The organism is Pseudoalteromonas sp. 2CM28B, from assembly GCF_023161935.1.
In genome coordinates, this window is the sequence record NZ_JALNTH010000002.1 from 346,029 (window position 1) to 403,699 (window position 57,671).

Annotated in this window: 58 protein-coding genes and 3 pseudogenes (2 of these 61 cut by a window edge); 39 read left to right on the top strand and 22 right to left on the bottom strand. The window is 38.7% G+C overall.

Annotated elements, in window-relative coordinates:
• Positions 1-636 carry the 3' portion of a 3-hydroxyisobutyrate dehydrogenase gene (gene mmsB / locus MTN96_RS04025; RefSeq protein ID WP_248530787.1) on the top strand. The gene continues 264 nt to the left of window position 1, outside the view, so the window shows 636 of its 900 coding nt (coding positions 265-900); its start codon lies off the left edge, out of view; it ends in the stop codon at positions 634-636.
• Between the two features lie 9 nt (positions 637-645).
• Positions 646-1,416: an SDR family oxidoreductase gene (locus MTN96_RS04030; RefSeq protein WP_248530788.1), complete on the top strand. Its 771-nt coding sequence runs from the start codon at positions 646-648 to the stop codon at positions 1,414-1,416.
• Positions 1,417-1,490: 74 nt separating this feature from the next.
• Here the strand turns inward: MTN96_RS04030 and MTN96_RS04035 are convergent.
• A pseudogene (locus MTN96_RS04035) lies at positions 1,491-2,459 on the bottom strand (integron integrase).
• Between the two features lie 283 nt (positions 2,460-2,742).
• On the opposite strand from MTN96_RS04035, the gene MTN96_RS04040 reads away from it, so the two are divergent.
• On the top strand, positions 2,743-3,336 hold the full coding sequence (locus MTN96_RS04040; RefSeq protein WP_248530789.1) for a hypothetical protein: 594 nt from the start codon (positions 2,743-2,745) through the stop codon (positions 3,334-3,336).
• Between the two features lie 208 nt (positions 3,337-3,544).
• A pseudogene (locus MTN96_RS04045) lies at positions 3,545-3,745 on the top strand (multidrug efflux SMR transporter); the annotation flags it as partial.
• A gap of 357 nt (positions 3,746-4,102) precedes the next feature.
• Here the strand turns inward: MTN96_RS04045 and MTN96_RS04050 are convergent.
• Positions 4,103-4,306, bottom strand: coding sequence for a hypothetical protein (locus tag MTN96_RS04050; protein ID WP_036982727.1), 204 nt, complete (start codon positions 4,304-4,306; stop codon positions 4,103-4,105).
• A gap of 99 nt (positions 4,307-4,405) precedes the next feature.
• On the opposite strand from MTN96_RS04050, the gene MTN96_RS04055 reads away from it, so the two are divergent.
• The 3 genes from MTN96_RS04055 to MTN96_RS04065 all read left to right on the top strand — a co-directional run bounded on the left by MTN96_RS04055 (position 4,406) and on the right by MTN96_RS04065 (position 5,946).
• Complete coding sequence (locus MTN96_RS04055; protein WP_036982724.1) at positions 4,406-4,915, top strand: GNAT family N-acetyltransferase; 510 nt, start codon at positions 4,406-4,408, stop codon at positions 4,913-4,915.
• Positions 4,912-5,394: an alpha/beta hydrolase-fold protein gene (locus tag MTN96_RS04060; RefSeq protein ID WP_248530790.1), complete on the top strand. Its 483-nt coding sequence runs from the start codon at positions 4,912-4,914 to the stop codon at positions 5,392-5,394. The genes MTN96_RS04055 and MTN96_RS04060 overlap by 4 nt, the downstream gene beginning before the upstream one ends.
• A 177-nt stretch (positions 5,395-5,571) precedes the next feature.
• Entirely contained in the window at positions 5,572-5,946 is a 375-nt protein-coding gene (locus MTN96_RS04065; RefSeq protein ID WP_248530833.1) for a hypothetical protein, read from the top strand.
• Between the two features lie 319 nt (positions 5,947-6,265).
• Here the strand turns inward: MTN96_RS04065 and MTN96_RS04070 are convergent, their stop codons facing one another.
• Entirely contained in the window at positions 6,266-6,787 is a 522-nt protein-coding gene (locus MTN96_RS04070; RefSeq protein WP_028835232.1) for a TetR/AcrR family transcriptional regulator, read from the bottom strand.
• A 111-nt stretch (positions 6,788-6,898) separates the two neighbouring features.
• Between MTN96_RS04070 and MTN96_RS04075 the strand changes: the two genes are divergently transcribed.
• Entirely contained in the window at positions 6,899-7,081 is a 183-nt protein-coding gene (locus MTN96_RS04075; RefSeq protein WP_069439449.1) for a hypothetical protein, read from the top strand.
• Positions 7,082-7,177: 96 nt separating this feature from the next.
• Here the strand turns inward: MTN96_RS04075 and MTN96_RS04080 are convergent, their stop codons facing one another.
• Positions 7,178-8,386, bottom strand: a complete 1,209-nt coding sequence (locus MTN96_RS04080; protein WP_248530791.1) for a porin — start codon at positions 8,384-8,386, stop codon at positions 7,178-7,180.
• Between the two features lie 617 nt (positions 8,387-9,003).
• Here MTN96_RS04080 and MTN96_RS04085 point away from each other — a divergent pair.
• The 7 genes from MTN96_RS04085 to MTN96_RS04115 all read left to right on the top strand — a co-directional run bounded on the left by MTN96_RS04085 (position 9,004) and on the right by MTN96_RS04115 (position 17,267).
• On the top strand, positions 9,004-10,590 hold the full coding sequence (locus tag MTN96_RS04085) for an ABC-F family ATPase (protein ID WP_214552433.1): 1,587 nt from the start codon (positions 9,004-9,006) through the stop codon (positions 10,588-10,590).
• 153 nt (positions 10,591-10,743) lie between these two features.
• Positions 10,744-11,226: a 5-(carboxyamino)imidazole ribonucleotide mutase gene (gene purE, locus MTN96_RS04090; protein WP_036982714.1), complete on the top strand. Its 483-nt coding sequence runs from the start codon at positions 10,744-10,746 to the stop codon at positions 11,224-11,226.
• 2 nt (positions 11,227-11,228) lie between these two features.
• Positions 11,229-12,374, top strand: coding sequence for a 5-(carboxyamino)imidazole ribonucleotide synthase (locus MTN96_RS04095; protein WP_248530792.1), 1,146 nt, complete (start codon positions 11,229-11,231; stop codon positions 12,372-12,374).
• A 69-nt stretch (positions 12,375-12,443) separates the two neighbouring features.
• Positions 12,444-12,557 carry a DUF2798 domain-containing protein gene (locus MTN96_RS04100; RefSeq protein WP_248530793.1) on the top strand — a complete coding sequence of 38 codons (114 nt, stop codon included), beginning with the start codon at positions 12,444-12,446 and terminating at the stop codon, positions 12,555-12,557.
• Between the two features lie 4 nt (positions 12,558-12,561).
• Positions 12,562-13,491: a YeiH family protein gene (locus tag MTN96_RS04105; RefSeq protein ID WP_248530794.1), complete on the top strand. Its 930-nt coding sequence runs from the start codon at positions 12,562-12,564 to the stop codon at positions 13,489-13,491.
• Positions 13,491-14,660: an endonuclease/exonuclease/phosphatase family protein gene (locus tag MTN96_RS04110; RefSeq protein WP_248530795.1), complete on the top strand. Its 1,170-nt coding sequence runs from the start codon at positions 13,491-13,493 to the stop codon at positions 14,658-14,660. Before MTN96_RS04105 ends, MTN96_RS04110 begins: the two co-directional genes overlap by 1 nt.
• 105 nt (positions 14,661-14,765) lie before the next feature.
• Positions 14,766-17,267, top strand: a complete 2,502-nt coding sequence (locus MTN96_RS04115; protein WP_248530796.1) for a prolyl oligopeptidase family serine peptidase — start codon at positions 14,766-14,768, stop codon at positions 17,265-17,267.
• A 38-nt stretch (positions 17,268-17,305) separates the two neighbouring features.
• Here MTN96_RS04115 and rrtA read toward each other — a convergent pair whose 3' ends face one another.
• A complete protein-coding gene (gene rrtA, locus MTN96_RS04120) occupies positions 17,306-17,899 on the bottom strand; it encodes a rhombosortase (protein WP_248530797.1) in 594 nt (197 codons plus the stop codon).
• A 97-nt stretch (positions 17,900-17,996) separates the two neighbouring features.
• Between rrtA and ggt the strand changes: the two genes are divergently transcribed.
• The 3 genes from ggt to MTN96_RS04135 all read left to right on the top strand — a co-directional run bounded on the left by ggt (position 17,997) and on the right by MTN96_RS04135 (position 22,663).
• The gene (gene ggt, locus MTN96_RS04125; protein ID WP_069439457.1) at positions 17,997-19,775 is read left to right on the top strand and encodes a gamma-glutamyltransferase; all 1,779 of its coding nucleotides are present in this window, start codon (positions 17,997-17,999) and stop codon (positions 19,773-19,775) included.
• Positions 19,776-20,145: 370 nt separating this feature from the next.
• Positions 20,146-21,840: an NAD-dependent malic enzyme gene (locus tag MTN96_RS04130; RefSeq protein WP_036982701.1), complete on the top strand. Its 1,695-nt coding sequence runs from the start codon at positions 20,146-20,148 to the stop codon at positions 21,838-21,840.
• Between the two features lie 112 nt (positions 21,841-21,952).
• Positions 21,953-22,663, top strand: a complete 711-nt coding sequence (locus MTN96_RS04135) for an SIMPL domain-containing protein (RefSeq protein WP_248530798.1) — start codon at positions 21,953-21,955, stop codon at positions 22,661-22,663.
• Between the two features lie 86 nt (positions 22,664-22,749).
• On the opposite strand, the gene MTN96_RS04140 is transcribed toward MTN96_RS04135, so the two are convergent.
• Positions 22,750-24,111, bottom strand: a complete 1,362-nt coding sequence (locus MTN96_RS04140; protein ID WP_248530799.1) for a DUF2254 domain-containing protein — start codon at positions 24,109-24,111, stop codon at positions 22,750-22,752.
• Between the two features lie 120 nt (positions 24,112-24,231).
• Between MTN96_RS04140 and MTN96_RS04145 the strand changes: the two genes are divergently transcribed.
• The 11 genes from MTN96_RS04145 (at position 24,232) to MTN96_RS04195 (ending at position 34,331) form a co-directional block, all read left to right on the top strand.
• Positions 24,232-24,600, top strand: a complete 369-nt coding sequence (locus tag MTN96_RS04145; protein ID WP_138626592.1) for an MAPEG family protein — start codon at positions 24,232-24,234, stop codon at positions 24,598-24,600.
• A 6-nt stretch (positions 24,601-24,606) separates the two neighbouring features.
• Positions 24,607-25,506, top strand: a complete 900-nt coding sequence (locus tag MTN96_RS04150) for an ABC transporter substrate-binding protein (protein ID WP_248530800.1) — start codon at positions 24,607-24,609, stop codon at positions 25,504-25,506.
• 6 nt (positions 25,507-25,512) lie between these two features.
• A complete protein-coding gene (locus MTN96_RS04155) occupies positions 25,513-26,145 on the top strand; it encodes a sulfotransferase (protein WP_248530801.1) in 633 nt (210 codons plus the stop codon).
• Between the two features lie 74 nt (positions 26,146-26,219).
• The gene (locus MTN96_RS04160) at positions 26,220-26,792 is read left to right on the top strand and encodes a tRNA-(ms[2]io[6]A)-hydroxylase (protein ID WP_013464932.1); all 573 of its coding nucleotides are present in this window, start codon (positions 26,220-26,222) and stop codon (positions 26,790-26,792) included.
• 192 nt (positions 26,793-26,984) lie between these two features.
• A complete protein-coding gene (locus MTN96_RS04165; RefSeq protein WP_248530802.1) occupies positions 26,985-27,953 on the top strand; it encodes an ATP-dependent 6-phosphofructokinase in 969 nt (322 codons plus the stop codon).
• 278 nt (positions 27,954-28,231) lie between these two features.
• Positions 28,232-28,402, top strand: a complete 171-nt coding sequence (locus tag MTN96_RS04170; protein ID WP_248530803.1) for a DUF1090 family protein — start codon at positions 28,232-28,234, stop codon at positions 28,400-28,402.
• A 352-nt stretch (positions 28,403-28,754) separates the two neighbouring features.
• On the top strand, positions 28,755-29,138 hold the full coding sequence (locus tag MTN96_RS04175) for a response regulator (RefSeq protein ID WP_013464929.1): 384 nt from the start codon (positions 28,755-28,757) through the stop codon (positions 29,136-29,138).
• Positions 29,139-29,146: 8 nt separating this feature from the next.
• Positions 29,147-30,052, top strand: a complete 906-nt coding sequence (locus MTN96_RS04180) for a MoxR family ATPase (RefSeq protein ID WP_138626588.1) — start codon at positions 29,147-29,149, stop codon at positions 30,050-30,052.
• Positions 30,053-30,056: 4 nt separating this feature from the next.
• Positions 30,057-31,046, top strand: a complete 990-nt coding sequence (locus MTN96_RS04185; protein ID WP_374274721.1) for a DUF58 domain-containing protein — start codon at positions 30,057-30,059, stop codon at positions 31,044-31,046.
• Positions 31,039-33,012: a DUF3488 and transglutaminase-like domain-containing protein gene (locus MTN96_RS04190; protein ID WP_248530804.1), complete on the top strand. Its 1,974-nt coding sequence runs from the start codon at positions 31,039-31,041 to the stop codon at positions 33,010-33,012. The genes MTN96_RS04185 and MTN96_RS04190 overlap by 8 nt, the downstream gene beginning before the upstream one ends.
• Positions 33,009-34,331, top strand: coding sequence for a Na+/H+ antiporter family protein (locus MTN96_RS04195; protein WP_069439466.1), 1,323 nt, complete (start codon positions 33,009-33,011; stop codon positions 34,329-34,331). Before MTN96_RS04190 ends, MTN96_RS04195 begins: the two co-directional genes overlap by 4 nt.
• A 184-nt stretch (positions 34,332-34,515) precedes the next feature.
• On the opposite strand, the gene MTN96_RS04200 is transcribed toward MTN96_RS04195, so the two are convergent.
• The 3 genes from MTN96_RS04200 to MTN96_RS04210 are packed head-to-tail and all read right to left on the bottom strand — an operon-like array spanning position 34,516 to position 36,624.
• Positions 34,516-34,950 carry an acyl-CoA thioesterase gene (locus tag MTN96_RS04200; protein ID WP_008114650.1) on the bottom strand — a complete coding sequence of 145 codons (435 nt, stop codon included), beginning with the start codon at positions 34,948-34,950 and terminating at the stop codon, positions 34,516-34,518.
• Between the two features lie 5 nt (positions 34,951-34,955).
• Complete coding sequence (locus MTN96_RS04205; RefSeq protein ID WP_248530805.1) at positions 34,956-35,774, bottom strand: M23 family metallopeptidase; 819 nt, start codon at positions 35,772-35,774, stop codon at positions 34,956-34,958.
• Positions 35,767-36,624 (bottom strand): 6-carboxytetrahydropterin synthase, encoded by an 858-nt coding sequence (locus MTN96_RS04210; RefSeq protein WP_138626584.1) that lies wholly within the window; start codon positions 36,622-36,624, stop codon positions 35,767-35,769. The genes MTN96_RS04205 and MTN96_RS04210 overlap by 8 nt, the downstream gene beginning before the upstream one ends.
• Before the next feature lie 195 nt (positions 36,625-36,819).
• On the opposite strand from MTN96_RS04210, the gene fabA reads away from it, so the two are divergent.
• Positions 36,820-37,335, top strand: a complete 516-nt coding sequence (gene fabA, locus MTN96_RS04215; protein ID WP_008114654.1) for a bifunctional 3-hydroxydecanoyl-ACP dehydratase/trans-2-decenoyl-ACP isomerase — start codon at positions 36,820-36,822, stop codon at positions 37,333-37,335.
• 63 nt (positions 37,336-37,398) lie between these two features.
• Here fabA and rmf read toward each other — a convergent pair whose 3' ends face one another.
• Positions 37,399-37,569, bottom strand: a complete 171-nt coding sequence (gene rmf / locus MTN96_RS04220; RefSeq protein WP_008114656.1) for a ribosome modulation factor — start codon at positions 37,567-37,569, stop codon at positions 37,399-37,401.
• A 363-nt stretch (positions 37,570-37,932) separates the two neighbouring features.
• Here rmf and MTN96_RS04225 point away from each other — a divergent pair, with 363 nt between their 5' ends.
• The 3 genes from MTN96_RS04225 (at position 37,933) to MTN96_RS04235 (ending at position 40,099) form a co-directional block, all read left to right on the top strand.
• The gene (locus MTN96_RS04225) at positions 37,933-38,568 is read left to right on the top strand and encodes a TetR/AcrR family transcriptional regulator (RefSeq protein WP_248530806.1); all 636 of its coding nucleotides are present in this window, start codon (positions 37,933-37,935) and stop codon (positions 38,566-38,568) included.
• Positions 38,569-38,617: 49 nt separating this feature from the next.
• Positions 38,618-39,610 carry an MDR family oxidoreductase gene (locus MTN96_RS04230; RefSeq protein ID WP_248530807.1) on the top strand — a complete coding sequence of 331 codons (993 nt, stop codon included), beginning with the start codon at positions 38,618-38,620 and terminating at the stop codon, positions 39,608-39,610.
• Between the two features lie 72 nt (positions 39,611-39,682).
• Positions 39,683-40,099: a VF530 family DNA-binding protein gene (locus MTN96_RS04235; RefSeq protein ID WP_069439471.1), complete on the top strand. Its 417-nt coding sequence runs from the start codon at positions 39,683-39,685 to the stop codon at positions 40,097-40,099.
• A 63-nt stretch (positions 40,100-40,162) separates the two neighbouring features.
• Here the strand turns inward: MTN96_RS04235 and MTN96_RS04240 are convergent, their stop codons facing one another.
• Entirely contained in the window at positions 40,163-40,597 is a 435-nt protein-coding gene (locus tag MTN96_RS04240; protein ID WP_248530808.1) for a DUF3859 domain-containing protein, read from the bottom strand.
• A 57-nt stretch (positions 40,598-40,654) separates the two neighbouring features.
• On the bottom strand, positions 40,655-42,472 hold the full coding sequence (locus MTN96_RS04245; RefSeq protein WP_248530809.1) for a phosphotransferase: 1,818 nt from the start codon (positions 42,470-42,472) through the stop codon (positions 40,655-40,657).
• A gap of 241 nt (positions 42,473-42,713) precedes the next feature.
• Between MTN96_RS04245 and MTN96_RS04250 the strand changes: the two genes are divergently transcribed.
• The 3 genes and pseudogenes from MTN96_RS04250 to MTN96_RS37260 form a co-directional block, all read left to right on the top strand.
• Entirely contained in the window at positions 42,714-44,231 is a 1,518-nt protein-coding gene (locus MTN96_RS04250; protein ID WP_248473851.1) for a leucyl aminopeptidase, read from the top strand.
• A 537-nt stretch (positions 44,232-44,768) separates the two neighbouring features.
• Positions 44,769-44,906 carry a hypothetical protein gene (locus MTN96_RS37255; RefSeq protein WP_248530810.1) on the top strand — a complete coding sequence of 46 codons (138 nt, stop codon included), beginning with the start codon at positions 44,769-44,771 and terminating at the stop codon, positions 44,904-44,906.
• A 56-nt stretch (positions 44,907-44,962) separates the two neighbouring features.
• Positions 44,963-45,133, top strand: a pseudogene (locus MTN96_RS37260) (methyl-accepting chemotaxis protein); the annotation flags it as partial.
• 256 nt (positions 45,134-45,389) lie between these two features.
• Here MTN96_RS37260 and MTN96_RS04265 read toward each other — a convergent pair.
• Positions 45,390-47,297 (bottom strand): beta-ketoacyl synthase, encoded by a 1,908-nt coding sequence (locus tag MTN96_RS04265; RefSeq protein WP_248530811.1) that lies wholly within the window; start codon positions 47,295-47,297, stop codon positions 45,390-45,392.
• A 128-nt stretch (positions 47,298-47,425) separates the two neighbouring features.
• Between MTN96_RS04265 and MTN96_RS04270 the strand changes: the two genes are divergently transcribed.
• Complete coding sequence (locus tag MTN96_RS04270; protein WP_138626577.1) at positions 47,426-48,436, top strand: GlxA family transcriptional regulator; 1,011 nt, start codon at positions 47,426-47,428, stop codon at positions 48,434-48,436.
• A gap of 30 nt (positions 48,437-48,466) precedes the next feature.
• On the opposite strand, the gene MTN96_RS04275 is transcribed toward MTN96_RS04270, so the two are convergent.
• Both MTN96_RS04275 and MTN96_RS37265 read right to left on the bottom strand, forming a co-directional pair.
• Entirely contained in the window at positions 48,467-48,904 is a 438-nt protein-coding gene (locus tag MTN96_RS04275; protein WP_308200563.1) for a GGDEF domain-containing protein, read from the bottom strand.
• Between the two features lie 6 nt (positions 48,905-48,910).
• Positions 48,911-49,177 carry a hypothetical protein gene (locus tag MTN96_RS37265; RefSeq protein WP_374274725.1) on the bottom strand — a complete coding sequence of 89 codons (267 nt, stop codon included), beginning with the start codon at positions 49,175-49,177 and terminating at the stop codon, positions 48,911-48,913.
• Positions 49,178-49,230: 53 nt separating this feature from the next.
• Here MTN96_RS37265 and MTN96_RS04280 point away from each other — a divergent pair, with 53 nt between their 5' ends.
• Positions 49,231-49,371, top strand: coding sequence for a hypothetical protein (locus tag MTN96_RS04280; RefSeq protein WP_214552732.1), 141 nt, complete (start codon positions 49,231-49,233; stop codon positions 49,369-49,371).
• A 12-nt stretch (positions 49,372-49,383) separates the two neighbouring features.
• Here MTN96_RS04280 and MTN96_RS04285 read toward each other — a convergent pair whose 3' ends face one another.
• From MTN96_RS04285 to MTN96_RS04295, 3 genes are read right to left on the bottom strand one after another with little or no spacing between them, the layout of a single operon-like run.
• Positions 49,384-49,896 (bottom strand): MgtC/SapB family protein, encoded by a 513-nt coding sequence (locus MTN96_RS04285; RefSeq protein WP_013464839.1) that lies wholly within the window; start codon positions 49,894-49,896, stop codon positions 49,384-49,386.
• 15 nt (positions 49,897-49,911) lie between these two features.
• Positions 49,912-51,057 (bottom strand): GNAT family N-acetyltransferase/peptidase C39 family protein, encoded by a 1,146-nt coding sequence (locus MTN96_RS04290; protein WP_248530812.1) that lies wholly within the window; start codon positions 51,055-51,057, stop codon positions 49,912-49,914.
• On the bottom strand, positions 51,057-52,451 hold the full coding sequence (locus MTN96_RS04295) for a RimK family protein (RefSeq protein ID WP_248530813.1): 1,395 nt from the start codon (positions 52,449-52,451) through the stop codon (positions 51,057-51,059). Before MTN96_RS04295 ends, MTN96_RS04290 begins: the two co-directional genes overlap by 1 nt.
• A 315-nt stretch (positions 52,452-52,766) precedes the next feature.
• On the opposite strand from MTN96_RS04295, the gene MTN96_RS04300 reads away from it, so the two are divergent.
• Positions 52,767-53,102 carry a zinc ribbon domain-containing protein YjdM gene (locus MTN96_RS04300; protein WP_036982665.1) on the top strand — a complete coding sequence of 112 codons (336 nt, stop codon included), beginning with the start codon at positions 52,767-52,769 and terminating at the stop codon, positions 53,100-53,102.
• Positions 53,103-53,895: 793 nt separating this feature from the next.
• On the opposite strand, the gene MTN96_RS04305 is transcribed toward MTN96_RS04300, so the two are convergent.
• From MTN96_RS04305 to MTN96_RS04320, 4 genes are all read right to left on the bottom strand, one after another.
• On the bottom strand, positions 53,896-54,372 hold the full coding sequence (locus tag MTN96_RS04305) for a GreA/GreB family elongation factor (RefSeq protein ID WP_036983447.1): 477 nt from the start codon (positions 54,370-54,372) through the stop codon (positions 53,896-53,898).
• Positions 54,373-54,637: 265 nt separating this feature from the next.
• Positions 54,638-55,567 carry a protein translocase subunit SecF gene (secF, locus tag MTN96_RS04310; protein ID WP_248530814.1) on the bottom strand — a complete coding sequence of 310 codons (930 nt, stop codon included), beginning with the start codon at positions 55,565-55,567 and terminating at the stop codon, positions 54,638-54,640.
• Positions 55,560-57,398: a protein translocase subunit SecD gene (gene secD, locus MTN96_RS04315; protein ID WP_248530815.1), complete on the bottom strand. Its 1,839-nt coding sequence runs from the start codon at positions 57,396-57,398 to the stop codon at positions 55,560-55,562. The genes secF and secD overlap by 8 nt, the downstream gene beginning before the upstream one ends.
• A 107-nt stretch (positions 57,399-57,505) precedes the next feature.
• Positions 57,506-57,671, bottom strand: partial view of a hypothetical protein gene (locus tag MTN96_RS04320; RefSeq protein WP_069439479.1) — the 3' end only. 296 nt of this gene lie beyond the right edge of the window; 166 of the gene's 462 nt are visible here — the last part of the coding sequence; its start codon lies off the right edge, out of view; its stop codon occupies positions 57,506-57,508.

Here is a 57,671-nt window from a genome sequence, read left to right on the forward strand (position 1 = left end):
ATACTGAGTAAAGGCACCTTAGTGATTGATTGTTCAACTATAGATGCGCAATCAGCCCGTGATGTAGGCCATGCCCTAAGTGAGCAAGGTATTGCGTTTGTTGATGCACCGGTATCGGGTGGTGTAGCAGGTGCAACAGCAGGAACGCTTACGTTTATCGTTGGTGGTGAGCAAGCTGCATTTGATAAAGCGAATTCTGTATTAGTCGATATGGGTAAAAACATATTCCATGCTGGTGATATTGGTGCAGGGCAAGTTGCCAAAATATGTAACAATATGCTGTTGAGTATTTTAATGGCAGGCACCAGTGAAGCCATTCAAATGGGCATTAATAACGGCCTCGACGCAAAAGTACTCAGCGACATAATGAGCGCAAGCTCGGGTCGAAACTGGACGTTAGAACTTTATAACCCCTGTCCAGGTGTTATGGATACCGCTCCTGCAAGTAATAATTATAAACCTGGCTTTATGGTTGATTTAATGGCTAAAGACTTAGGCCTTGCTATGGAAGCAGCGCAGCAGAGTAATTCACTAACGCCAATGGGCTCAATGGCTAAAAATTTATACACTATGATGCAGCACCAAGGTGCGGGTAGTGATGATTTTAGTGCCATTTTTAAATTGTTTTCGAAGTAGGAAAGTATCGTGGAAATAAAAAATAATACCGTAGTGATTACCGGTGGCGCACAAGGCTTAGGTTTTGCAATGGCGCAAAGGTTTGCCTTAATGGGCGCTAATATTGCCTTAATTGATATGGCACAAGCACAGTTAAATGAAGCAACCGAGCAGCTATCTGCATTACAAGGCGTAACGGGTACTATAAAAGGCTACAGCGCTAATGTAACCGTTGAGAGCGAAGTTGAAGAAGTTTTTAATACCATTAACAGTGACTTTGGTCACATTGGGGTATTAATTAATAACGCCGGCATTTTACGCGATGGCATGTTTATAAAAGCCAAAGATGGCAAAGTGGTTAAAAAAATGTCGCTTGATCAATTTCAATCAGTGATTGACGTTAACCTAACAGGTGTATTTTTAGCCGGGCGCGAAGCGGCTAGCCACATGATTGAATCAGGCAAAGGCGGCGTAATTGTAAATATGTCGAGCGTAGCGCGTGCGGGTAATATTGGCCAAACTAACTACGCTGCCTCAAAAGCGGGTGTTGTGGCACTAACCACTACATGGGCTAAAGAACTTGGCCGTTTTGGTATCCGCGTTGGTGCCATTGCCCCAGGTGTTATTAGCACCGCCATGACCGATGCAATGAAGCCAGAAGCCAAACAGCGCATGCTAGCAGTAACCCCTGTAGGGCGCTTAGGTGAAACCGCTGAAATAGCCCATACTGCTCAGTATATTATCGAAAACGACTTTTTTACTGGCCGCGTGGTAGAAATAGACGGTGGTATTCGTTTGTAATTTGTCAGCTCTCATTTATTTATTGGAAGCACAGCTCAAGCGAGTTGTGCTTTTTTGTTTTCAATAGGGGAGGTTTATAACCTTGAAAAAGGGCTAACAACCCCGTTAGCACCTTGTTGTAAAACATGCGTATAAATCTGTGTAGTACGTATGTCACTGTGGCCTAACTGTGTTTGTACTGTGCGGATATCAGCGCCGCTTTGCAGCATATGCGTAGCGAAAGAGTGACGTAAAGTATGTGGGGTAACGTGTTTATTAATTTCAGCTTTTGTTGAAGACAGCTTAACTGCCTTTCTTACCCCTGAACGATCTAAGTGATGGCGTCTTATTTCTCCTGTTTCAGGGGCTGTACTTAATTTATGTGATAGGAACAGAAACTGCCATTGTAATGACTTATTAGCACTTGGGTATTTTTTACTAATTCGATGAGGCACCATACACTGGCGTACGCATCATTTTTTAAATCTAACTGTAAATATTCATCAACTTGAATTATTTGATTTCTTAGCATTGGTATTAATTCTTCAACAAGTGTCACAATACGATTTTTATTACCCTTACCGTTCCATATACGTATTTTTTTATAGTCGAAGTCAATATCTTGAACTCTTATTTTTACTGCTTCTATCAGCCGTAAACCACTTCCATATAGCAAGCTTGCTATCTAATAATGTCGCTTATTTATATTTCTAAAAAGTAGCGATACCTCAGTTTGTGTAAGTACGACAGGAAGTTTCTGTTGGCGGTTACTTTTGATGAAATTTAAATCTAATGAAAGCTCATTCTTGATAATATGTTTATATTAAAAAAGCAAGTGCATTTAAAGCGGTTGATTGTGTACTCGCTGCCACTTTTTTAGTAATTGTTAAGTGATTTAAAAATACTTCCACTTCATTATTGCCCATACTGGTAGGGTATCGCTTATTATGAAAATGGATATAGGCAGCAATCCAAAAGACATAAGTTTCAATAGATTTTTTAGCATAATGATGGCTATACATATAGTTGATAATACTATTAAGGAAAGGGGACTTAGTTTTCATTTTAAATCCTACTTATCTGTATTTATATACAGCATTGGTATTTTTCCTCCTAAGTCAAGAAATGAGGAGGTTTCCCTCTTTTCTTCATTTTAATAAAAGAACAGCCTGTCTTAAAGTTTAAAGCTGGCAATGTGTTACAGGATTTGTTACTAATATTAAAAATAATTAAGAAGACATACATTACTCATAAAAAGAGGAAAGTGTCCTCTGATAAAGTTGTATGTGCTTTGGTACAGTTATACCATCAGGAATTTTAATAACCAAGGAAACCAAGGAGTAGTAAATGGTTAAATTAGTAGTGGCTGCATTAATTTTAGTATTAGCTGGTTGTGCAAGCCAACGTCCAGATCTTTCTCAGGAGGAATGGAAATTAAGGGAATATAAAAATCACAATAAAGAGGAAGTTATATCTGCTGCAAGAGAAGTCATTCGACTTTCAGATCCTAGTGACGTTAACTTCGAAAATACACCAGATGGGTTTAATGCAACTAGAACATCTATTGGTTATTACGTTGTCGCAAATGAAATTGACGGGTACGCATTTAATTTTGTCGCACAAGAAAAAAATGGAATTACAAGGTCTCGGTTAGAAATAGAAGAAACTGAAATAAATCAAAGTCTTCTTACTTTAGGGCTACCTGTTGGCAAAAATGGGAAACCTGATCATCCTTACGTGTATGACCTTTTTTACTCTCGCATAGCGTACTTACTTGGAGATAAAGATGAGTGGCATAGATGCGATGATGCAGTAAGCAGGGTTTCTGCCAGATTTGGCTTACCCAATGATGCTAGAAAGTTAGGAATGGCGTCAATATGTGGGAAATTTTCAGATGATAATATCCCTAACTCAGCATCTAAAAAAGTAGATCTTTTCTAAGTAAGCGTTCAGCAGCACATAATAAGGCGTTTAAGGCGGATTAGTAACAGTTGGCTCGGCTCCGCCCCACAATTATAGCCAACTGCTACTCACCGCTTAACGAAGCTTTAGATGCTTCATGTGCTCACAGTTTTTTTGAAAGAACAAGACTGCTTATTTCTTGAATATTAGTATATTCTTGCGCGAGATATAAAAACCGGAGAAAGCTATGAAGAACTGGATATTTTTATCCGCGGCTATCATTTATGAGGTAATTGCAACATCTAGTTTGAAGTCTAGTGAGGGTTTTACTAAATTAGCTCCTTCGTTACTTGTTGTTGGTTATGGTGCAGCGTTTTATCTGCTTTCACTCACTCTCAAATCAATTCCTGTTGGAATGGCATATGCAATTTGGTCAGGGCTTGGAATGTCTCGCTATTTTAATTACGCTGATCTATTCACCTTTACTTTATTCGAAAGAGAATGATATTCAGTTTAAATGGAAGTTAATTGAAATTATTGCATCAGATATAGATACAATAAAAATTGATAATTCAGGTATTCTCCAAATAATGAAAAAACATCGGAATAGGTACTACCCTTACACGAGGGAAGGCAAAATATTACATGTAATTTCGGGAGAAGTAGTTAGAAAATGGGAAGTGTTACATGTTGATGAGCATAACCTTCGTCTAGATTCCCCACTCGGTATTTATGTTTTAAAACGTTAATAATGAAAATCTTTAAGGCTACAAATAACTGCAGCCTTTTTTCTATTACAAGTACCTTACTTATCTTGTTGTTCACGCGCTAATTGATTAGGTAATAACTGCTCTACAATTTCACGTGCTGGTAAGGTATAACGAACGCCATCAAACATAACCGATGTAAACTCGTTAATATTAGTAATGCCGGTAAGGGTCCAACCTTCACCACGTTTTGGGCAGTAAACAGTAGTAGTGGGTTGTATTACTTTAAAATTGTCACTCATAGTTTATCTCAATTAATGCTTGTGAATACGGTATGGTAAGTTAATAATGACGCTCTATAAAGTGCTATTTAAAGCGCGTTTACTTTATTTGGCGTAGGCATGTTTAAAACTATAAAATTACCCCGCGTTACCTTACGTTTAATTACCCACAAACACGGCGCAGCGCTATTAACAATTTTAAATAATCCACTCGTTTATGAGTTTAACGATTATAAAACCCCGCTAAATAAACAGCATATTAAGCAGTTAATTCAAGATGATATATCGAGTTATTACCAAGGTGAAGGTGTTCGGCTTGCAATTGAACATAATATGAGTGGCAAACTACTGGGTACATGTGGCTTATATAAAATATGTAAACAAACCAAAAGTGCTTATATTGGTTTTGAACTGGATCCACTCTATTGGCAGCAAGGCTTAATGCAAGAAGTACTTAAAGGCTTTGTCAGTGAAGTGCATAGCTCTTTAAACATTGAGCACTTATATGCAGAAATTCATGGCAAAAATGTTCGCTGTTATAACTTACTCACTAAACTTGGCTTTGTATTTAACCAGCAACTTAATAACGGCGTATGGCATAAGCAATTAACTAAAATGGATGGCACATGAGAATTAAAAAAGCGATTATTTTAAATGTATTGTTAGTTGTTAGTGTATTTGGGTTTGTAATAATTGGGTTTAGTTATTATCAAAATAATGTTTCAGACTTTGTTGATGTAACCCTAGATTCGAAAGTGCTTAATGAGTCTTGTAAGGTATTTATAAGGTTACCCGATGATTTTGACAAAAATAAAGCGTATCCACTTATTATAAAAACAGATGGTTATTTTAATTTAGCTAATTGGGATAAGGCACTAAAAGCATTAAATACTGAAAGCATATTAAATGAGGCTATTTTAGTTGCTATACCTAATCAGTTTTTTATCGATACGCGAAATCGTGATTTAGTACCACCTTATGCAAGGAAAGACGTTAATACAAATCCTCGGTCTAAACATGAAACTTCGCCAGAAATTTTTGGTAAAGCTGATTTGTTTTTTGCTTTTATAGAGCAAGAGCTACTTATACCAATCCGCAATAATACTTAATCATTTTGCGGGGCTAAACGTGTCGCTACCTGTGTTAAAAACTCTCATTTAGAACAACTAAATAGCGAATTTTTTGCCTAGCTATCAACTCGTTTTTTCAGCCTCAAAATAAACCACTTAATTAAGCGAATTGGTATTACTTATTTAAAGGCTAAATACAGGTTAACTGAAAACCGTATATTAACGGGATTCTCGGCAGGGGGCAGTTTTACTTTATATATGCTGCACACCAAACCAATGCTATTTAATGGTTACTTTGCATTTAGTCCTGCGCCTTGGTACGACGATATGACCGTATTAAATCATTTTAATGCCTTTTTACAAGTTCAAACACAGAGCTACTATAGACCCACCTTATTATATTTTACTTTTGGCGGGGCTGAGCATAAAGTAATGCTTAAGACTTATAATAACTTAGAGCAAAGTTTAGTAAGCCATACTAATAACTGGTTAGTGCGGAGGAGTAAAGTAAACCCTGATGCAAAGCATAATGATAATCCAGCATTGAGTATTAAGGGGGCTTTAACGGGCTATGATGAATTTATTAATTAAGAGTAGCACTAGTAAAACGGCTTAACTGTATATGTGTACAGTTAAGCCGTTTTGCTATAAATTACCTTATTTTATGGTTTAAATGGCTGGCTGGTGGATGTAAGGTAATACACGAAAGAACACATCATACTAAATGGTGTTTAAATGTAATCTTAGCAATGAGGTAATATAAATTATCAATTTACTCATAAGTGGAGTGATGGGTTTATAACGCTTATTGAGTTTGGCTATCTGAGTCGTTAAATAAAGAATTTAAATAACAAAAAAGGTGGACGGTGCTTTATTTATATCAGCACCGGTCTATACCTTTAGGACTTAATTACAAAAGCGCTATTTTATTACTTAACTGTCTAAGCATATTTTCAGCATTAGGTAAGGGGTCGTTTAACCCATCTATTAAGGTCATAAAATAACAGTCCATCATTACGCTTGCTTTTGTTTCATCAAACTTCGGTTGTTCACTAAAAAGCAGTTGTTTAAATTCATCCATCTGCGCTTTAAAAAAAGACGTTCTCCAAATGATGTCGCTAATTAATAGCTTACTAAATTCACTATTTTCACAATAAAAAGAATAAAGCGGATGAGCGTAGTGACGTAACTTTAAGCGAGGGGAGTGCTGCGTATCTAACTGCTTTGCTTGGTTAATAATAACGGCTATTTGTTGTTGCATACCGGCCATCAATAAATCAATTTTATTTTCAAAATGACTAAACACTGTACCTACAGCAACATTGGCTGCAACCGCTATTTCTCTTGTTGATGTGTGATCGTAACCTTGCAGCAAAAATAATTCCCATGCTGAAGCTAAAATTTTATCGCGTGTTTTTTCTTTTTTACTCATTATATTTCAATGCTTTACTTGTTTGTTTAATAAAAGAGCTAAGTCATTATTTGATTAATTGAGCGCGCTCAATTAATATTGTGAGCACGCTCATTTTTATAAGGATGTTACATGAAGTTTATCAAACGTGTTATTGGTTATATACTTTTTATTCCACTAATTTATTTTTATTCTTATTTGCTAGGGCCAATATTAAAAGCAGTTTTAGTCCCAGGAGGGGTTGCTTTTTTATGGCTTATTCTAGGGCCAACAGAGGGGACGCGTGCGTTAAAAAAAGCATTTAAGAAAAAATAGCTCAAGCTTCAACTAAACAAATCGAAAAAAAGCCCTGCTATTTTGCAGGGCTTTAAGTTTACCTTTGTGATTTTAAGCTTGAAAGCTCAACTGAGATTAAAGAACGTATCTAAAACCAAAAGCAATACCGTCATCTTCAGATTGCTCCATTAGCGCTTGCTGCTGTTTATTATTACTTTCAAAATCACCAAAGTCTTTACGTGCTTCTACATAAAGTTTGGTGTTTTGGTCAATTAAGTAATGCACACCAATAACAGCAAATTGACGCTTAAATACATCGTTAGGATCGGCATTAAAGTTTGGTTGAATTACGTAGTTATCACCTGCATCAAATAAGTTATAGGCAATAAATGGTCTAAAATCGTTATCAAAGCGATACGACACAAATGTTTCAATACCAATCGCATCTTTAATTAAACGACCTATGTTATCTGTATCGTGGTTTTCGTTTTTGTTGATATTAGCGGCTACATACAAGCCTGGCGCATCAATATTGCCCCAAATAACACCTGCACCATAAATTGAATCGTCAACAGAGCGGGTTGTTCCGTCGCCATACGTTAATTCAAACTCGCCGCGGTTAATACCCGCGGTCAGTTTTAGCTTATCAGTCACGTTATAGGTTACTGCACCGCCAAACGTATAGTTAAATTCAACTTGTTGTGCAGCAGCATCTCCAGACTCAAAATTTGCTTGGCATTGTGATTCTGTAATATTGCTTACATCACAAGTATAAAAAGCGCTGTTTTTTAACTGAGTTTGAACACTAAAGTCAAAGTCGTTATAGCTATTACGGTATTGCAGTGTTTTATCACCACGACCAGTACCATTTACTGCACCATCGTCTTTGTTGTAAGTGTAAACACCGGCAGCGTTACCATCCCATACATAGCTGTAGTTTGTTGCATACACAACATCAAACCACGCACCCCATTGTTTACCAATCGTAATTTGGCCGTATTTATCGTGTTTAAGTCCTGCATAACCTAAACGATTATATAAAAACTCATCTTGAATAGATTCAAAACGGTTGTTGTATACAATATCGCTACTGCCAACAGGGTTGACACCCCATTCAACTAAAGCCATTGCTTCCCAGCCGTTTTTTAGTTGGCGTTTAAAATCAAAATTAATTCGTGAGGCACCATTGACGATTTCGTTTTGACCTTGAGTATTTATCACTCGCGCATCAATATATCCGCCTACTGCGACTGTATTTTTTTCATCCTTAAACACTTCTACTGCTGAAACAGTTGGAGCAGCTAAAATACCCGCAATTGCTAGCGATACTAATTTTCTTTTCATTGTGTGTGCCTTGCCTAAATTAAAGACGTTTTTATAATTACTAAATTCGAAGTCATGCAGACTAGCAAAGCAATAAAAGGCTCAAAAGTGAAAAATTATCAATGATAATTAGCACAAAACACGCGGCTTGTTCATTTTAAGTTAATGCTGTTTTTATTTTGTAGCCGTATAAACTGCCATTTAATTTTGGAATAAGATATTAGGCTTAAATGCAGGAGAGGGAGTGTTGAATTTTTTTCATAGTTGCGTCTGTCGGCATGGGTAGAGCTCAAACTCTAAAACTATAATAAAAGTTAGTATAGCCGTATTAATTGTTAATAAAAGTAAAATGCGACTAAGTCGCCTGTTAACGCGATTAAATAATTTATAAAGGGTTTGATGCTAGTTGTTTTTTTATTAAACATTTTTTACTGCATTAATGGTACAATAATGAGTTTTACTCACCTTTTTAGCACATTTTCTCGCCCAGTACTTTGGCTATTTAATTGCTTTTATAGTTAATAAACAGCCACCGTTTACTTTGAGTTTGGTGCTATAAACTTTCATAGAAAAAAACGGTGATTTGGTTTAAACTGCGCGCAATTTAAATACTTCAGTCTCCCTTGGAGGGTAGCGCTATTATTAGTACAGCTAACATCACCATGCAATTTGGTGCTAAACCGTTATTTGAAAATATCTCAGCTAAATTTGGCGAATCAAACCGTTATGGTCTAATTGGTGCTAATGGTTGTGGTAAGTCGACCTTTATGAAAATCCTTAGTGGTGAATTAGAACCATCTTCGGGTAACGTAAGTACTGATCCAAATGAGCGCGTTGCTAAACTAAACCAAGATCAATTCGCCTACGAAGAATATTCTGTTATTGATACCGTGATTATGGGTCATAAAGAATTGTGGGATATTAAACAAGAACGTGACCGTATATATAGCCTACCTGAAATGAGTGAAGAAGACGGCATGAAAGTTGCCGATCTTGAAACTGAATTTGCTGAAATGGACGGTTACTCGGCTGAATCTAAAGCGGGTGAGTTACTATTAGGTGTGGGTATTGCTACAGAGCAGCACTACGGACCTATGTCAGAAATTGCACCAGGTTTTAAACTTCGTGTGCTTCTAGCTCAAGTTTTGTTTTCAGACCCTGATATCATGCTGCTCGATGAGCCTACCAATAACTTGGACATTTATACAATTAAGTGGCTTGAAGATGTATTGAATCAACGTGATTGTACCATGATCATCATCTCGCATGACCGTCACTTTTTAAATTCGGTATGTACGCACATGGCCGATATTGACTACGGTGAGCTACGTATTTACCCGGGTAACTACGATGAATACATGTTTGCAGCTACTCAAGCACGCGAACGTTTATTAAGTGAAAACGCGAAAAAGAAAAGCCAAATAGCAGAGCTTCAACAATTTGTATCGCGTTTTTCTGCCAACGCGTCAAAGGCAAAGCAAGCCACTTCACGTGCAAAACGAATTGATAAAATTCAATTAGACGAAGTAAAAGCGTCGTCACGTCAGTCGCCATTTATTCGTTTTGAACAAGAAAAGCAGTTATTCCGTAACGCGCTTGAAATGACCAGCTTATCGCAAGGTTTTGAAGAAACATTATTCTCAGGATTAGAAGGCCTAGTTGAAGTAGGTGAACGCATTGCTATTATTGGTGAAAATGGTGTGGGTAAAACAACATTATTAAACACTTTAGCAGGACGTTTAGCGCCTAAAAGCGGTGAGTTTAAATGGTCTGAAAATGCAAACATTGGCTACTATGCACAAGATCATGCCGATGAGTTTGAAAAAGACATGAATTTGTTTGAGTGGATGGAGCAATGGCAACAAGAGGGCGACGATGAGCAAGTAGTGCGTAGCTTCTTGGGTCGTATGTTGTTTTCACAAAACGATATAAAAAAATCAGTAAAAGTTATATCTGGTGGTGAGCAAGGCCGTATGTTATTTGGTAAAATTATGATGCATAAGCCAAATATTTTACTTATGGATGAGCCAACCAACCACATGGATATGGAGTCAATTGAAGCACTTAACTTAGCGCTTGAAGCGTATGAAGGTACCTTGATGTTTGTGTCACACGACCGTCAGTTTGTATCATCAGTTGCCACTCGTATTTGGGAAATTAAAGACGGTAAAGTTATCGACTTTAGAGGTAACTACTCAGAATATTTAGCGAGTAAAGAAGCTTAATTGCTGATTGTTTCGCTGTTTAAAAAAAGCCATGTTTAACATGGCTTTTTTATTGTCTGCTGGTCGCATTAGTGCAGCATTTAAGTATATAATAGCCGCCATAAAACCGGACATAAGTCCGCTATTTTTAAAATACATTACTGAGGAGTATTTATGACTGTTGGCATTATTATGGGTTCTAAATCAGATTGGCCAACCATGGAACACGCCGCCCTTATGCTAGAAAAATTTGGCATTGAGTATGAAACTAAAGTGGTTTCTGCCCACCGCACTCCTCAATTACTTGCCGATTACGCAAGTTCAGCCGCAGAACGCGGTATTAAAGTTATTATTGCAGGCGCAGGTGGCGCGGCGCACTTACCGGGAATGGCGGCGGCGTTTACATCTCTGCCAGTTTTAGGCGTACCTGTTAAATCTAAAGCGCTAAACGGTGTAGATTCTCTGTTATCTATTTGCCAAATGCCAAAAGGTGTTGCGGTAGGTACTCTTGCTATTGGTGAGCCCGGTGCTGCAAACGCAGGTTTATTAGCGGCACAAATTTTAGGATGTCAAAATCCAGAAATATTCGCAAAAATCGAAGCGTTCCGTAAAGAACAAACTAAGACTGTTTTAGCTAACCCAAATCCTGCAGAGTAATCATGAATATTTTAATTTTAGGGGCAGGGCAGCTAGCACGAATGATGAGCTTAGCTGGTGCACCGCTTAATTTAAATGTGGTTGCTTATGATGTAGGCAGCAAAAAGATTGTGCATCCGCTTACAAACGAAGTGTACCCAACAACGCTCGAACAAGCGATAGAAAACGCTGATGCTATTACGGCCGAGTTTGAACATATTCCAGATGATGTACTTACACAGTGTTGTAATAGCAATAAGTTTTATCCGGGCAAACAAGCCATTAAAACCGGTGGCGACCGTGCGCTTGAAAAAGCGCTCCTAGATAAAACCGCTGTTGCATGCGCGCCATATCAATTAATTACAGAAAAAGCGCATCTTGAACTCGCGGTTCAAACACTTGGTAAGCCATTAGTCATTAAAACATGCCAAGCGGGTTACGATGGTAAAGGCCAATGGCGTTTAAAATCAGACGATCAAATTGAACAGATTTGGGCTGAAATGGCTGATTTTATTGCATCAGGCACTGAGCACGCTCCGCACACCATAATTGCAGAAAAAATGATCCCTTTTGATCGTGAAGTCTCTATTATTGGCGCGCGCGATAAAGAGGGTAACGTTGCTATTTATCCATTAACTGAAAATGAGCACACCGAGGGGGTACTAACGCTTTCGGTTGCAGGTAAAAACAATAATAGCCAACTAGAGCAACAAGCAATAACGGCATTTACCCGAATTGCAAATGAGCTTAATTATGTAGGTGTATTGGCCATAGAGTTTTTTGATGTACAAGGTACATTATTGGTTAATGAAATTGCGCCGCGAGTTCATAACTCAGGCCATTGGACGCAACAAGGTGCTCATTGCTCGCAATTTGAAAACCATATGCGCGCTGTTGCCGGCCTACCTTTAGGTAGTACGCAAATTAAGCAGCCTACTGCTATGATAAATGTATTAGGCCAACCACAAATCCCTATTGATGTGTTAAAAACAGCAGATGTAACCAGCCATTGGTACGGTAAAAGTGTAAAACCTGGTCGCAAAATGGGCCACATTAATGTATCTGCTGATAATTTACAGCAATTAGGTGAACGCCTTGGTGAACTCGCAATGTGTTTGCCAGAGCAAGATTACCCCGGTGTATTAGCTACCAGTAAATTGCTATTATAAGTTAAAAAACAAAGCGATAAATTGAACTTAACTTCAATTTATCGCTTTACCTTCTAAAGGTTCTTTTCAATGATCCACCCAAAGTTTTGTATTATTGTGTGTGCCTTTTGTATTGCCTTTCCAACGGTTATATTTGTTGCCCCCGTTGTCCATAAACTGACTAATAAACTCATTCGCGCTTAACGTTATGATTATCGCTAAATTACATAAACCTGTATTTATAATATTACTGGCCTTGTGTATCACTCCATTTATTGGCGCTGGTAGTGCCTTGGTTATGGGGGCGTTATTTTCGATTACCTTGGGTAACCCGTTTGCTGAGTTATCACAAAAGGCCAGTAAATGGATGCTAAAGTTGGCAGTTGTGGGATTGGGGTTTGCTGTTGATTTTAATCAGGTAATTGAGGTTGGTCGCAGCTCTTTAGTGTTAACAATTGTCAGTATAACTGCCATAATTGGGCTTGGCGAAATTTTAACTCAAGTGTTTAAACTTAATCGTAACACAGGCGTGTTAATTTCCTTTGGAACCGCTATTTGTGGTGGTAGCGCTATTGCGGCCATGGCACCGGTTATAAAAGCCAAAGATCATGAAGTGGCTGTGGCGCTGGTTATCGTATTTTTACTCAATGGTGTAGGGTTATTATTATTCCCTGCAATTGGGCATTATTTTGAACTAACCCAAGAGCAGTTTGGATTATGGGCTGCACTTGCAATTCATGATACCAGTAGCGTGGTAGGTGCATCGGCTACTTATGGTGCAGTGGCACTGAGCATAGCAACAACAGTGAAGCTTACTCGTGCTATGTGGATTATTCCATATACTACGCTTGCAGGTGTGTTTATGCGCTCAGATGAAAAGGCGAGTATTCCATTATTTATTGTAGGCTTCTTATTAGCAGCATTAATTAATACCTATGTGCCGTCGCTTTCATTTTATTGGGAGTTGATAAACATTGCAGCGAAGCAAATACTAGTGATGACATTGTTTTTAATAGGCAGTGGTTTGTCATTATCGGTACTAAAGCAAGCGGGAATTAAACCGTTTTTAATGGCTGTGATTCTTTGGATCGTGGTTAGCTGTGTTATTTTATTATTAATCATAGATGGATTCATATAATGAGACATGATCTCGGTATTAAAATTATTGGTGGCTTTTTATTGTTACTGGTTTCAGAAAGCTATGTTCACGCAGAGTCATTACGGGTCGCAACGTTTAATGTCAGTATGGATGCAACCAATTACACCGCTAAAAATGAAAAAGTAAAAAGCGATGCTTTGGTTAACGCGCTGCGTTCTGACCACCAGCAAATTAAAAATATTGCTGAAATAATTCAACGCGTTCGTCCAGATGTCGTGCTTTTAAATGAATTCGACTACGTCCCTAAATCACAAGGGATCGAATACTTTAAAACCCATTACTTAAATGTAGGGCAAAATGATCAAGCGGCTATCGATTACCCTTATGTTTACATTGCACCAGTTAACACAGGCTTAGCAACTGAGTTTGATTTAGACAACGATGGCAAAAAAAATGGTGTGATGGGCGATGCACAGGGTTTTGGATTTTTTGAAGGCCACTACGCAATGGCGTTTTTGTCTCGTTACCCGATTGATTTTGACAACATCAGAACTCTGCAAACGTTTAAGCACAAAGATTTACCGAATGTACAAATGCCGGTAGACCCAAAAAACAATACAAATTGGTATAACGAAGAAGAATGGAATGCTTTACGTTTAAGCTCTAAATCGTTTTGGGATATACCGGTAAAAGTAAATGATAAAGTCGTTCACATGTTAGCCTCGCATCCTACGCCGCCTGTGTTTGATGGAGATGAAGACAGAAACGGCATTCGTAATCATGATGAAATTAGATTAATTGCTGATTACGTTAATAACGAAAGTTACCTGTATGACGATAACGGTAAAAAGGGCGGGCTTGCAGCAAAATCACGCTTTGTGATTTTAGGTGACCTAAATGCCGCCCCTGAGGGCGATAAAAAGCGCACAAATACAACAGATCAGTTACTTAAAAGCCCGATGATTAATGCCGGTTTTATTCCAACCAGTGAGGGCGCTAAAGAGCAATACCCACAAGCTTATGCTAAAAATTACACTGCTAATTGGCAAGCACGCGTTGATTATGTTCTGCCTTCAAATTATGGACTAACCATTAAAGATGGTGGCGTATTTTGGCCGAAAAAACAAAGCGAATTGTACCGTTTAATCAAAGATAGAAACGCATCAAGTGACCACCGTATGGTATGGCTTGATTTAACGGTTGAATAAACGGGTTACTCACCCCGATATCAGCGTTGTTTATCTTAAATAATTGCAATTATAAAGGTGCTTCTGCTTAAATACGGTTAATTATAATAACCGTCAAGAAGCACTATGATTTTTAAATTTTCATCTTCTAAAACACTTGTTGCAATGGCTGTTGCGTCAAGTGTTATGTTAGCGGGCTGTACAGCAACCGCCACAACTTCTAATGACTCAGCTATTCAAACAAATACCAAGGTTGCAAGTGTTGTTAACACACCTGCAGACATGGGTGTCTCAAAAATTACGCTTGAACAAGCGATGGCTCACCCTGATTGGATTGGACGTCAACCGCAAGGTGCATTTTGGAGTGCTGACTCAAGTACTGTTATTTACGCGCGAAAACAACAAGGTAGTGAGCTAAGAGATTTATTCACTCAAGCTGTAAACGCTCAAACAGCAGAGCAAGTGGCTTTAAATCAGCTTCACAGCGTAGGCTCAAGCAAAGCTGTTTTTTCTAACGATAAATCACTTCAAGCTTATGTGTTTGAAGGCAACATATTTATTAAAAACGTACAGTCAGGCGTAATTAAGCAAATTACGCAAAGCTCAGCCACCGAGTCAAAACCACAATTTTTAAACGATGGTAACTTAGCGTATCGCCAAGGTAATATCTTTTTTAAAGTAGATTTAACCACAGGTTTAACCCGTGAAATTGCTAATTTAAAACTGGCTGACAAACCACAAGGCGTAAAAGAGCCAACAACTTATATTGCCAAAGAACAACATAAGCTGATTGATTACATTGCACTGCAGCATAAAAACAAACAAGACAAGTATGCGCGAAATGAGCAAGTCAAAACTCAAAATAGCTCAATTGCCAACACGCATTACTATTTAGGCGATGGCAACACGGTTGATGAAGCCCAGCTTTCTCCAAATGGCGACGCGTTAATTGTGGTTGTTCAAGAAAAAAGTTCATGGCGTGGTGAAGGCGACATTATGCCTAACTACATCACTGATGATGCGACTATAGAGCCTAAGAAAGTTCGCCGTCGTGTGGCTGACGCTAAAGAGCAAACTTCTGAAATTATTTATATTAACCTTGCAGATCAAAGCCAAACTACTTTAGGGTTTAATACCCTGCCTGGTTTTGATGAAGATGTACTCGCTGAGATTAAAAAAGAAAACTATGCCCGCGATGGCAAAACGTATAAGTCTAAGAAACAACCGCGTGGCATTAATGTAATTTCAGACTGGGGATGGGATCAATCGCCTATCAGCTGGAACGATGATGGCAGCCAAGTGGCGATTATGCTTGAAGCATGGGATAACAAAGATCGTTGGTTGGCCACCGTTGATTTTGAAAATAACAAACTCGTATCTCAACACCGTTTACATGACGATGCGTGGATTGCGTATGCGTTTAACGACTTTGGTTGGTTAAATGACTCAACCACGCTTTATTATTTATCGGAAGAGTCGGGGTACAGTCAGCTTTATAAAAAACCTTTAAATGGCAAAGCTATAGCTTTAACACAAGGTCAGTTTGAAGTGTCTGACTTAACCCTTACTGATGACAATAGTGCTATTTACTATAAAGCGAATATTGAGCATCCGGGTCTTTACGAAATATACCGCGTTAATCCACAAACAGGTGTTAGTGAGCAAGTAACCGACTTAAACGGTATGACGGATTACACCTTAAGCCCTGATCAATCTAAGTTATTACTTAGACATTCTAAAATCACTATGCCGACTGAACTTTATGTGGCAGAGGCTAAAGCAAACACAACCGCGACTCGTTTAACCAATACGGTATCTGATGCGTTTTTAGCTAAAAAACTCACAGCGCCTAAAATTGTTGCTGTGCCATCAAGTCATACAGATCAGCCCATATACGCCAAAGTCTATTACCCCGCTGATTACCAAGAGGGTGAAACAGGCAAAACCCGCAAAGCGGTTATTTTTAACCACGGTGCAGGGTACTTGCAAAATTCACACATGGGGTGGTCTGGCTACTTCCGTGAATTTATGTTCCATTCATTACTAGCAGATGAAGGTTATGTAGTAATGGATATGGATTACCGCGCATCTAAAGGCTATGGTCGTGATTGGCGAACGGCTATTTATCGCCAAATGGGAACACCTGAAACACAAGATCTAGCCGATGGCGTAAAATGGATGGCGGATAATGCCAATGTTAATACCCAAGCGGTAGGGACTTACGGTGGCTCTTATGGTGGGTTTATGACTTTTATGGCGTTATTTACCGCGCCAGACTTGTTTCAATCAGGCGCAGCGCTTCGTCCAGTGACTGATTGGGCTCATTACAACACAGGTTATACGGCTAACATTTTGAATCACCCTGATGTTGACCCGATTGCCTATGAGCGTAGTTCACCTATTTATTATGCAGAAGGGCTTAAAAAGCATTTATTAATAAATGCGCCTATGGTTGATGATAATGTGTTCTTTCAAGATTCAGTGCGTTTAGTACAGCGTTTAATAGAACTTAAAAAAGAAAACTTTGAAACAGCAATCTTCCCAGTAGAACCGCATGGTTTTGTTCAGCCTTCGAGCTGGTTAGATGAATACCGTCGAATTTATAAACTGTTTAAAGAAACGCTTTAATCGACTAAAAATAAAAACGCCACTTATGTGGCGTTTTTTTAGCTGTGTTTATTATCGTTTTTGATGTGTTTTACAACCAGCGGCACAGCTAATAAAACCCCACCAATTGCGCCAATTAAATGCGCATCAACGGCCACCGTTGATTGAATAAGTTGACCAATTTCTGCGCTTGGACCATTAACTTGCTCAAGAATAAGCTTTATCCATACGCCAATAAACAAGATATAACCTGATTTTAGCCCAACGGTGACATCTTTTATGGCCCCCCACACGATCACGCCATGCAATAGCGCACTCAGCCCTGTATAAATAATGATTGTTGGACAAAACCAATAAACACCCAAGCCACACCAAAGCGCAAGGAGTGCAACATTAAAGCTGTAATGCTTAGGCGTTGTGTATTCGCCATGAAGCAACCAAATAAGTGCTATACCGGCACAATTTAAACCTAAATGTGCCCAGTTAGCATGCACAAATTGGCTGGTAAATAAACGCCACAGTTGGCCTTGTTCAATTAATGGGCGATTAAACTCAAGCCCATTGTTCATACCAAGCCATGCTAAGAGCGTACTTAATACAATTAAACACAAGGGGGGTAAAACATAACGCGGCTGAAGGGGTAAATTAAGCATTTAATGATCATTTTTTTATATTTATTTTTGCATATTGTGCCTGTTTAACTTTAAGATGCCAATTATCTTCCATGCAATTTAAGTTTAATCAGTAATTATGAATTTTAAGCTCAACTCTTTATTTGCTCTCTCTTTAAGTGCACTGTCTTTCCCTTTATTTGCACAGCAAGCAAGCCAAATTGAAACCCGTGAACCAGAAGCCGCCACAGGGGTAGTACAAAAGCAATTAGTACCTGGCGATAAATACATGGTTGCGGCTGCAAATCCTTATGCCTCACAAGCGGGAAAGGCCATTTTAGCCCAAGGCGGAAGCGCCGTTGATGCCGCAATTGCCACCCAATTAGTGCTTACATTAGTTGAGCCGCAGTCATCAGGCATTGGTGGTGGTACGTTTATGATGTATTACAACAAAGCTAACAATAAACTCACTAGTTTTGATGGTCGCGAAACAGCCCCCAGTAATGCCGATGAAAACCTGTTTTTAAATGAACATGGCAAAGCTGTTAAATGGATTGAGGCAGTTGTAGGTGGTCGCTCTGTGGGTGTGCCAGGTATTTTACATGCGTTTGCCAGTGCCCATAAACAATATGGTAATTTGCCATGGGCAACGTTATTTAAGCCAGCTATTGCACTAGCTGAACAAGGGTTTGAAGTATCTCCACGATTACATGGCTTACTCGTTAGGCAGTTAAACCCGGGTGTTATGAGTATGCCGGTGATCAATGAGTATTTTTTCCCCAATGGTGAAGTGATCAAAGTAGGCAGTATTAAAAAAAACCAGCCGCTTGCTAATTTATACAAAGACATTGCCTCACAAGGGATTGATGCTTTTTATAAAGGTGATAATGCAAAAGCCATGGTAAGTGCAGTGCAGAAATCAAAAATTGCCCCGGGTAAATTATCTGTACAAGATCTTGCTAACTACACCAGCAAAGAGCGCGCCCCTGTATGTATTAAATACCGCGTTTACAAAGTGTGCTCAATGGCACCACCTAGTAGTGGTGGTGTAGCGGTGCTACAAATTTTAGGCTTGCTTGAACATAAAGATATGGCCAATATTAAAGCTAATAGCGCAGAGGCTATTCATTACTTTAGCCAAGCATCGCGCATTGCGTTTGCCGATCGAAATAAATACCTTGGCGATCCTGATTTTACCCAAGTCCCTACCGAGGAGTTATTAAACAAAGATTACATCGCTACCCGCGCAAAGTTAATTAGCGAAGAAGATAAAAAAGCATTTCCTGGTGATCCAGTTGATTACTTAAGCTACGCAAATGATGACTCTTTTGAACTTCCGTCTACGTCACATGTCTCGATTGTTGATAGCAAAGGCAATGCTGTTTCGATGACCAGCTCTATAGAAATGGCGTTTGGTTCGACGGTCATGGTTAATGGCTTCATTTTAAACAATCAGCTGACTGATTTTTCACTCTCGCCGCGTAAAAATGGCAAGTTAGTGGCTAACAGAGTAGAAGCCCATAAACGTCCGCGCAGCTCAATGTCACCCGTAATGGTATTTAATCAAGATGGGAGCTTACGTTTAGTGGTCGGCTCTCCTGGTGGTAGTCGCATTATTGATTATGTAGCGCAAGTTGTTATTGGCGTTTTAGATTGGAATTTAAACGCGCAACAAGCCATTAATTTACCGCGAACCACTAATCGCAACGACTACACCAGCGTAGAAAAAGGCACTGCACTTGAAGCTGTGGTACCAAAGCTTAAAAAGCGCGGCCATGATGTGCGCGTGATTGACTTAAACTCTGGGCTGCATGCGGTAGAAGTTAAAAATAACCGTTTGTATGGCGCCGCCGATCCTCGCAGGGAAGGGATGGCATTATCGGATTTAAGTAATAATAAAGCCTCATTTAAATTCTAAAACATGTATAATCAACAGCAGGTTTGCAGCTAATGTATTACCTGCTGTTATTTATGTAATAGCTTAATAGTTAATGATTATTTGATTGAAAATAGTATGTTAACTAATGTAAAAAATTAGCAAATATAAAAAATAACTGACACTGTTGTAACCATTGCACACAGCAAACGCTGGTCCAATGCCCGTTTTTAATTTTTATAAATTCACAACAGCCTGCTAACATATTCACCAAATATGAGTGACTTTATACTAAAGTAGCGCTTGTATTTGTAAATTTTCAATGGTCTGACAAGCTTAAATGTCATTGCAATTTAGCCTTTAACAATGATAATGGCAGATCATTACTTAAGATTCAGTAAAGCTTGGAAATATGACTACAAATACCGATCCAAATTATCTTTATATTCCTTATTCTGGCCCAGGCCTAATTGAAACCCCGCTATTGAATAAAGGAAGTGCTTTTAGCCAAAAAGAACGTGAAAACTTTAATCTTGCTGGTTTACTTCCTCCTCGTTACGAAACAATAGAAGAGCAAGTTGAGCGTTGTTACCAACAATACTCAAGTTTTAACGACAACTTAAATAAGCACATTTATTTACGCGCCATTCAAGATAATAACGAAACGCTTTTTTACCGTTTAGTGCGCGATCATATCGAAGAAATGATGCCTATTATCTACACCCCAACAGTAGGTGATGCCTGTGAAAAGTTTTCTGATATTTATCGCAGTGCCCGTGGTTTATTTATTTCGTATGAAGATCGCTTTCACATTGACGATATTTTACGTAATGCCACAAAAGGCAAAGTAAAAGTGATTGTTGTTACCGACGGTGAGCGTATTTTAGGTCTTGGCGACCAAGGTATTGGCGGTATGGGCATTCCAATTGGTAAACTTTCTTTGTATACCGCGTGTGGCGGTATTAGCCCAGCTTATACGTTACCGGTTATGCTCGATGTGGGAACCAATAACGAAAAATTATTAAACGACCCAATGTACATGGGTGCTCGCCATAAACGTATTACACAAGATGAATACGATGAGTTTTTAGACTTATTCATTAAAGCAGTAAAACGTCGCTGGCCAAATGTGTTATTGCAGTTTGAAGATTTTGCTCAGCCTAATGCAATGCCATTATTAAAGCGTTACCGCAACGAAATTTGTAGTTTTAATGATGATATTCAAGGAACTGCATCGGTCACTGTGGGCTCTTTATTAGCAGCATGTCGTGTTAAAGGTGCTAAATTATCAACTCAAAAAGTTGTTTTTGTAGGCGCAGGCTCTGCAGGCTGTGGTATTGCTGAACAAATCGTTAGCACTATGGTTGCTGAGGGTATTAGTGAAGCACAGGCACGTAGCCAAGTCTTTATGGTTGACCGTTTTGGCTTATTAACAGATGGTATGCAAGGCTTACGTGACTTTCAACAAATGCTTGCACAACCAACTAGCTGCTTAGCTGATTGGATCTACAGCGGTGAATACGCGTCGTTATTAGATGTAATGCATTGTGCTGAACCAGATATTTTAATTGGTGTATCAGGCCAACCTGGCTTATTTACCGAACAAGTCATTCGCGCTATGCATGCTAAATGTGAATCGCCAATTATTTTCCCGTTAAGTAATCCATCTAAGCAAGTTGAAGCGTATCCAGAAGATGTAATTAAATGGACCGATGGCAAAGCAATTGTTGCAACTGGCAGCCCATTCGACCCAGTTGTTTATAACGGTGTGACTTACCCAATTCCACAATGTAATAATAGTTACATATTCCCAGGTATTGGCTTAGGTGTTATTGCCGCCAAAGCAACCCGCATTACCGATGCGATGCTAATAATGTCGAGCGAAATGTTAGCTGAGTCGTCACCTTTAGCTAATACAGGTAAAGGCAGCTTACTACCGGCACTGACTGAAATTGAAACGCTTAGTAAACGTATTGCGTTTGCAGTGGCTAAAAAAGCAATTGAAGAGGGCGTAGCCCTTGAAATTTCAGACGATGCGCTGTGGGCAGCCATCGACAAAAACTACTGGTTACCAAAATACCGTAACTACAAGCGTTGCAGCATTTAATTACAGTAGAGATTAAAAAAAACAGGCTTTTGCCTGTTTTTTTATGCTTGTTCATCTTTAATTAACCGCATAAGGTGTTAACTGAGGCAATCAAATTTAAAAGGATAGACTTATGAAAACGCTTTCGATTTTAATCGCCGCATTACTTAGTACATCAGCTTATGCAAGCAACGCCCCAGAAGAGCCGCATATTTATGTTAAAGGTGAAGCTTCAGTAACGACGATGCCGGATCATGTTTTATTAACGGTGGGCATTACTGAAATAGATAAAGACTTAATTGCAGCAAAAAAACAAACCGATACCACTATGGCCAGTGCAATAAGTTTAGTAAAAAAACTAGGGGTAGATGATGCGGATATTAATGCCGGTCAAATTTCTATATACCGTGATAACCAATATAATCGTGAAACAGGTAAACAAGAGTTTACTGGCTTTAAAGTATCAAGAACGCTCACCATTAAACTCTCTGCAATTAATAAATACCCTGAATTACTTCAGAGCTTAGTTAATAATGGCATTAATGAAATTAGACAAACACAATTTTTAGCTAGCAACTACGATGAGCTGCATAAAAAAGCACAAAAAATGGCAATTAAACAAGCCAAAGTCGCGGCAAAAGAGCTAAGTGACGACTTTGATGTAGAGTTAAAAGGCTTATATAGCGCGTCGTTAACCCCGCTTGATATGCCATCTACACCGTACATGCGAAGTGAAAAAGTAATGATGGCAGACAGTGCACCTGGTAATTATGTCCCAGATGCCTATCATGCGGGTGAAATTACTATTAGCGCGTCAAGCTATGCAATTTATTATATAAATTAGGGTTTGATGATCTTTCAATGCCAAATAGGCGCTGCCGAGGAGCGATAACTCTTTGCCCCTCGCCAGAATAAATAGCTCTACAGAGCCTACTCGCTAATAGGTTGGTGCTGCTCAAAACGTGCCACCAACTGCTTACCTTGTAACTCACTAATTCGCACTATTGCTTGTAGCATATTTCTAATTTCTCGCCGGTCATACTCATTACAAATGTGCTGATTAATATCATCAACAATGGCACCTAAATAATTAAACACACTGTTTCGAGCTTCAACATCCTCGTTGGCAATAAACAAAATATTTTTAAATGCTTCAATAACATTGGTCATTACATAGGCATCTGCTTTGGCATAATTACGCAAAGGAGTGAAGTTATCGTGCAGTAATTCATCAAAACTGGTTTCATGGAAATAGAGCAAAGGGGCTTCTTCTGGTTGATAATACGCGTAGTTAATCGCATTAATCTTTAGGCGAGCAATCAATAAAATACTCAGCATATCAATAGCTTTAACCGCTGTGCCCGGATCGTTAATCCCAGGGCTCATTGCTTTTACCGCAATTTCAGAAATTTGGGTTAATCCATAACGGTAATGATCGCTAATGTATTCTTCTATATAAAAAATAAAGCAGTCTAAGATTTTCTCTATTAACTCTTCGTTTTCACAAATGTCTTTATTACACTTTAAGAAAGGGTAGCCTTTAACGGTAAAGTAACCTTGCTTAACAGTAATAAAAAGTTCTATTTTTTCTTCAGCCAAAATAGCACACAGCTTATTTGTGTGAACCCCTTTGTAGTAACCCTCAGTAGTACTTTTTATTGAATGCCAATTTGAAAATTCAGGAAAGTTATCAACGGGGTTATCGCCTTGTTTGTTGATGATGTCTTGGATCTCTTGTTTGGTTTGTCTAAATAAACCATTTAATACGTTATCAACCTGAATTGCTTTTGAAATAGAGTGAATAAAAAAAACGAACAAGCCCAAAGAAATCAAACCAAAAATTAACGCAAAGAGTACCCCTAATGAGGGTATTGCCGTATTTCCGTTATCTAACTTATTAATATTAATGAGCATTATAATAGAATAAATAATACTGCCTAAATAAAACCCTAATACCATTTGATGCGATTTACGAGTAATAAGCCCAGGAACGACTCTGGGTGACAAGCTAGCGCTGGCCGCATTTAAAACCACCATCACCATAGAAAAACTAAATACAGTTAACGAAATAATACTACCAGCTAAGGTGCTTAATATGGTTCGTGCGTTTTCTGCACTGTCTACTAATACAAATGAGATTAATGATTTAAATTGCTCTATAGGGGCTAAATACTCAACAGACATAGTGAGTACAGCAAAAATTAAAAACGCAACAGACAGGAGCGAGGGATAAAAGCCAATACTGTTTATTATTTCACGATAGTGATTGATGATTTTTGTTCTTAAATACATATTATCCTTACTTATTACTATTCCAATGTATAAATTACTCTAGCATAGTTCATGATAAAACTACTGATTTACCGCTTAACTTATGTGTTATTATTGTTGAAAAATTAAATGGACTATACTGTGATCATATCTAGCTATGCGGCCTTATTGGCCCTTTATTATATTTATTTGAGTGTTAATGTTATAAAAATACGTAAAGCCGAAGGGATTTCGTTAGGTAATGGCAGTAATACCGCGCTTGAACGTGCAACCCGAGCGCATGGTAATTTTATTGAGTACGTGCCCATTAGCTTAATTTTAGTTTTTTTATTGGAGTATCAAGGGTTAGCTAGTCATTATGTACATGCACTAGGCGGTTTATTATTTATCAGCCGTGTTGTTCATGGTTCTGCCATTATTAACAATAATTTAAAGGCACGTGGATTGAGCATGATGTTCACCTTTGCTATTGTGATAGTAAGCGCGGTGTTATTACTTTTAAGTAGATAAACGATTATGCGGTTAGCTATTTTTTTTACATGTTTATATTTTTTCAGTTCACTGACATCATTTGCATGGGCAATAGAAAATAATAGCAAAAACACCGTTTCTAGTTTGCATGTTGTATACCCCAAAACAATGCGCAGTGGTGAAGATGAAATATTATACCCGTTAGTACTATTAAGAACAGCTCTGCAATTCAGCGGAGAAAATTTTACATTACAACCCTCAAGTATTTCGATGCCACAGAGCCGCGCGTTAAAGCAAATTCTTCATAATGATGAAATAAACGTAGCTTGGACCATGACCTCTAAACAGCGTGAGCAACAATTACTACCCGTTAGAGTGCCTATATTTAAGGGGTTATATGGGTGGCGTGTTTTGGTAACTACACAGGATAAAGTGAATACCTTATTAAACATCAATACCCTGAGCGACTTTAAAAGCATACATTTTATTCAAGGGCATGATTGGCCTGACACACAAATACTGCAGGATAACGGCTTAACTGTATCGACATCAATCGAATATAGTTCGTTATTTAATATGTTGATAAAAGGCCGAGGTGATGTATTTCCTCGTTCTGTGTTAGAGGTTGAAACTGAGCTCAATACCTTTAAAGATGAAGCCGGTGCTAACCTCACGATAGTGCCACACTTATTGTTGCAATATCCAAGTGCAATCTACTTCTTTTTTAGTAAAGAAAAGCCCGAAATAGCGCAAGCGGTTGAGAAAGGCTTAGCTATTATGCGTAAAAACGGTGAGTTTGATCGTTTGTTTAAGGCTTATCATCGCAGTGCGATTGAGCATACAGATATAAAAAATAAAAACATCATTAAATTAAAAAACAATCAATTACCCGCATTAACACCCCTTAATGATGCATCACTTTGGTTTTCAGGAAAAGACATTTAAAACGCCATGACACAAAAAATATTTATTATTGGTTTACCACGTACTGGGACGACTAGCGTATGTAATGCATTTTTAGATTTTGGTATACCTACTGCCCATACTGCTTACACTAACGCTTGTTTTGAAAATGCGGTGGCTATCGCAGACACACCTGTATTTAACGATTATCAAACATTAGATAAATATTACCCAGGTTCTAAATTTGTATATTTAAAGCGAGAACTTAGCGCGTGGTTGCCATCAATCAAACAGCTTTTACTGCGTATGCATACTAATTTAACGCGTGCTGATGGGGGCTTTAATATTCATTTAAAGCGCTGTTATTTAAATACGTTTAATGATTTTTCACTCGAAAACATTAATCAGGATGAATATTTAACTAATTGTTATAACACTCATTTTAATAGTGCTAATGCTTATTTTGCTGACCGGCCTAATGATTTTTTGGCCATTGATATAGCAAATCCCGAGAGCTTTAATAAGCTATGTGAGTTTTTAAATATTACCAGCAGCTTAGCTGGCTTTGAAAAAATGAACATGGGCGGTAAAGTCACTGCATGGAATGATATAAAGAACCCATTAAAAATTGAGTCGACGGCGAAAGGGCGGATTGATAAGTTTTTGCCTTATGAAAACTAAATTTAAATCGCGATCAAAGATTTTTATTTTTAAATACGCTAAAATCCACGCATTATTTTATAAGTTGTATCCCTATGTTTGAATTAAAATACCACACGCCATTTGAATGGACCGAAGTTGTTTTAGCTGACTTCGAAACCTTTTTACAAGACCACGCTGCTGCTGAGAAAAAAGCATCTGGCATGGCTATGTCAATGCTTTCACATTATCCGGATAAGCGTAAATTAGTTAAAGCCATGACTGACTTAGCTCTTGAAGAGTTAATTCATTTTAAACAAGTGCTTAAACTATTAATTGAACGCGATACTAATTTAGGTGATGATAAAAAAGATCCATACATTAAACAAATTCGTGCACACTTTAGGCATGGTCGTGACGGTTTTTTAATGGACAGATTATTAGTAGGTGGGGTAATTGAGGCGAGGGGACATGAACGTTTTTCTTTAGTTGCCGAGGCACTACCTGAAGGAAAAGAAAAAGATTTTTATGTCGCAATTGCTAAATCAGAAGAAAAACATAAAAATTTATTTGTGGAACTCGCCTACGAATACTTTGATAAGCAAGAAGTTGACGAACGCTTAGACGAGTTACTAACAATAGAAGCCGAAATTTGTAAAAATATTCCTTTTACAGCGGCTCTGCATTAAAAATTACGGTATGTTGTTTGATAAAGCAAAAGCAACATACCAATTTTTCAATTTATAACTGCTCCCTTCATACTAATTAAACAATCAAATAAACCCTAAGTAGATCAACTTTACTGCGCTTACTTTACACAGCCTACTCATAAACAGCTATTATGAATTATTAAAGTTTAGCTTATCGAAGGATGTGAACAGATGCAGCCAATTAAACACATTGCCGTATTAACCTCAGGAGGCGATGCGCCTGGGATGAACACCGCATTATTTGCCATAGTAAAAGCCGCTCAACAACACGGAATAAAAGTGTCGGGCGTTCGAAAAGGGTTTGAGGGTTTAATTGATAATGATTTAGTGACACTTGATTGCAAAAACCTACAACAAACCATGCACTTAGGTGGTACTGTGTTAAAAACAGCGCGTAGTGAAAGGTTTAGAGGTGATGCCGGTAGAAATCAAGCACTAGCCACAATTGAACATAATAATATTGACGCTTTAATTGTGATAGGTGGAGATGGTTCATTTAGAGGGTGTTTATGGTTATCACAAATTACTGACATACCGTATATAGGCATTCCAGGCACTATTGATAATGATATTGCGGGTACAGATTACACCTTAGGGTTTGATACCGCAGTAAACACATCAATGCAATGTATTGATAATATTAGAGATACTGCAGAATCACATAATAGGGTGTTTGTTATTGAAGTAATGGGACGTGATTCTGGTTATATTGGCACTTATGCCGGTTTAACCTCTGGCGCCGATTCGATATTAATACCTGAAAGTGATGAAGACATAACTTATTTAGTGAATAAAATTAGCGATTATCACAGTGAGCATGCTTTTATTGTGGTGGTATCTGAAGGTGATGAAATTGGCGTTGAGCATATATGTGAGAAAATAAGTACCTTTAATCCCAGTATAGATTTGCGCGTAACTAAGCTAGGACACTTACAACGCGGCGGTAATCCATCTGCAGCGGATCGTATGTTAGCAATAAGACTAGGCGTACACAGTGTTAAGGCTTTATGTGCTGGAGAAAGCGCTAAAATGGTGGGTATTTTAAATAACAAAGTATCAAATACTCCTATGCAAGATGTTGTAAAACAACATGTTATAAATGAAGAGCTGCAAGGGCTGTTATCTGTATTTTGCCGCTAGCGATGAATTAAATAGGAATAATTAATAACGCGAGATAATAAAAACTATAAAATGACAATTATTAAAGGTATTACAATAAGTTTTTATTTGCCGGTTCAACAGTCGTATTGGCCAAAGATGATTGTGCAGATTTAACGGGATGTGCGAAAAAAGCCTGTGAAGTTAACCACCAGTTATAAACTGCAAAACGCCAAGGTAATTCACATCAAGTTGCAGGTCTTAATAAATCACTCAATAACATAAACGCATAATGTACCCATGATGGATTAAAAGCAGAGTTGCAAAAAATAGATGATACAAATTCAGAAATTGAAGAATATAAAACCGATATTAAAAAAGCTATGCGCCAAGGTAAGCATGACAAAGTTGAAAAGTATCAGCAAAAGCTAAACGACGAAACTAAACAGCTTAAGCAATTAATTGATGAGCTAAATAGTTTGATTAATTAAAATGTCATTACAGCGTTTTTATATTTAATAAAGTAGAGCATATTTATAAATAAATAATGTGCGAATAAAAGGGCTAAAATACCATGTTTATAAGTGACATAATTGCCGAGTTAGTTTGATTAAGTATATTTTAACCCTATTTAACATAATATAAATTATAGGTAGTAATGTGTCTATATATATGCAGCGCTCTATTTTAAAAGCTGCAGCTTGCTATGTCCAATACTAGACGGTATCGGACATTAAGTGTCTTTAAACAACTATTATGGTTATTCATAGTTATCACCTTGAGGTTCCTTAATGCTTAGCTTAATATTAAAGCACAAGCCGTAAAAAACATTGAAGTATTCATATGGAATTTGTACGCCCACTCGAACCAATTTTAATTATTGATGATGTTAAACAGATCCGCGCTGATTTAAGCCAAGTATTAGCCGGTTTAGGTTTTGATGACATTATTGAGTGCGATAATTTTAATTGTGCTAAACCTCTGCTTATTGAAAAATCACCCAACGTTATATTCTTAGATGTTGATTTACCTGATTCTGAAAGCATTGAAATTTTAGAGTCAATTAACAACGAACACCCTCATGCACATGTTGTTATGTGTTCAGGCCACAATAGCTTTGAAACAGTGCAAAATACCTGGGAGCTAGGCGCAAAAGAATTTATAGCTAAGCCCTTTAACGCGCAAAAAGTTGATGCGGTAATGAAACGTTTAGAACTCATAGATTAAAGGAAATTATGCAGCACATTGTTACGACCATAATTGATGACCTATCTACCGTTATATTTGGTAAACAACAACAAATAAAATTAGCGTTAGCCTGTTTATTTAGTGAAGGCCATTTACTAATTGAAGACTTACCCGGCATGGGAAAAACCACTTTGTCGCATGCATTAGCTGCAGTACTGGGGTTATCTTATCAGCGTATACAATTTACCAGCGATTTATTGCCCGCTGATATTATTGGCACCAATATATTTAATAATAATGAACATAGTTTTTCATTTCATAAAGGCCCAATTTTTAGCCAAGTGGTGCTCGCTGATGAAATAAATCGCGCGGGTCCTAAAACACAAAGTGCTTTATTGGAGGCGATGGAAGAACATCAAGTAACAGTAGATGGAGACAAGTACCCGCTCCCTACTCCATTTTTTGTAATTGCGACTCAAAATCCATTATATCAGGCAGGTACATACCCGTTACCAGAATCACAACTAGATCGTTTTTTAATGCGAATTAGTTTAGGGTTTCCACCTAAAGATGCAGAAAAACGGTTACTGTTAAATAATCAAAAACGTGACTATTCGCAGTTACCGCAGCGAATTGAACAACATCAACTTAAGCAAATTCAAGATGCTATATCAAATATCACGCTAAGTTCGCCGGTGGTTGATTATATAATTGAGTTAGTAACTTATACTCGTGAGTCTCAAACATTAACGACTTCGCTTTCCCCAAGAGCCAGTATGGCACTGGCTAAATCGGCCAAAGCGTGGGCCTATATTGAAGGCCGTGATTATGTATTACCCGAAGATGTACAAGCTGTTTTTTCAAGTGTGTGTCAGCATCGATTAGGTTTACATAGTGATGCGGGCGATACACAAATAGCGGCCATTTTACAACATGTTTTAGTGCCCGTTTAGGTAAATGCGTATTTATAAATTTAAGCGCCCTACTTTTATTCACGATATAAAAAGCGCGATTTTAACGGCCTTATTAAAAAATAAGCACAAAAAAAATAGCATCACCTTAAAACATAATACTATTTATGTTTTACCATCCACGCTTGGCGTTTACTTTAGCGTTGTTGCATCATTAAATTTTGTAATGGGGATTAATTATCAAAATAATTTAATTCTGTTTATGGCTTATTTAATGTTTGTGATTATAATTTTTGCATTGTTATTGGGCTACAGTAATGCCAGAGGTTTAACTGTCAGCTTTAAATACGCCATTGACAGTTTTGCGCCTCAGACACCACAGCTAGTTTGGCAAATAGAAGCCGATGATCCTTGTCAATCAGTTACATTAAGTTACCCCAATGATTTTAAAAATGCGTGTTACATTACGCGCGTTAAAAATGAAGCAATAAAATGTCAATTATCATTACCTTATACCAAGCGAGGCTGTTATCAGTTAAAGCCAATAAAAATTGCCAGTAATTACCCCTTTGGTTTAGTCAGTGTGTGGAGTTATATACAACCTAATAAAGTGGTGTATGTTTATCCGTCAATAATTAAAACAACAAATCAAAAACACCCAAACTTAGTTGCAAATAATACCGATGAAGGCACTGAAAAACATAAAGGTGATGACGAATTTGAAAGTTTAATTACTCATTTGCCAGAAATGGGGTTACAGCGAATATCATGGAAGCATTATGCAAAAACACAGCAATTACTTGTAAAACAATTTAGTGATTTTAAATCAGCTGATGCACAATTCGATTTTAACTTAGTCACGGGCGATACCGAACAGCGTTTAGGGCAACTCTGTTTTTTAGTTTGCCAAGCATTTGAAAGTGACATTAATTATTCTTTAAAACTTCCTAATAAATTAATCGCCAGCAATTCAGGCAAGCTGCATCATCAGCGCTGTTTACAAGCGTTAAGCCAAGTCGGTAATGATAATGAATGAGATTAAAAACCATCGCGTTATTAACTTTGCTCTATCGTTTATTTATTTAGGGCTAGTCAGTTTTTTTACAGAGCACTTACCCCTGCCCTTTATTGCAATGCTTAGCGTGTTATGTGGCTGGAATGTTTATTTAACAGTTAAACAAAAGCAGAAACCCAACGCGTGGTTTGCTAATGGATTGGCCGCCATTGCTTTAATTATTATGCTAAGCAGCATAGGCTTTAAAGATACCGTTGTATTGTTTGTAGCCATGCTGTTATTGTCGTGTGTTTTTAAATTATTGCAGGCAAAATCAAAACAGCATTACCAATTGATCATTACCCTTACGTTCTTTTCACTCTCAGCGGTATATTTGTTTAGCCAAACCATTTTTACTACCTTAGTTATAAGCACCTTCTATATTTTAAACTTTGCGGTGCTAGGGTTATTAGAGTCTAGTCATAGCTTAAAACTCTCTTCAAAACAAAGTGCTAAAATTATGCTACTGGCTTTTCCTTTAGCCGTAATACTTTTATTATTTTTACCTAAACTTCCGGCATTTTGGCAACTACCTGGTCCAAAAATGGCACAAACAGGATTATCTGAACAAGTCGATCCGTTTAATATAGCAAAGTTATCAAATTCAGATGAACTAGTATTTAGAGCAAAATTTAATGGTACACCACCCCCTAAGCCCTATTATTGGCGCGCTATTGTACATGATGAATTTGATGGTGCAGCGTGGAAAACATCCTCCTTTTTAAAGCAAGCGTTGATATTACCCGCTAAAAAAAGTACGAGTGAAAATGAGGCTCAGTATACGGTTATAGCTGAGCCTGCTATTTCAGATTGGCTATATGGGCTTGGTTTTTCAAGCAGTGAAACCCCCAATGTTATTGCCAATACTTTAGGTTTATTACGTAAACAACAATATAAATCCAAGGTTTTACAATATGCAGTTAATAGTGAACCGTTATCTAGTACATCGCTTAATAAGTCCCAACAGCGGTTTTATAGCCAATTAACTGTTACTAATAATCAAAAATCTCAGCAGTTAGCGCAACAATTAAAAAATAATAGCGCCAATGCTGATGAATTTTTTAATCAACTTTTAAGCTATTTTTCAAAAAATGAATTTAGCTATACACTTACACCCACCCCCATGCGCGGCGAAAATACGCTCGATCAGTTTATGTTTAATAATAAACGCGGTTTTTGCGGGCATTATGCCAGTGCCGCCGCCTTTATTTTTAGAAGTGCAGGTATTCCTGCGCGTGTTGTCAGTGGCTATTTAGGAGGCGAGCTAAATAAAAACAGTGATTATATGACTATTCGTCAATACGATGCGCATGCTTGGGTTGAAGTATATACCGGTGCCGGTTGGAGAGTATTTGATGCCACAGCGGTTGTCGCACCCGAGCGGTTAAACGGCTCCTTGTCACAAAGCACCACTCTTAATGACGAATTTAAAAATAATATTAACTTTGGACTCGTTAGTTTAAGTAACTATGCCGCCATTAATTGGCTTAGACTTGAATTAGAAAACTTAGATTATCAATGGTCTAGTTGGGTACTTGGGTTTGATAAAGACAAACAACAAGATTTATTTGCTACCTTATTTGGTAATAAGTTTATTTGGCTGGTGCCGCTTGGGGTTATTATTATTTTAATTTTGAGTTTTACGGCTTACTTTATTTATTTAAACAGGCCTAAAGCCTCAATAAAACAACCGCCACTGGTCAATGAGTATTATGAAATTATTCGTTGGGCTAATAAACACGCGATTAGCTATCCTGAAAATGCCACGCCAACCCAAGCTTTAGAATACATTAGCAACCAAGCGCCCCATGCAGAGCAACAAATAACCGCTTTTTGTCAGTTATTTAAGCAAGTGCGCTATGCAAGGCATCCATTTACTAAAGAACGTAAAAATCAGGCTAAATATCTGATAAAATTAATTAAATCTACAAAACAGAGAAATCTATGAACGCAGTAATTATCGGCGTTATTTTAATGCTGGGACTCACTTTAGTCCGTGTAAATGTGATTGTTGCAATGACAATAAGTGCGCTTGTTGCCGGATTAACCGCAGGCATGGGCTTAAAAGAAAGTATTGATGCATTTAATTCAGGATTATCGTCAGGTGCCGAGATTGCTTTAAGTTATGCTATGTTGGGCGCATTTGCCGTCGCAATTTCTAAGTCAGGCCTAACACGTATTTTAGCTGCGAAGTTATTGGCAAAAGTTAACGCACAAACTGGCTCAAGCGAAACCCTGCTAAGCTATTTTATTCTGTTTATTATTTTGATTTGTGCTATTTCTTCACAAAATTTAGTCCCTGTTCATATTGCGTTTATTCCTATTCTAATTCCCCCGTTATTGGTGGTGTTTAACAAATTGCGATTAGACAGACGCGCTATTGCTTGTATTTTAACCTTTGGTTTAGCCACCTCGTATATGGTACTCCCTTATGGGTTTGGTGGAATTTATTTATACTCTATATTACATAAAAACCTAGTGGATAATGGCCTTGAAATAGTCAATACCAGCGTACCTATGGCGATGATTATTCCTGCTATTGGCATGTTCGTGGGGTTGTTAATTGCGCTGTTTATGACTTATAGAAAACGCCGAGAATATACAAATACCGCCCTTACCGTTGAAAGTAAACAAACAGAAATTGATAACCCCAAAAAAGTATTGATGGTTGGTTTATTTGCTGTAGTTGCGTCGTTAATTGCTCAAAATGCCAGTGGCTCTATGATATTAGGCGGCCTAGTTGGCGTGGTTATATTTAGTGTATTTGGTGTGGTTAAGTGGGAAGAAAACGGCGACGTATTTAGTAAAGGCGTGGCAATGATGGCTATGATTGGCTTTATTATGATCTCAGCACAAGGCTTTGCCGCAGTCATGAAAGAAACTGGGCACGTAGCCAGCTTAGTTCACAGTAGCGCCGCTATTTTTGATGGTAATAAGCCGATGGCTGCGGCTGTAATTTTATTAGTCGGCTTATTTATAACGATGGGAATTGGCAGCTCGTTTTCAACGGTACCTATTATTGCCACCTTATTTGTTCCTTTATGTTTAGAGCTAAACTTTTCCGTAATGGCAACCGCTGCACTTGTTGGTACTGCTGGCGCATTAGGTGATGCCGGCTCCCCTGCATCTGATTCCACGTTAGGGCCAACTTCCGGACTCAATGCTGATGGTCAGCACGACCATATTTGGGATTCGGTTGTTCCAACTTTTATTCACTTTAATTTACCGCTATTGGTATTCGGCTGGATAGCCGCCATGGTACTTTAATTTTTAAAAGGTGTGCTTTGTGCACGCCTTTTTATTTTGAAATTTACCCCCTCCTTTTTACTCATTATTTTAGACAAACATTAATGCTAAGTTTGTAGCACTAACAGATTAAGTATGATGTGTTCTTAATGGGTTTTAATATAAGCACCAAAACTAGGTGCTTATATTAATTTACTATTTAGCGTTATAACTCAAAGCCATGTAGCATTTTATCGCATACTACCGGTGTTGGTCTGTGGTTATCATCCACGGCAACAAAGGTAAAACTACCCGTAATAGCAGAATGCTTATTATCTTTGTGCATGGTTTCTAGGAATATTTCTACATCTACCTTTAGGCTGGTATTCCCTACATGCGACACTTTTGAGATTAATTCGGCAAATGAACCTGCCGGAATAGCCTCTTTAAAATCTACCCTATCAGATGAAATAGTCACTAATGGCTTACGGCAAAAACGGGTAGCTGCAATAAAAGCAACCTCATCCATCCACGCTAATGCATCACCACCAAATAGCGTATTGTGGTGATTAGTACGCCCAGGAAATACCGCTTTTGTAACCGATGTGGTCGAATCTTTTATACGCTGCGCAATAATTGCTTCGCGCTCTACTTGAGTCATAATCTCTACTTTTTGTTTGCTAATGTGTCTTGCATCAATAATGCAGGGTCAAGGCGTTCACCTTGCCAATTAAATCGCCAATCTAAATGTGGGCCAGTTACACGGCCCGTAGCACCTATTTCAGCCACTTTCATACCTTGTGTAATTTTATCCCCCACTTTTACATCTAGCTTGCTTAGATGAATGTAAGTCGAGGTAACCCCATGGCCATGATCTAAAATTAATGTGCCACCTGAGTAATATAAATCTGGTTCAGCAAATACCACGGTACCGCTGATCGGCGCATACACAGGAGAGCCTGTTTTATTTGCTATGTCTAAACCAAAGTGTGGTCTGCGTGGTTCACCATTAAAGTAACGCTGGCTTCCATAAACACCTGAAATACGGCCCTCGGCAGGCCTAAGCACAGGCTGTAAAAAGTACTCTAGGTCAGAGTTAACAGCGCGCGCTTTTCTTACCGCGGCCGCTTCACGGCTAATACGTTCACTGACCGCTTTTGGTGGCGATACATATTTTTTTGCAACACCGGTTATTTTATCGATGTTGTAGTCACGAAGGGTTATAACTAAATCTTGGCTGTGGCTTTTTCCACTTTTATCAACCCATGATAAAGTGTGGTTTGGTTTTGCATCACGACCAAAACCAATTACAAATAAGCCAGTATCAGATAGCTTTAATGGCTTATCATTTAAGCTAACCGATTTTGCGTTATTTAATTGCCCTGTAACCAAGCCGCCTTGAGTTAAATGCCCTTTTAGTTCAACTGCCAAAGCACTAAAACTAAATGATGCAATTAACGCTGACACTAATAAGGATTTAAGCATAACTAATTGACCCTTTGCCAACGCCTTCATAAGCGGTAATTTTTACGTCTTTTTCTGGATGCTGCAGTTTTACTTGGCCGGCAATATACTCAGCAATACATTCTACTGTGGTATCCATTGGTAAAATGTCGCAACGCGATTCGCTAATAGCCATTTCAAAATAACCTTGCGCGGCTGTATATGCAAAACACACGTCATCCTCTTTGGCGATAATATGTTTTAATTCAGAGGCGCTGATTTTATCTTCGCTGGTAGCTAAGTATATATCTTGCCATTTATCAGCCCACTGTTTTTGTAAACGAGGCATAGAAATACCGCCAAGGCTTATACCAATTTGTGAGCGATGGCCATGAATAATACGTTGGCAGTTACCATCATGCTTTTTAAGGCCATGGCTGTAGTGGTAGTAAAAACTTTGATTGTGCTCAGGCTTTAATACAAGTTCAATTTTTTCAATATTATCAGGAAGCTGTGGCAGTATTGTGGCAACTAAATACTCTGTAACCGACTCAATGGTTATCTTATCGGTATCAATCAGGCAAAAAGCTTGATGAGGCGCACTCATTGCTAGGTGCTTATTATCGGCAAACGTGCAATCTAATGTTTTGTGATCAGCAAACTCATGAATGCTGCCGTTTATATTGTTAGGTACGGCTAAACGGTGATCAATGCATTCATCAATGATGCCTTTTATTTGCTTTTTAACTAAGCCAAAGTCTAAAACCATAGACTCTTCATTTAGTTTGCCATGTAAAGTCAAATCAACAATCCAACTTTCGCCAACTGCACCGCGTTTATTGCATAAGTAAGAAAAATCAATCACAGTGAGTGAGTTAACAAAAAGGGTCATAAATTTCCTTTAAACTGATTAAAAGTCAGCCCTAATTATAATGATTTCTGTTAGTAATTGCGCGGTTTAATCATACTAAAATCAGTTGCATTGACTGATTGGCTATATTTAGACCATTTTTTAACTGCTCCGAGTTGTTTAGCGTACAAGTGTACGCTAAAGTACGGGACAATTTCTAAGCGAAGATAAAGTGTTATGGAACCTAAAAATAGCTATACAAAAGAAGATTTGATCCTTTGTGGTCAAGGTGAAATGTTTGGTGAAGGAAATTGTCGTTTACCAAGTGACAACATGTTAATGATGGATCGTATCATCTCTATCACCGATGATGGTGGTGAGCACGGTAAAGGCCAAATTATTGCTGAGCTAGATATTGACCCTAGCCTTTGGTTTTTTGACTGCCACTTTAAAGGCGACCCTGTAATGCCGGGTTGTTTAGGCTTAGATGCAATGTGGCAACTGGTTGGATTTTTCTTAGGCTGGTCTGGTGGCCCTGGTCTTGGCCGCGCATTAGGTGTAGGCGAAGTGAAATTTACTGGCCAAATCCTACCAACGGCAAAAAAAGTAACTTACCGTCTCGATATGAAACGCGTTATTAAACGTAAGTTGTTTATGGGTATGGCTGATGGCACTGTTGAAGTAGACGGCCGCGTTATATACGAAGCAAAAGATTTAAAAGTGGGCTTATTCCAAGACACTAGCGCGTTTTAATTTTAACGCACGCAACAAAAAAGCCTCTAACTAGAGGCTTTTTTGCTTAAATTCGTTGTGAGTTTATGTTTTATACATATTGCGATTTTCTATTGCCTCGCGCCAACCACCAAGCCACTCAGACTTAGGATCAACTTGTTGATAAGGGCAGTGCTCTTTTGAGCGACCAGCTAAACCAGCTTTAAAACCTTGAGAATGAGCTCTTTCTAAACGATCTCTTTTCTGTCTCTTCATCGGTAAAATCCTCACCTTTATATTTATATTTTTGTAGCATTAAGTTCATCTACATTTAATAAATAGCTAACAAAAATGTTTAATTCAAACACAAAATACAATTAATTTGTTTGACTTTAACTAAGCTGCTGATGCAATGATAAATTAATTTAAAAATAATTTTATTGCTCAACTTTTACCTATTTAACTTTATTAAAATATACCGATACATCGGTTCAAAACACATAAGTGTCATATTTGTGACTAACAATATACCCTTAAGTTCCCAATTAATTTGTAATCAAAAAATGAACGTCAGAGCTGTTTTAAAAACATCCCAAATAAAAACTTGATTAATTAAAACCGATCGGTCTAATATAAAGCATGAACAAAACACCAGCAGTTGCAACTAGGCGTGGCCGCCCACCCAAAATAGCCAGAGACAGCGCAGATACAAAAGCGCTGCTCATTCGTGTGGGCTTAGAAACCTTAACTGAGTTTGGCTTTAGTGCCACCGGGCTCGATACCATATTAAAAAAAGCAAAAGTACCTAAAGGCTCCTTTTATCATTACTTTAAAAGTAAAGAAGCCTATGGCTTGGCACTTGTTGATGCCTACGACGATTTTTTTATAAATAAACTTAAATGTTACCTAGAGCAATCCGAAGTCCCCCCACTCGAGCGCATTGTTAATTTCACACAAAGCGCAATTGCTGGAATGCAAAAGTATGATTACAAACGCGGATGCTTGGTGGGTAACTTAAATCAAGAGCTTAATCATTTAAGTGACAATTTTAAAACCCGTTTAATGCAAAGCTACATCGCTTGGCAACAACAATTAAAACGATGTTTAGATTTAGCGCAGCAGCAACAAACTATTAATCCACACATTAATACCGAACAAATGAGTGAATATTTTTGGGTGGGTTGGGAAGGCGCAGTAATGCGAGCTAAACTAACCCAATCAAGTAAGCCACTTACCTTATACACAGAAATGTTTTTACGCGCATTACTCAGTTAATGTATTTTTTATTATTAATTTAAAGACGATCGGTCTAAAAGGAAATCTAATGAGCAATTCTATTAAAGCTATTGTTATAGATAAGCAAGACGACAACTACACTGCAGCCCTAAGCACCATAAACAGTGACGATCTGCCAAACGAAAATGTATTAATTGATGTGCTTTACAGTACCTTAAATTATAAAGATGGCTTAGCCATCACGGGTAAAGGCCCTGTTGTACGTAGCTTTCCTATGGTGCCGGGGATTGATTTAGTGGGTACAGTGACTAGCAGCGACAGTGCTGAATTTAAAAGTGGCGACCATGTTATTTTAAATGGTTTTGGTGTTGGCGAAAAGCACTGGGGTGGCTTATCTCAAAAAGCAGCACTGAGCAGTGATTGGTTAATTCCCCTACCCGCTAACTTATCACCTAAACAAGCTATGCAAATTGGTACTGCCGGTTATACGGCAATGCTCAGTGTTATTGCACTAGAAAAGCAAGGCGTTACTCCCGAGTCAGGTGAAATTTTAGTGACCGGTGCTAATGGTGGCGTAGGCAGTTTTGCTATTTATTTACTAAGCCAGCTAGGTTATCAAGTCTCCGCTGCAACAGGTCGTATGGAGCAAGCAGACTATTTAAAATCATTAGGAGCAACTAATGTAATTGATAGAAATGAGTTTTCGAACCCTGGTAAACCTCTGCAAAAAGAACGCTTTGCTGCAGCTATTGATTCTGTGGGTAGCCATACACTTGCAAATATTTGTGCATCACTTAAATATGGGGGGGTCGTTACTGCTTGCGGGCTTGCTCAAGGTATGGACTTACCGGCCTCGGTTGCACCATTTATTTTACGTGGGGTTTCATTAATGGGTATTGATAGCGTTATGCGCCCTAAAGCGGATCGTGTTGAAGCTTGGGATCGTTTAGCTTCATTAGTTAATGCTGATTACTTGGATAAAATTTCAACTGAAATAAATCTTGATCAAGTCATTGAAAGCGCCGAGCAACTAATGCAAGGCCAAATTCGTGGTCGTGTAGTGGTTAATTGTCAAAGTTAAGCATTTTTGCTACTAAACTCTCGTTATTAAATTTATAATGTCCGCTGATTTTTTAATAACGAGAGAACACCTATGAGCAACCAAGAACTTTTCAGTAATAACCCACTGCAAGGCGTTAAATTAGAGCAAGTGGTTGAAGAACTGGTTGAGCAATATGGGTGGGAACTCCTGCATGCCTACTTACAACTTAACTGCTTTAAAAATAATCCAGACATTAAATCTGCAGTTAAATTTTTGCGTAAAACCGAGTGGGCACAACAAAAAGTAGATAATTTCTATTTGTACCGCCTTAAAAACTTACCTCGCCCAGATGACGTACAATACGAACTGCCTCCACGCGACCGTATTATCCCTGAAGGTGATAAACCAGGTGAGCCTTGCGAGTTAAGCTTTTCTGATGCCAAACGTATTCAAGCAAAAAAAGCAGCAAAACAACGTGCGCGTAACCGTAAGCAACGTTCAAATTCAAGTAACCCGTGGGGTAACTAATACACCTTTTAGGCAAGAGTTAACAATAAACGTTAGCTCTTGCGTTATTGCATAGTGTAGCAATTAATAACCACAGTATTTCCAAAAGTCGTCTTCGGTTTTTGTCTCTTCATTAGCCACTAACTTAAATGTTTTATCCGCAATGACTTTCCCAGCTAAAGATAAGGTCATACGCCAGTCACCTATTTTATCCTCAATAGGCTCCCATACCGTATCGCCTAAATAAAACGACCAGTCGTTATCTTTAACATATACAGTGCCCTCAAAAGGCAGCATCACTTCGCCATTGGTATCTATAATATCTGGGTGGTAAATACAGAAATGTAGTTTTTCGCCTTTGGCTTTTTTAATATTAACTATCAGACCAAATTCTACATCAAGTTCTGCTTTGACTTGCGTAGTGAATTGAGTAATTTGCGGTAGTGATTTACTGTCTTTGTCCCAGTGACTATATATGCCGAAACTTTGTAATGTAATTTGTGGTTTAGATTTTGCCATTGAACTTTCTATTTTTGACTTTCAATTTTTAAACCACCAGCTTAAGCGAGCGGTTTATTAATTAAGTAGTTGCTTTGGATTTTTAGGGTAATAATTGCTGGGTTGTTGTTCACATAAACCGAACTCACGAGTGTTTTTATAAGGTAACTTCATAAAGCCAGCCACCCCCACGTCGGTAATATTTACCGCGTATTGCATAAGCTTATTTAGTAAACGTTTAAATTCTACTTCTTTGCTGGCATCAAGTAATCTGTAATAATGATGAATTTTCATCCTATCTGGCAGCGCCTCAAAAATAATACAGCCGGTATGATGTATCTGGTTTAGCTCAAATACACATTTAATGACTTTTTTAGGCAGTTGCAGTTGCTCATCGGGGTCTTTACCATCTTCAAAATATGAATGCGGACGCGTCACATCGCTGGCTTTTACATTAACCACTTCATAATCAAGCTCTGGTAATTGATTAAATTTAAATGCGCCGGTGCCATCACGTTCTAACTGAATTGTTTTGCGGGCATCAAATAAACAACACTTAAATAAGCCTTTTTGGCTAATAGCTTGTGCAAGCATCACCGTGTTATTAACCGCATCAGTAAACGCGGTTGCGAGTGTTTCGTCATACATAATGAGTGACGATTCAACATACAAAGATTCATCTTTCCAATGAAAGCTGAGCCCTCCTACTACAGGATATTTAGCTAAACGACTAATAGAGGCTAAAAATGCTTTTTCGGTATCCCCAGTATCAAATAAAAACTCTTTATAATACCTATCAAGCTGAGCATCGTTTACATCGAGTAATTGCTGTTTATGGTCGGCTTGGCGTAAAAATTGTTTTCTAGAGCTATAAACTACGGTTTCGGGTTCGGGGTCTTGGCTAAACCAAAACGGAATTGCCGCTTTAGTTTCTGTTTTTGGTAGTTGTGGTAAATACGCTTTTACCATGGTTTCTATGTTACGCATAAAATAGTCACCCGCTTTGTCTCTAACCAACCGTTCTTTTGAAAGCATGCCATCAATAACGTTTGCCAGCTCCTTAGGTAACATTAAACTGCTGGCCGGTATAGCCTGAGCACCAAATCGGCAAGACTGCGCTGAGGCAAGTGCATATAGCGTTGATGCAACCCCTTGCTCATCAAAACGAGGGGATGACTTTTCACCCGACATTTGCGCATCACCTATAAAATAAACATCACCCATTCGTGCGTTAGTGGTACTTAAATCGCCGGACATTAAATCCATAAAATTACTGGCAATTGGGTTTCCTTGTTCATCTACTTGGGCATAAACAGAGCTTCCCCAGTCAACCAAGGATAGCTGCTTTTCATTTTCATCCCACACCAAGTTAGAGGGTTTAATATCACCATGTACAATAGGCTGCGGGCTTAAACCATTTTTATGACGACGTAAATCAAGCAACACATTTCTTAATTTAACCGCTAAGCTCATTATTTTGGCGGCCGGTAAGCGCCCTTGCTTTAGTGATATTTTTTCAAGGTCTTCACCAATGGCGCGCGCCATCATCAAAATACCTTGCTTTTTTATTCGCTCAAAGCCATAAAATGTTGGCACTAAGGGATTTTTGATTTGCGAAAGCATATACGCTTCATCTTCAAGGCGATCACGTACACTTTGCGCGAGCGTAATTCTAGAAAACTTAAACACCCAAGGCAGGCCATGCTCATCATCCCCTGCAAATACAAACCCAAATGCCCCTGAGCCAATCATTTCTACCTTTTTATACCCAAGCAAAGTGAGCTGTTTAATACAAATATTAAGCCACTGACGATGTTTTTTTGCATCACGGTGTGACAGCAAATAAACCGATTGCTCTTCGTTGATATAAAAATTACGAATTTCTTTAGCTTTCAATGTGGGTTCTCTAGGTTAGTTGTTAAAAGCGTAGTGTTACCTTTATGTTTAATAGTAACGTGAGCATTGTTTTAATTAAACCTTTAAGCATCACAATATGTTTATCAAGTCGTTATGTCATGGTATTTAGACATGAATTTAGACGTATATCGCTGTTATTTGCGATTTCGCCGTATCCTACTTAACCACAGCATCGTAAATAGTGTAAAACACACCTTTATATTATTCTTAGGTTAAAAAAATGAAACGTATTATAAAAGCCTCTTCAATCGCGCTTGCACTGAGTATGTGCATGAATGCCCAAGCCGCAGACTTTAATTTTTCTTCAAAAGTGAACAGCGATGCAAATACGCTGGTTGTATTTTATAGCCAAGATGGAAATAACAGCCAATTTAAAGCGCTCGACAAGCAGTTCGATGGCCAATTGCAACGCGTTATTGATATAGAAAATTTTACCGGCGATTACGCTAAAGTGGCACAACTTGCTGCGCCAAGTAAAAGTAACTACAGCCGCGTTTTAGTCGTAGGTACTGGTAAAACTAGCGAGCTTGATAAAGCAAAAGCAGCTAAGTTAGGCGGTAATATTCATGCTCAACTAGTTAAAGCCAAAGTTGGTACTGCCAGCGTTGTATTTGAAGATGTAACCGGTGTAAGTGACAATGCATTACTTGCTGCTAACTTTGCCCATGGTGCAAACTTACGCGATCATCGTTTCGAAAACTATAAAAAAGAACCAAACACTGAAACAGTTAGCTACACATTTGATGTTAATAACACCAAGCAAACTCGCAAGCTTTACACCCAATTAGAAAGTATTCAAGCGGGTGTTTTTTTAGCCCGCGATTTAACCTCTGAAGTCGCTACCGAAATGACGCCGGTTGACTTTGCTAATGCGGCAAAAGAATTAGCATCTTTAGGCGTAACCATCAAAGTATTAGAGCCTAAAGAAATAAAAGAACTGGGTATGGGTGCATTAGAAGCTGTTGGCCGAGGTAGCCAGCAAGGTGCCCGTTTAGTGGTTGCCCATTATAAAGGGTCTGACGATGCCCCTATTGCCCTTGTTGGTAAAGGCATTACGTTTGACTCAGGTGGTTACAGCATTAAAACCGGCGCATCTATCGCACGTATGAAGTCAGACATGGCCGGTGCTGCTGCAGTATTGGGTACAGTTAAAGCAATGGCGTTAGCTAAAGCTGAGAAAAACGTGGTAGCTGTTATGGGTATGGCTGCGAATATGGTATCGCAGTTCGCTGTAGCACCAGGTGATGTTGTTCGCACAGCTGAAGGCTTGAGTGTTGAAATTTTAAATACCGACGCCGAAGGCCGCTTAGTATTAAGTGATGCTATGTGGTATGCGCGTGAGTATTACAAACCAGAAATTATGATTGATGTTGCAACACTCACCGGTTCAAAAATCCGTGCTGTAGGCAATGAATACGCGGCTGTGTTTTCAGATGACGACGCTTTAGTATCTCAACTAACGGTAGCCGGTAAACAAGTGAACGAAAACCTATGGCGCCTACCTTTAGGGTATAAAGATATGTTGGAGTCTGACATTGCAGATTTAACAAATGTGGGATCAGGTGGCCCAGGCGCAACCACTGCAGCCACTTTCTTAGAGCATTTTGCTGGCGATACACGTTGGGTGCATATCGATATTGCAGGTAATGCCTTAGTGAAAAAAGGTAAAGATGAGCTTTCGCCAGGGGGAACGGGGTTTGGTGTTCGCTTACTAAGCGAATGGTTATTAGCTAACTAATTGTTTATTAATACTAATAAAAGCGCCAAAGTAGGTTTACTGTTTTGGCGCTTTTTGCATTTTACTGAGTAGCTTTATAGGTAAGGCCTCATAAATAAACAGTTAAAACCGTTTTATTAATTGATTTTGTTTAATTTATAGCCAAAGGTGAAAAAACAAACAGTAATGAGGTCAATGGAATGAAAGTAACCTACCTGCTTTATAGCGTTTTTATTTATCTATTTGTTTTCTTTTATTTTTTGAACAGTTCTGAGCCATTGCAGCTGGTGTTATAGTACTATTGTTTGCCTGTTTTATATAAAGCCTGCCCCTTCAAAAATTAAACATAATCAAGACTCAACGCCTGTGTAAAGCTTCACCAATAAAATTGCGCAAAACATTACAAAAGCCACCTCGCAAAATGCCATAGGGGCAGCTGAAGTATCGTTTTATGTTGATAGCTTATCTAAAGAAATAGATGCCTGTTATAAAGAAAGCGAAACTGTCGGGCGTGCCACACACGAGCTTTCACAAAATAGCACTGAACTTAGTGACACCATGACCACCATTAATCAAGCAATGGTACAAACAGCACAAGCCTCAAGCACTGCCGGTAGCCGCTTACAAACGGCCACCAGCCAAATTGATTCGTTATCTGGCTCTATAGATAAAGTGGCCCAGCAATTAGATTTATAATTAAAAAGTGCCAGTGATATATAAAGCATTACCCAAGTTATTCAAAACATTGCAAGCAAACTAATTTACTTGCTTTAAATGCAGCCATAGAGGCCGCTCGCGCAGGTGAGCAAGCTCGTGGGTTTGCGGTTGTTGCCGACGAAGTGCGTAACCTTGCAAATAAAACCAATGAGGCAACCAAACAAATTGCAGACATGCTTACAGACATTAACGCCAACAGTATAAAATCAATGAAGACTGACTTTGTTATGCTAATAGCTCTGCTACGTTAATAGAGAACTCCCGCTCTAAATATTTTATAGTTTCAGGCTGGCCATCCAAAGATTAATGCGGAATAAGAGATTAGTAATTTGAAGTATTTGCAAAGAGGTGAAGTTTTAATATTTTTGTTAAGGAGCTAATTAGCGCATTAGTTAAACTACAATATGGGTTCATATATTAAAAAAGGCGCTTAAAAAGCGCCTTGCTAACAAGTATGTGTGCTTAGAACATATCTTGATAGGAATTTGTTGTACTGAATTTAATTGCTTTTTCAAAGCCTGGCAGCTGAATGCTGTGCTCATCAATAACAATGTCATTTTCATCAATCAGCCCATCACCAAAACGATAAACAAGCACATATTGACCTAAATCTGCTTGTTGTTGATAATGTTGTTGTGCTTCTTTTACTGCTGCATGCTTGCTGGTATAAAGCCCCATCGTTTCATTGCCATGACGCTTAGCAAGCATCTGCATCGTTACTTTTGCTGAAAGTACTGTGGCTGTTGCATTATTACCACCAAACCCTTTAGAGTTTATAAATGCAATATCCATATCACCACAATCATAGTGACTGTTACGAATATCTAAATGATCTGCATAAACATCATCAGCCACTTTATCTATGGTAGTAATGCCCGGCATAATATTATGACTAAATACACCTAAGGCAATGGCAAGCTGATCGCCACTGGCAGGTGCTATAGTATGGCCAACATACGCTTTAGGGGCGGTTACTTTCCAATTATCTATTGCAAATGTTTGCGCTACTTTATGATAAATTAACGACTCAGTTACGCGGTTTTGTGGTGTGCTTGAACCATGGGCTAAAATAAAGCTACGTTGCTGTAATGCCTCTTTACCTAGTAAGCTACTGGCAAGTGCAGCCGATTTTGCCATGGTAATGTAGTTACCAGGCCCAGGTGAAGTAATTGATTTCTTTACTCCATCGGCGTTAACAAATACATCAGGCACACAGCCCATAATGTCTGCACCTAGTTCAAGTGCCAGCGCATCATCCATTAATATAGCCACTTGTGCGCCTTCACCTAAAGTAAAGCCACAGTTTTCGCCAAATGGGCGGCTGCTTCTACGATAATCAGGTTCATCGTCATTACTTAAATCATCTAAGCGGCGCAAACCTTCAATATTAGCCAGCGCACTCATATTGCCAAAACCTTCAACCACTTCAGGGGTAATCGCACACTCTACACTTGCCACAATTGCAACACGTGTGCGCCCTGCTTGTATATCGTTTACTGCTGCGCGCAAGTTATATAAAAAGGTAGCACACGCACCCGATGTAGAAAAAGTAGTTCCTACATTGCCCGTAACATAGGCGTTAATAAAATCAGTCGACATTGTATTTAAACCCAGTGCCAACTGCTTAGTGCTGACGCGATCACCTTGCTGGCGCGCTTTAACTAACCCACCTAAACCTTTATCGTCCATTTGGCCAATAACCGATGCTGAATAGGTACCAATTTTATCAGGCTCAACACTATTCATAATGTATTGCCAATCAAGTCCTGTTGATTTTATTGCATCGGTGGCAGCAAAAATAGTGGCTTGTAAGCCTCGAGGTTGGTAGCGGCTATTGTACATAATTGACGGATCAAACCCTGTGGGTAGTTGCCCTGCCGATTTAATTGGGTTATCACGAGTAGAATCATGTTTAATATCAAATTGAGCCGCAATAGTTACTTTCACTTTTTTATTTTCAAGCTCTTCTACGTGCCAACTTTCAGGAACTGGCGAAGGTAAATCACGACGGCGTGTTTCAAACACAATCGCGTTTTCATCCGATGCGGTTAACGTCATTTTTTGCTGCCACGGCGTGGCATCTACATCAAAGTGTTGTTTTTCAATTTTGCGAATTAATGTACCTGCAATAATTTGCTCACCAAAACGTGCTTCTATGTCGCTTTGCTCAACATTATTGCCTTGCATGTCTTGTAGTTGTCCATTCACAACACTCACTAAATTCATTAATGTGGCAAGGCCTAAAAATGTTTCTTGACGAGCTTGAGACTCTAAGCTATCTAACACGATACGACGATAACCTTGATGAAAAGAAGTACGGCCAGCGGCATTAATGCCTCCCATGCCGACAATGACGGGTAATGCGGTCATAATTTACCTTTAAAAAAACGTGTTATAAGAATATGGAATTAGTTTAAATGGATTACGCACACATCTTTGTGCTTTAATAGCCAAATATTAAGCACAAAAGGCCAAAAACAACTGGTCGGAGCATTTAAATGAGCAATAATCCAACAAATTCACCATTAAATATAGCCATTGCTGTTTACTCGCACCTACTGGTAACTAGTTTAACCCTGCCAATTGAAATGCTCCGAGCAGGTGAAGCGTTCGCCAAGGGGCACACTAGTAAGCAACACTTTAGAGCGCTTAATATTCATTTAATTGCTAAAAATATGGCTCCTATTGCAACCAGAACAGGTTTAGCCATCGTGCCTGATTGCAGCAGTGATAACGCCCCCTATTGCGATTTAATCATTGTTCCGGGTATTTGGCGTAATCCACGCCCGGTTGTTAAAACGAATCAACCAATAGTTAATTGGCTCAATGAGAGTTTTACGATGGGAAGCCATATTATTGGTGTTGGTACCGGCAATTGTTTGCTCGCAGAAGCTGGTTTACTTGATGGTCACCCTGCAACCACTCACTGGCATTATGCCAAGCAATTTTCTCAAGATTATCCAAACGTTAGCTTAAAACCTGATTTTTTTATTACCCAATCAGAGCGCCTGTATACGGTAGCGAGTTTAAATGCCTTAGCTGACGTTATTGTTCATATTATTAGCCAATACTATGGTAAAGAAGCGGCGCAGCATGTTGAGCGGAACTTTTCACATGAAATACGTAAACCCTACGAAGATCAACGCTATTTAGAAGGCGCCGTTAACCGACATGCTGATGAACTTATTGCACAAATACAATTTTGGTTAAAAACTAATTTATCTAGTGAATTAGATTTACAAGAAGTCGCGGCACAATTTAGCTTAAGCTACCGCACGTTTACACGCAGGTTTCGACTTGCTACAAATCAAAGCCCTATAGAGTATTGGCAGCAGCTACGTGTTGAAGGTGCAAAAGAATTACTGGCCTCATCGAACTTATCAATTCAGGAAGTCGCGTTAGAAGTTGGCTATAACGATCAAGGACACTTGACCCGTGTGTTTAAAAAGGTATTGAGCCAAACCCCGAGCGAATACAGAAAAGTAGTCAGACGAAAGTTATTTGGTTAATTGTTTCTTTGCCCTTGTTTGATATTTTAGTCAGCCCGTTACAACGCAGTTTCGACCGTTGTTTTTAGCTAAATATAAATAATTATCGGCTAATCTTAAAATTTCACTCAGGTGAGTATGCTCATAGGCATCAATATCAACCAAGCCAATACTAATAGTGATATTTAACGTGCTCTGCATATAAGTAAATTGATGATTTTGTATATCTATTCTTAGCTTATCCATTGTGATTACAGGGACCTCTATGTCGTCATTTACCACCAATGTAAATTCTTCACCGCCAAAACGATAAACATGTTCATCACCGGCATCGTGCCCATATTTATCGTTTACTTTTTTAAAAAAATCCAGATCAGCTAAGGCAAAACAATAGGGGTTAGAAAAGTCGATATGGTTATGAAAATGGCTTTTAAAAGCACGTCGGTTATAAGGCTGCGTTAAGCTGTCGCGTAATGCTAAATTAATAATTTCCTCTTAATTAGAGGCTCTCATCGATTTAAAAACATGTGAAACACCCTGCACAATAATATATGTCAGAGAAAGATTAATGATGAGCTTAAAATTTATTTCAACTAACCGTTTGTCGATAACATAAAACAGCAATAACAACGTAATCAAAAAGCCAAAGCTGCTTATAAAGCCATGCTTTTTTCCAAACAATAAGTAAACTAATACAGGAAGAGTACACACCCAATGCGATATGCCAGTCTCTAGATTAATTGCGGTGATAGCGAGCAACACAACCGCAAACTAAGTATAAATAACAGCATAGCGATGCCATAATTTAGAGCGGTATGTTCTCGTTTGGTGAAACCGCAGAAGAACTAAACTCGTTAAGAATACTCAATGTAGACAATGTACAAGGTTATTTTATTGGCCGCCCCGCACCAATTGAAGATGCGCTTAGCTTCCAAAACAAAGCACTACCGGCATAAAAACGCCACTAATTAGTGGCGCTCGGTATCAATACTGTCTTTTCGATAATAGCGTTTATGATAACTTTTCACTTTAGCATGCACGCCTTTACTTAAGCTTTTAAACTTAGCTTCTAGCACATCAACGCCGTATAAAATACCCACCACAAGCACCGAGAGCTTAATAGCAGCCCCTAGATTCTCGGTTGCTATCATCACGCCAATGGAGGCCAGTACCCAAATGGTGGCAGCAGAGGTAACCCCGACTACCGCACCGTCTTTTGCGAGCATTACGCCTGCGCCTAAAAAGCCGATGCCGGTAATTATTTGCCCGACTACGCGAGAATGATCAATCACATCCCCTTGTAAATTAAACGCAGTCGATAAAAACAAGTAAGTACCTAAAGTGATCAGTGCAGAAGTACGGATCCCTACAGGTTTGCCTCGCAATTGCCGTTCTATACCAATAATAGCCCCACAAAAAGCCGCCGTACCAATAGCTGCCCACGAGTATGGGGCTACATCGATAAAATCTAAAAATGTCACTTAAAATCCTATCTATTATTTTTTACCAATAGCAACTGCCGTTCTAAGCCTTTGACTACCAAAAGCAGACATTTTACTAAAATCGCTGCGTGCAATTGGCACATATTGACAGTCAATCGCTAATTGGTTGTCGTTACCTGGTTCGCAAAACGGGTCATGTACGTACACACAGTGCGCATCTAAATGAGTAACACATACCCAATGCGGTGATTTTTTTCCATCAAACCGATAAGTACTTATTAACAGCAACACACTAAAACCTTGGTTTAACCACGTTTCTATTTCGATTAGTTCAACATCTTTGTAGGTAACAGAAATATTAGCCGAGGCTATGCCTTCAACAAATTGCTGATGTACTGTCGCCAGCACCGTTTTTTTATTATCACTGCGTACCCCATCTAAAAATAATGGCTCTGAGGTGTTAACAATGACCTCACTTTTAAATCCCCGTTTATTTGCAGCCAATGCCAAGCCAAACGGATGACAACCACCATGCCCCGAGGTCATAAAAATAGTGGTGCCTTCACGCCATAAGGCAAGTTCATGTGACTGACTCAGCTCTGTGCTGTTATCAAGCGAGCCCATTGCCATTAATAATGCCGCAGGCCCGCAGGTAAACTCGGTAGTTTGCTGATACCATGGCGTTAAACGCTCAACTTGCAACTCGCTGGTTTGACGTATGTTTTTTTGCATGCGCAAGGCATCACTGTGATCATCGTAATAATCACTGTACTGACCAAAAACACGATACCCTACACTTTTATAAAGCCCTATGGCGCTGTCGTTATTTACTGCCACTTCTAAACGCAAATAAATACGCCCACGCTCACTAGTGGCTTTTTCAAGGGCTTTAAGCAGCGTTTTAGCAATTCCTTTGCCCTGCATCGTCGGTAATACGGCTAACGAATACAAACGTGCTAACCGCGTGCCTTTGTGGCACCACACCAAACCGTAACCACATAATTGCGCATTATGCTCGGCGACTAATAAAATCCCATGTTTAGCACTAAGCCAACGCTTTAAACTTCGCGCACTAAGCTTATCGTTACTAAAGCAGGCATTTTCAAGCGCCACTAAGGCTTTTAAATCACTCGCGCTTGCAGGGCGAATACTAATACCCGCTCCTGCCAAAATCGTCATATCAGACAATGCGTTAAGCATTAGCCGCGACCTCGTGCTTCAAGGCGCTGTTTAAACTCATCCATAATGATCATGTATAACTCATCACCTAAGTAACCATCTTCTACTTTGTGATCAATACTTGGGTTATCGTTTACTTCCAACACATACGCACGGCCTTGATGCTCTTTTACATCCACACCGTATAAACCCTTACCCACGGTTTTACATGCTTTTAAAGCAGCATCCAGTACAGCTTTAGGTAATTCAAACGTAGGCAATGTTTCAAAGCCACCCGAGAAAAACCGTTTCGCGTCATGGTTATATATTTGCCAATGGTTACGCGCCATTAAATAACGACACGCATAAATAGCACGGCCATTAAGTACCCCTACACGCCAATCGTATTCTGTGTACATGTACTCTTGCGCCAGAACTAGCGCACTTAAAGCAAATAACTCACTAAGCTTAACTTCTAATTCATCACGATTAGCAACTTTATACACGCCTTTTGAAAACGATCCTTCTGGCATTTTTAATACCAGCGGATAAGTAAACGACGCTTCTAGTTGCTCAATTGTGTCTTTTGATTGATCTGCCACAACTACGGTTTTTAAGCTCGGTACTTTTTGATAATTGAATGCATCATGTAAGTACACTTTATTACAGCATCGTAAAATAGACTCCGCATCATCAATCACCACTAAACCTAGGCTTTGCGCTTTACTTGCAAGGCGGTAGGTTGGGTGATCAATCGCTGTTGTTTGGCGAATAAACAACGCATCAAATTGGGCAATATTGTCTATTTCCTCAAAGCTAAGTGCTTTTGCGTTAATACCATGTTTCGCTGCTGCTTTTATAAAACGGGCTATTGCATCTTTATCACTTGGCGGTACTTTTTCGTTATGATCAACCAATATCGCCATATCCCAACGAAAACGGCGCTCTACTTTACCAATACGCCATTGCGTTTGGGTAAACTCATTTAGCTTTTCAATAAACGCAGCATATTGTTGCTCGCTTAGGGACGCTAATGATCCTTGTTGTAATAGGCCTTGCTCATCAACAAATAAAATAGGCGCTGGGTATTGTTTAAATACCGATTTAGCGGCTTTAGCTTGTTGATCATTTCCCGCGTGACCAAAATAAACAGCACCATCAATATGGCCAATATTTTGTAATGACGCTTGATTGCTTCGAAGCGCGTTAATTGTTTTTACACTCGGTAATACTTGGTGCTTGCGGGCTTCTGCAAGCAATGAACAATAATAACCCTTACTCAAGTATTGGCTTGAGTCACATAAATTAATAATGCGGGTTTTTGGTTCGTTGCGTTTTGGGTAGTCACGCAAATAGGTGTTAAAGGTAATGACATTTTCAAATGAAAGAACAAGTGTTTGCTCATTGTTATCAACCACTATTAAGGTTTTAAACACGACTTTTCCTAGTTAAGTCAAAATATACAAAGCAGCCTTGCTAATCAGTTAGCTCAGCGAATAAAACAGCAAATAGAAACACCTATCGCACTAAGTGCAGCATTTAGCAAATCACTTAATACGATAGGTGCTTTAACGAATATCTACTATAAACGTTAGCGCTTAAATTGCTTAAGCGACAGGTGATTTATATGCCCTTTTTTAGATGCGCACAAACGAGATATTTTTAGCGTAAAGATAAAAATTTTTGATGAACTTTTTTATTGCTAATTTGTGTTTTAAAATAGCCAAAATTTAATACTAAAAGTGATCATCATGTCTCTTCCCGCTTGTCCTAAATGCCAATGTGAATACGTTTACGAAGACCAACAGCTGCTTATTTGTCCAGAATGTGCCTATGAGTGGAACCCAAATGTTATTAATGACGAAGACGCTATTTTAGTGAAAGACGCAAACGGCACTTTACTTGCTGATGGCGACAAAGTAACCGTAGCTAAAGATTTAAAAATTAAAGGTAGCTCACAAGTTATTAAAATTGGCACCAAGGCCTTAGTAAGACGTGTACTTGATAAAAAAGATCATGAGCTTGACTGTAAAGTAGATGGCATAGGTGAAATGATGGTGACGGCTAAATTTGTTAAAAAAGCCTAAACCCATTGAGATTAAAAATTAAATTCAGCCATAACCTGTGTAAACTTGGCGCTTTATTACATTAATAAACTAAAATCTAATTTAACCAATTGATTTTAAGCGCCTTTTAAAAATTAAAAATCTAAATTCAGTTCTCATACTGGTGTGTTAGTTGTCTAGTATTACGACTTCTGCTTTGTGAAAGTGTGTTTTTGCGCTTTGCAAAACATCGGCAGTAAACTTTGAGTTTGGCACTGGTATATCAATAACATTGCCACTTTTACAAAATAAAGTAACGGTATTTGACGCTAGCTGTATTTTAATTATCGCCCCTTTAGGAATAAGCTGCATTCTACTTTTATTATTATTGAACCAGTGAGGTTTTTTGCAAAGTAGAACGTTTTCTCCAATATCAGAAAAAACACGCTCAGGCCTAAAAGTTAAGTACTTTATAATTAAAGCCGTGAGTAAAACACCCGTAATTGTGACGGTAAAAATCCCTATCTCCATAATATTCCCTTAAATTTATGTCCTTTATTTAACTGCTTATCCGTTAATGATTATCAGACTCAAGTAAATCTTATAAGTTCACGCTATAAATACCTTAGTTGTGTTGAGTGAAACCGGCTAACATCGAGCTATAAACACCCCTTAACTAGTTTATTATATTAGCTTATTAGGTAACACAGTTAATGTTTCATCGTAAGCGCGTTGATTAAAATTATTCGAATGCGGGTTCAGTTTCAGGCAATTATTTAATAAAGAGGCCTACGAGATGCTGCGTCTCAGAGCAAAAGACAAATAAATACTACATTCAAAACACTTTAACTACATCGTAACTATGTTTTACATCACCGAGTGTTAAACTAACTTCATCATCGACTTGTTTACCTAATAACTGTTGGCCTAATGGTGCACCAGAGGTAAGTACTTGTATAGTTGTGCCTTTAATATCAACGGTTAATCCACCAGCTGCTGGGCCTAAATAAAACCATTTTTGTGTGCCTGCATCATCAGCTAAACACACCAATGAACTGACTACTATTGTGCCTGTAACGGCGTCGTTGTAGATGGCTTCAAATAGTTGTATTTCTTTATAACACTCATTCACCCGATCAGCGTGACCTTGCGCTAAATACGCGGCTTCAAGCCCGAGCGTATCATATTGAGTTTCTGCAATACTTTCTTCGTGAGTCGCGGTATCGTGAGCTGTTTTAGCTGCAATTTTCGCAGTATTTAGCTGCTCTTCTAAGGCAAAACGCAGGTGCTCTATAACATGGGCTTTATTCATTTGGAAATTCACTAAATACGGTAAAAATAATTTTGCCATTTTATACCAATCTACTTTGATATGGGACCTATTTTAACGATAAGAAAATGACTCTATAACTAGGCAAAATTTTTGACATCTAGTTGTTCTAAATAAAAAAATTTTAACAACGTTATAGGGGAATTTAATTCGTTAAATTATTCAAATATTTATGCAGGTTGGTATTAGCATTGTTGCTACACCTAACACTATCCCTTTGCTGTGTAACAACAATGCTGATTTAAGCCTATGGCATATCCATTAATGCCTGTGTTTGCTGATCCACTTGCTTATCGTAGTTTTTAGCACTTAACCCAAGTAGCTCGGGTAATGTTGCAGCAATACAAATGGACGATAACGTGCCTACGACTATTCCTGCAAACAGAGCAATGGCAAATCCCTGAAGCGGCGCCCCAGCTAACAGCCAAACACTTGCCACCGTTGCGAGCGTAGTCCCGGAGGTAATAAGCGTACGAGTTAAGGTGCTTTTAATTGCACTGTTTATAATACTACTTGGTTTGAGTGTGATGTTTGTTGCTATGCGCAACAGCTCGCGCACCCTATCTCCAACTATTATTGAGTCATTTAATGAATAGCCAATAATCGCCAACAAACTGGCTAAAACAGTTAGGTTAAACTCTATTTGTAACCATGAGAATAAGCCAACAACCAGCACTAAGTCATGAAATAAAGCCACCACAGAGCCTAATGCCAAACGCCATTCAAAACGAACAGCTAAATAAATCATTACCGCAACCATAGCAGCAAATAATGCTAAGCAGCCTTGTTCAAATAGTTCATCACCCACTTGAGAGCCAATATAAGCCGTTGATAAAACCTCAGCATTTATAGTTGGGTTTTGGATTATAGCCGTTTTCCAGTCATCGTTATTACTTGTATTATTGGGGCCTTGTGTTAGTTGAAAATGATTATTGCCCTGTGCTGTTAGCTCAAATTCACCCTGATGATTTTTTGCAATAAATTGCTCAAGCTGTTTTAGTTCAACACCTTGGCTGGTGGTAAACTCTATTAAGTATCCACCCGTAAAATCAAGGCCAAAGTTTAGCCCTTTTTGTGCAATGGTGAATACCGACAGTAACACAAATATGGCGCTTATCAGCATGCCTGTATAACGTATACGAGACCCTGCCTCACATTTTAAAAAAGAATTAAGCATGCGCGTTTACTCCTGCTTTTTTACCCAGCTTTAAATATAAGCTTTGGCTTAAATATTTCGATACATACACACCTGTAAATACCGATGTGATAAGTCCCAGCGCCAGCGTTATAGCAAAGCCTTTTACAGGGCCATAACCTATGCCATATAAAATAATCGCGGTGATCATCGTGGTTATATTGGCATCTAAAATCGTATTCGCAGCTTGTTTATAGCCCTCTTGTATCGCTTGATATGGAGGGCGTCCTTTGCGGCGCTCTTCTTTAATGCGTTCAAATATAATCACGTTAGTATCAACTGCCATTCCTATGGTTAGTACCAAACCTGCAATACCAGGAAGTGTTAAAACCACCCCAGGTAATAATGACATTAACCCCACTAGAGACGTTAAATTTAAAACTAACGCAACATTTGCAATAAGCCCTAAACGACGATACCACAGCGCCATAAAGGCAAGCGTTAACCCCATGCCTAACATTAAGGCCGCCAATCCATTGTTAATGTTGTCTTGGCCAAGGCTTGGACCAATAGTTTGTTCATGTATTATGGTCACTGGCGCAGTAAGCGACCCCGCACGAAGTAATAGCGCTAAATCGGCAGCCGCTTGCTGGCTTTGCATATTGGTTATACTAAAGCGTGAGCTTAAATGCTGGGCTATATTCGCCACATTAATGACTTCGCTTTTTTTAACCACTTCACCTTTAGCATTTTGTGAATACTCTGAATAGAGCGTTGCCATCGGCTTGCCTATATTCGCCTTAGAAAACGCCGACATAGCATCGCCACCTTGGCTATCTAGGCTCAGTTGTACTAAAGGTTTACCCCAGTCATCACGGCCAATATTAGCATTATTAATATGCTCACCAGTAAAAATAGGCACAGGGTCGAGCTTAATAGTCCCACCCGATTGCAAATTAAATGTTTGCCCGCCAATCTCTTTAAGTTGATAAAATCCAAGTGACGCGGTAGCACCAATAATACGTTTTGCCTCGGCTGGGTCTTGTACGCCGGGTAGCTCAATGCGAATGCGCTGCTTACCTTGGCGCTGTGTAACCGCCTCGGTAATTCCTAACTCTTCAATGCGTGAGCGAAGCGTAGTGAGTGTTTGGCTCATGACTTGATTATCAAATGCGCTGCGCCCTTGCTCAGAATAACTTACTTTAACGACCTGTAAGTTGCCATGAGTTGATGTGGTTATAGTTAGATTTTCAAAGCGGCTTTTAAGGTCGTTAATAACTGAGGTTAGCTTTTCGGCTGCATTTTCTAATGCACTTATTTCAAAGCCTTGGTTAGTTTGCTTTGCTTTAACACCATAGGCTTTTTGTTTAACAATAATGGCTTTCGTTTGCTGGTAAGCACTGAGTAATTGCTCATCAATGGCTTTATCTAAATCAACATCAAGTACAAACAATACTCCGCCGTTTAAATCAAGACCCAGCTTTATGGGCGATAAACCAAATTCTTGTAACCAAATAGGGCTGGTTGCATGTTCTACAATTTTAACTTGTGTGTTTGGGTAATTCGATTTTATAGCCGCTTGAGCTTGGGCACTTTGCGTAGGTGTATTTAAAAGCACATTAATTGTTGCTTGGTTTTCTACCCCTTGGCTGACCTCAAACCCTTGGCTATTTAAAAAGCGTACTATGTTTTCAGTACTTGGTATTGCTTGTGTTTTAACCTCAGGAGCGGCACTAATATGCAACCACGATTTATTCGGGTATAAATTAGGTAAGGCGCTTATTGCCAGTAAAACCAATACAATCAGCATGGCTACATAGCTTAATTTAAATTTAGCCATAAATGGCTTTTTTTGTTTTTTTAGACTTAACATCGTTGTTCCTTATTACTCGGCATAGCCCAGTAACGTACCTATTAGGTACAATTAATCTGCAGGTCAAAACGCAAAGCGTTAAAACCAATTAAATTAAATAAGAAACATTAAGCGTGGTAGGTGGTTACAGCGGTGTATAATAAATTCGCATCTTTCCAGCCGCTCAAGCGCGACTTTTTACTTTTAAATACCCAGGTATACCAAGGCTGACTTATGGTGACAGCTTGCGGTCGCAAAAAAATATGCCTACACCCATTTAGGGCAAAAAACTCA

What these genes read in the sequence shown, in the direction of transcription:
- MTN96_RS04040 (WP_248530789.1), top strand. Translation starts at nt 2,743, where the DNA reads ATGGTTAAATTAGTAGTGGCTGCATTAATTTTAGTATTAGCTGGTTGT.
- MTN96_RS04050 (WP_036982727.1), bottom strand. Translation starts at nt 4,306, where the DNA reads ATGAGTGACAATTTTAAAGTAATACAACCCACTACTACTGTTTACTGC.
- MTN96_RS04055 (WP_036982724.1), top strand. Translation starts at nt 4,406, where the DNA reads ATGTTTAAAACTATAAAATTACCCCGCGTTACCTTACGTTTAATTACC.
- MTN96_RS04060 (WP_248530790.1), top strand. Translation starts at nt 4,912, where the DNA reads ATGAGAATTAAAAAAGCGATTATTTTAAATGTATTGTTAGTTGTTAGT.
- MTN96_RS04070 (WP_028835232.1), bottom strand. Translation starts at nt 6,787, where the DNA reads ATGAGTAAAAAAGAAAAAACACGCGATAAAATTTTAGCTTCAGCATGG.
- MTN96_RS04075 (WP_069439449.1), top strand. Translation starts at nt 6,899, where the DNA reads ATGAAGTTTATCAAACGTGTTATTGGTTATATACTTTTTATTCCACTA.
- MTN96_RS04080 (WP_248530791.1), bottom strand. Translation starts at nt 8,386, where the DNA reads ATGAAAAGAAAATTAGTATCGCTAGCAATTGCGGGTATTTTAGCTGCT.
- purE (WP_036982714.1), top strand. Translation starts at nt 10,744, where the DNA reads ATGACTGTTGGCATTATTATGGGTTCTAAATCAGATTGGCCAACCATG.
- MTN96_RS04095 (WP_248530792.1), top strand. Translation starts at nt 11,229, where the DNA reads ATGAATATTTTAATTTTAGGGGCAGGGCAGCTAGCACGAATGATGAGC.
- MTN96_RS04100 (WP_248530793.1), top strand. Translation starts at nt 12,444, where the DNA reads ATGATCCACCCAAAGTTTTGTATTATTGTGTGTGCCTTTTGTATTGCC.
- MTN96_RS04105 (WP_248530794.1), top strand. Translation starts at nt 12,562, where the DNA reads ATGATTATCGCTAAATTACATAAACCTGTATTTATAATATTACTGGCC.
- MTN96_RS04110 (WP_248530795.1), top strand. Translation starts at nt 13,491, where the DNA reads ATGAGACATGATCTCGGTATTAAAATTATTGGTGGCTTTTTATTGTTA.
- MTN96_RS04115 (WP_248530796.1), top strand. Translation starts at nt 14,766, where the DNA reads ATGATTTTTAAATTTTCATCTTCTAAAACACTTGTTGCAATGGCTGTT.
- rrtA (WP_248530797.1), bottom strand. Translation starts at nt 17,899, where the DNA reads ATGCTTAATTTACCCCTTCAGCCGCGTTATGTTTTACCCCCCTTGTGT.
- ggt (WP_069439457.1), top strand. Translation starts at nt 17,997, where the DNA reads ATGAATTTTAAGCTCAACTCTTTATTTGCTCTCTCTTTAAGTGCACTG.
- MTN96_RS04130 (WP_036982701.1), top strand. Translation starts at nt 20,146, where the DNA reads ATGACTACAAATACCGATCCAAATTATCTTTATATTCCTTATTCTGGC.
- MTN96_RS04135 (WP_248530798.1), top strand. Translation starts at nt 21,953, where the DNA reads ATGAAAACGCTTTCGATTTTAATCGCCGCATTACTTAGTACATCAGCT.
- MTN96_RS04140 (WP_248530799.1), bottom strand. Translation starts at nt 24,111, where the DNA reads ATGTATTTAAGAACAAAAATCATCAATCACTATCGTGAAATAATAAAC.
- MTN96_RS04150 (WP_248530800.1), top strand. Translation starts at nt 24,607, where the DNA reads ATGCGGTTAGCTATTTTTTTTACATGTTTATATTTTTTCAGTTCACTG.
- MTN96_RS04155 (WP_248530801.1), top strand. Translation starts at nt 25,513, where the DNA reads ATGACACAAAAAATATTTATTATTGGTTTACCACGTACTGGGACGACT.
- MTN96_RS04160 (WP_013464932.1), top strand. Translation starts at nt 26,220, where the DNA reads ATGTTTGAATTAAAATACCACACGCCATTTGAATGGACCGAAGTTGTT.
- MTN96_RS04165 (WP_248530802.1), top strand. Translation starts at nt 26,985, where the DNA reads ATGCAGCCAATTAAACACATTGCCGTATTAACCTCAGGAGGCGATGCG.
- MTN96_RS04175 (WP_013464929.1), top strand. Translation starts at nt 28,755, where the DNA reads ATGGAATTTGTACGCCCACTCGAACCAATTTTAATTATTGATGATGTT.
- MTN96_RS04180 (WP_138626588.1), top strand. Translation starts at nt 29,147, where the DNA reads ATGCAGCACATTGTTACGACCATAATTGATGACCTATCTACCGTTATA.
- MTN96_RS04185 (WP_374274721.1), top strand. Translation starts at nt 30,057, where the DNA reads ATGCGTATTTATAAATTTAAGCGCCCTACTTTTATTCACGATATAAAA.
- MTN96_RS04190 (WP_248530804.1), top strand. Translation starts at nt 31,039, where the DNA reads ATGAATGAGATTAAAAACCATCGCGTTATTAACTTTGCTCTATCGTTT.
- MTN96_RS04195 (WP_069439466.1), top strand. Translation starts at nt 33,009, where the DNA reads ATGAACGCAGTAATTATCGGCGTTATTTTAATGCTGGGACTCACTTTA.
- MTN96_RS04200 (WP_008114650.1), bottom strand. Translation starts at nt 34,950, where the DNA reads ATGACTCAAGTAGAGCGCGAAGCAATTATTGCGCAGCGTATAAAAGAT.
- MTN96_RS04205 (WP_248530805.1), bottom strand. Translation starts at nt 35,774, where the DNA reads ATGCTTAAATCCTTATTAGTGTCAGCGTTAATTGCATCATTTAGTTTT.
- MTN96_RS04210 (WP_138626584.1), bottom strand. Translation starts at nt 36,624, where the DNA reads ATGACCCTTTTTGTTAACTCACTCACTGTGATTGATTTTTCTTACTTA.
- fabA (WP_008114654.1), top strand. Translation starts at nt 36,820, where the DNA reads ATGGAACCTAAAAATAGCTATACAAAAGAAGATTTGATCCTTTGTGGT.
- rmf (WP_008114656.1), bottom strand. Translation starts at nt 37,569, where the DNA reads ATGAAGAGACAGAAAAGAGATCGTTTAGAAAGAGCTCATTCTCAAGGT.
- MTN96_RS04225 (WP_248530806.1), top strand. Translation starts at nt 37,933, where the DNA reads ATGAACAAAACACCAGCAGTTGCAACTAGGCGTGGCCGCCCACCCAAA.
- MTN96_RS04230 (WP_248530807.1), top strand. Translation starts at nt 38,618, where the DNA reads ATGAGCAATTCTATTAAAGCTATTGTTATAGATAAGCAAGACGACAAC.
- MTN96_RS04235 (WP_069439471.1), top strand. Translation starts at nt 39,683, where the DNA reads ATGAGCAACCAAGAACTTTTCAGTAATAACCCACTGCAAGGCGTTAAA.
- MTN96_RS04240 (WP_248530808.1), bottom strand. Translation starts at nt 40,597, where the DNA reads ATGGCAAAATCTAAACCACAAATTACATTACAAAGTTTCGGCATATAT.
- MTN96_RS04250 (WP_248473851.1), top strand. Translation starts at nt 42,714, where the DNA reads ATGAAACGTATTATAAAAGCCTCTTCAATCGCGCTTGCACTGAGTATG.
- MTN96_RS37255 (WP_248530810.1), top strand. Translation starts at nt 44,769, where the DNA reads ATGACCACCATTAATCAAGCAATGGTACAAACAGCACAAGCCTCAAGC.
- MTN96_RS04265 (WP_248530811.1), bottom strand. Translation starts at nt 47,297, where the DNA reads ATGACCGCATTACCCGTCATTGTCGGCATGGGAGGCATTAATGCCGCT.
- MTN96_RS04270 (WP_138626577.1), top strand. Translation starts at nt 47,426, where the DNA reads ATGAGCAATAATCCAACAAATTCACCATTAAATATAGCCATTGCTGTT.
- MTN96_RS04280 (WP_214552732.1), top strand. Translation starts at nt 49,231, where the DNA reads ATGTTCTCGTTTGGTGAAACCGCAGAAGAACTAAACTCGTTAAGAATA.
- MTN96_RS04290 (WP_248530812.1), bottom strand. Translation starts at nt 51,057, where the DNA reads ATGCTTAACGCATTGTCTGATATGACGATTTTGGCAGGAGCGGGTATT.
- MTN96_RS04300 (WP_036982665.1), top strand. Translation starts at nt 52,767, where the DNA reads ATGTCTCTTCCCGCTTGTCCTAAATGCCAATGTGAATACGTTTACGAA.
- MTN96_RS04305 (WP_036983447.1), bottom strand. Translation starts at nt 54,372, where the DNA reads ATGAATAAAGCCCATGTTATAGAGCACCTGCGTTTTGCCTTAGAAGAG.
- secF (WP_248530814.1), bottom strand. Translation starts at nt 55,567, where the DNA reads ATGCTTAATTCTTTTTTAAAATGTGAGGCAGGGTCTCGTATACGTTAT.
- secD (WP_248530815.1), bottom strand. Translation starts at nt 57,398, where the DNA reads ATGTTAAGTCTAAAAAAACAAAAAAAGCCATTTATGGCTAAATTTAAA.